Source organism: Polaribacter sp. M10, from assembly GCF_054968445.1.
This window is the reverse complement of sequence record NZ_JBSSBG010000014.1, coordinates 1-57,671: the sequence shown is the minus strand read 5'-3', so window position 1 is coordinate 57,671 and position 57,671 is coordinate 1. Positions and strand designations below refer to the sequence as shown.

The window sequence follows — 57,671 nt, the reverse complement described above, 5'->3', positions numbered from 1 at the left end:
TTCTGATTAGCTTCGGAACTTTTGCACAACAAAAAAACATTTTTCACGATCGTAGTTTTTGGCAATCTAAACCAAGCATAGCTACTGTAGATCAAAAAATTGCAGAAGGTAATGATGTAGAAAAATCGAACAGAAATGCGTTTGATGCTACTGTTTACGCTATAAATGCAAAAGCCGATGATGATGTAATTAAATACATCATTGCAAAAAACAATAACAACGTAAATAAAATTACTCACGATGGTAGAACGTATTTACACTGGGCTGCTTACAGTGGTAAATTAGAAGTTATGAAATACTTAATTTCTAAAGGTGCAAAAACGGATGTTGTAGATACGCATGGTAATACATTTCTAAATTTTGCAGCTTCTTCAGGGCAAGCAAATCCTGAGATTTATAAATATGGTATTGAGGTTGGAGCAGACATTACTAAAGAAAAAAATCATGATGGTGCAAATGCTTTATTGTTAGTAGCTGCTCACCTAAAGGATTTTAAAATTGTAGATCTTTTGATAGCCAATGGTGCTTCTTTAAATGATAAAGATAACAATGGAAATGGCTTTTTTGAATATGCTGCAAAAGGTGGAAACACAAAATTTTTAGCAACTTTAATAGACAAAGGAATTGATACTGGTAAAAACGCAATGATTTTTGCAAGTCAAGGCTCTAGAAGAAAAAGTAACACTTTAGAAACGTATCAATTTTTGGCAGACAAAGGCATTAACGTAAATGTTATCGATCATGAAAACAGAAATCCTTTGCATTTAATTGCTAGAAATAACAAAGACATCAACATTTATAAATTCTTTTTAGAGAAAGGTGTAGATGTTAATTTACAAGATCATGAAGGCAATACTCCTTTTATGGTGGCTGCTAATAGTGGTAATTTAAAAATTGTAGAATTTTTGGCTAAAGAGGTAAAAAACATCAACCTAAAAAATAAAAAAGGTACAACAGCTTTAACAAATGCAGTGAGTAGAAATTCTGCTGATGTTGTTGCTTTTTTAATAGAAAAAGGTGCAGATATTAATACTGTAGACAAAGATGGTAATACACTTTCTTACTATTTAATTAATAGTTTTGGTGGTAGAAATAAAGAGGCTTTTGAAACCAAATTGAAAGTTTTAGAAAATAACGGATTGGTAATAAACAAACTTCAAAACTCAGGCAATACCTTATTACATATTGCAGCAAACGAAAATAATTTAGCTTTATTAAAAAGGTTGGCTGAATTTAATATTGATGTAAATGCAAAAAATAAAGAAGGCATAACTGCATTGCAAATTGCAGCAATGAAAGCCAAAGACGACAAAATTATAAAATACTTATTAAGTGTTGGTGCAGATAAAAACATTAAAACTGATTTTGATGAAACTGTATATGATTTGGCATCAGAAAACGAATTATTAAAAAAGAAAAACATCAACATTACATTTCTAAAATAAAATTACAAAAATGAAAACTAAAAGAACCCTTTTAATATTGCCAGTTGTATTCATAATGATAACTGCTTTATTTAGTTTTAAAAAATACACAGAAAGCTCGCCTTATAAATGTATGATTCAGATGAAAAATTATACTGGTGAAGGTGCTTATATTGTAATCTCTTTATTAAATCCTAAAGGTGAATATGAAGAAACTTTATATGTTCAAGGTGATGATGATGAATGGTATTTTGACATTACAGAATGGTGGAATTTTCAAGGAAAAAAACGTGCTGATATTGATGCCATAACTGGTGCAACTATTAGTGGTGGAGAGCGTTCAATTAGCGTAATTCAAATTCCTGATGATAAAGTAAACCAAGGGTATACTATTAGATTCGAAACTGCTGTAGAAGACCAAGGATACCATAAAGATGATGTAGAGTTTGAGTTGACATCAGAAAACATAAAATCTAAAGTTGAAGGCAAAGGATTTATTCGTTACATAAGAATGATGCCTCAATAACACATTCAAAAAAACAAATACCCACTGATTTAAAGTTTTAAATCAGTGGATATTATACCCTAAAATCAATAGTCAGAACCAGCCACAATTTATGACCATTTCTATTTGGAGATTTAGCCACCTAACCTTGGCTTTATCTACGGCCCTTTTTATTATTATTGCCTCGATTACAGGAATAATTTTAGCCTTTGAGCCAATTTCAAATCAACTACAACCTTATGCTGCTGTAGATACAGAAGAAGTTTCTATTGCAAAAACCATTGCAATTTTATCAGAAAAATATGATGAAACTATTACTCTAGAAGTTGATGAAAATAATTTTGTAAGTGCCTCTGTAATTACAAAAGATGGCAAAAGTGAAACCTTTTACATAAACCCAAAAACGGGAGTAAAAGTGGGTGATTTAATAGAAAAAGCACCTATTTTTGAATTTGCAACCAACTTACACAGATCTTTATTTTTAAAATCTACAGGACGTTTTCTTATTGGTTTTGTTTCTTTTTTACTTTTATTAATTGCCATTTCTGGAGTTATTTTAATTGCTAAAAGACAAGGAGGCTTTCTTAAGATTTTCTCTAGAATTATAAAAGAAGACTTTAATCAATATTACCATATTGTTTTTGGTAGATGGTTTTTAATTCCGATTATAATTATTACAATAACTGGTGTTTATCTATCATTAGAAAAATTTTCTTTATTACCAAAGGATAAAAATAAACATCAAAAAAACGAAGCTTATACAAATACAACAACTCAACTAAAACCTTCTGATTTTGAAGTTTTTAAAACTACAAGATTAGCGGATGTAATAAGTTTAGAATTCCCTTTTTCTTCGGATGAAGAAGATTATTTTTACCTAAAAACTATTGATAATGAATTTGCTGTTCATCAATTTAATGGACAAATTGTAAGCAATAAAAAACAGTCTTTTACTAATTTAGGTTCTTATTACAGTTTAGTTTTACATACTGGTAAAGGTTCAATTTTGTGGTCTATTGTGTTGCTTTTAGCCTGTTTTGCTATTCTATTTTTTATCTTTTCTGGTTTTTCACTTACTATTAAAAGAAGAAAAAATACTTCAGTTATTAAAAATAAGTTTAGCAAAGATGATGCTGAATTTATCATTTTGGTAGGTTCTGAAACCGGAAGTACTTATAACTTTGCCACTGCATTTTACAAAGCATTGCTAACAGCTAATAAAAAGGTTTTTATATCAAACTTAAACAGTTATACTACTTATAAAAACGCAAAAAACATAGTTGTATTTGCAGCTACTTATGGTGATGGAGAAGCGCCAATTAACGCAAATAAATTTCTATCTAAATTCGATAAGACACCACAAAAAAACACTTTACAATTTTCGGTAGTAGGTTTTGGTTCTACAGATTACAAAGCCTATTGCCAATATGCAATTTTGGTACATTCTACCCTGCAATTACAAGAAAATTTTGTGCCTATTTTGCCTATTTTTAAAATTGACAATCAATCTTTTGCTTCTTTTAAAACTTGGTTAAAAGAGTGGAATTCCTTTTATAGGATAAACCTAAAAATCAATCAAGAAGACTTACAAAACGAAAAACAAAAAGAAGAAATTTTTACAGTTCTCGATAAAACTGAAAGTAATGTTGATAATACTTTTTTAATTGAATTAAAACCATCAAAAAAAATAAAATTTACTTCTGGAGATTTGCTTTCAATTACTCCAAAAAACGAATTTAAAAAACGGTTGTATTCTATTGCAAAAATTGATAATAAGATTTTGTTGAGCATTAAAAAACATGAGTTTGGTGTGTGTTCTAATTATTTAAATTCGCTACAAACTAATGATAAAATTGTTGCTTCGATTCATAAAAATAAAAGCTTTCACTTTCCTAAAAAAGCCAAAGAAGTTCTTTTAATTGCCAACGGAACAGGAATTGCTCCGTTTTTAGGGATGATAAACCACAACAGTAAAAGTAAAGTACATTTGTTTTGGGGAGGTAGAACTAGAGAATCTTTTAAAATTTATGAAGAAAAAATTGAAATTGCCTTAAAAAACAAGCAATTAACTTCTTGTAAAACTGCATTTTCTCAAGAACAAGAAACTAAAATTTATGTGCAAGATCTTTTAAAAAATGATGCTGATTTAATAGCAAATACGTTAAAAAATGGAGGTGAAATTTTAATTTGTGGGTCTTTAAACATGTTAAATGGAGTTACAGAGGTTTTAAACAGAATTACAGAAAATGCTTTAAAAACACCTTTAAAAATTTATCAAGAGAACCATCAAATTAAAACAGATTGTTATTAAATACAGGTGTATGTGTCAAAATTCTAGAATCATATCAAGTGTAAAAAATGGCGAACTTGTTGTTTGTGATGGTTGCAAAAATTATGCATTAACCTACAATAATGTATATTTTCAATTTGATAAACATCAACTTTTAGAGTTCAGAAAATATATTGCCAATATAGATGTAGCATATTGGCTAGAATATTATGCGCATACCACCAAACAAAGAAAAATACCTGTAACTACCTTGCATCAAAATTTAGTGTTAGTATTTAGTTTAGAGGAAATTGAAGAATTAAAAATACTCTTATTGTTGAAAGAAAATCCTAACAATGAATTTATAAATCTTGAACAAATTAATTATCCTTTTATTCTAAATTAAAAAAACTTCATTCTAAAAAACGCTATTTTTAGCCTTTTAACTTTCTACCAATAAATCGAATTACTTTACTTACGCCATTATGAAAATCACCCTCTTTTAATTCCACATCAACTTCTTCTAATTTAATAATTTCAAACCCAGGAAAATCCTTTTTAATCATTTCAACTGAAAATAACATGTCTATCTGATTTGGCCCTCCTAATTTTGGATTTGCATTGCGTAAAGGCAAATGATTTTTACTAAAACCTTCTAAAATAATGATACCATCCTCAACGATTAACTCTGCAATTTTCTGATGATAGGTGCTTAAAATATCTGTTGGAAAATGAGCAAATATCAATGCAGCAGCATCGTATTTATTATAAATAATATCTAAATCAAACAAATTCCCTATTTCATAGTGTATTTCAACATTTTGTTTTTCGGCTAGTTTTAAGGCTTTTTTCTTTCCTTCAACACTAATGTCAAAAGCGGTAACATCTAAACCTTTTTTTGCTGCATAAACTGCATTTCTACCTTCTCCTTCTGCCGGAAATAATATTTTACCTGTTAATTGATACCGATTTAAAACATCTTTAAAGAATTTATTAGGCGCTATCCCATATGCATAATTGCTATTTGCATATCTTTTATCCCACATTTCTTTCATTGACTGTTTTTTTTTATAAATTGATGAAAAATTGAGCTCTTTTGATTAAAATTACAATCCGTTGATAAAATTACCATAAGGATCTTTAAATTGTGTGCCTTCTGCAAAACGATATTTACTTAGTTTTTTAAACTCTACCAAAGCCCACAACACAAATTCTTTTACAAAATATTTGTCTGAGGTATTCATATTGGGTTGATACTCTTTTAAGAAATCATCTAAAGGTTTTATTTTATCTAATTCATTTTTATAGGTTTCTTCTGCATAATCGTCTAACAACTCAAAATCTTCATCCGCATTAAAAAACCAAGACACAATAGCATCATAAGGTGATTCTTCTCCTTGTTTTTCTAGTTTTTTAATTTCTGGAAAATAGGTTGGGAATAAAGTTTTTATCGCATTTTTAATTAAGTTTTCTGCAACCACTTGTGCACCTTCTTGTTCCCCTTCATACACCAATTCTACTTTACCTGTAATGGCAGGTATAATTCCGTCAAAATCATGTAAACGAATCATGGTTTCTGTATCTCCAGATAAAATGGCTCTTCTTTCGGCTGTGCTTAGTAAATTTTCATAGGCAGAAATACTTAAACGTGCACTAACACCACTTTTTGCATCTATATATTCGCTATCTCTGGCTTCAAAAACAATTTGTTCTAATAAATCTTTGGCCAATTCTGGTACTTTAATAAAGTCTTTTTCAACATTTTTGGCTTCTTGTTGGGTAATTATTTTTGCAGTTTCTATATCTTCTGGATAATGTGTTAGAATCTGAGAACCAATTCTATCTTTTAAAGGCGTAACAATACTACCTCTATTGGTATAATCTTCTGGATTTGCTGTAAACACAAACTGCATATCTAAAGGCAAACGCAATTTAAAACCTCTAATTTGAATATCTCCTTCTTGTAAAATATTAAACAATGCCACTTGAATACGTGCTTGTAAATCTGGCAACTCATTAATCACAAAAATACACCTGTTGGCTCTTGGAATCATTCCGTAATGAATTACCCTATCATCTGCATAACTCAATTTTAAGTTTGCCGCTTTTATAGGATCTACATCACCAATAATATCGGCTACAGTTACATCTGGAGTGGCTAGTTTTTCTGCAAATCGCTCACTTCTATGCAACCAAAAAATCGGTGTTTCGTCTCCTTTTTCTTTGATAACCTCCAAAGCATATCTTGATATTGGGTTTAGAGGATCATCATTAACCTCAGAACCTGTTACAACAGGAATGTATTCGTCTAACAAATTCAACATCAATCTAGCCAATCTTGTTTTTGCCTGACCTCTTAAACCTAATAAATTTATATTATGTTTACTTAAAATAGCTCTTTCCAACTCTGGGATTACTGTGTTTTCGTAACCATGAATGCCTTTAAAAGCAGTTTCTTTGTTCATCATTTTACTAATCAGATTTTCTCTCAACTCATCTTTTATCGATTTTGATTGATATCCTGATTTTTTTAATTCTCCTAATGTTTTTATATTCATATTATTGTGATAAGAGAGTATAGAAAATAGAGAAAAGACTATTTACTGAGACCATTTAGGAAACCCATAGTCATTCTTTGCCATTCAGAAATTAAATTCTCTAACTCTTCTAATTGTTTAGTGTTTATATATTCTTTATGATGTGCTATTAATAATTGTGTTCCTAATTCAAAACTAGAACCAAGAGAAATATCTAAAAAATGACTAAAAGATTTGTTTGTTCTGGAAGATCCTTCAGAAATATTACTTGGAATCGAAATTGAACATCGACTTATTTGAGAAGACAAATCATATCTTTCGTGCTTAGGAAAACTGTCTACAATATCAGAAATTAAAAAAGACAATTTTAAACCCATTTGCCAGATTTTCAAATTTTTATAATTATGTCTTTTCATCTTTAAATTTTTAAGTCTTTTACTCTTTTCTCTTTATTCTATATTCTTTATTCAATTTTTACCCTCTAATTCTTTTTTTCCTATTCGTTTCGTAATCTTCAAAAATCATTTCTCCCAAACCTTTTAAACCAGTGTAAAATGCTTTACCTTGATTGGCCTGTGTAAATGCTCGTACAAATTGCATTAAATAAGGGTCTTGTGCAATCATAAACGTAGTGATTGGAATGTGCAATTTTCTGGCTTGTTGAGCCATTGCATAACATTTGTTTACAATGTATTTGTCTAGACCATTGCTGTTTTTGTAATATTGTCCATCAGGCAAACGCAAACAACTTGGTTTACCATCGGTTATCATAAAAATTTGTTTGTTGGTATTTTTCTTTCTGCGTAATAAATCCATTGCCAATTGCAAACCTGCTACTGTATTTGTATGATAAGGCCCAACTTGCAAATAAGGCAAATCTTTAATTTTTATAGTCCAAGCATCATTCCCAAAAACCAAAATATCTAAAGTGTCTTTTGGATATCGAGTTGTAATTAACTCTGCCAAAGCCATAGCTACTTTTTTGGCTGGTGTAATTCGATCTTCACCATACAAAATCATGGAATGACTGATATCAATCATCAACACAGTACTCATCTGACTTTTGTGTAAAGTTTCTTCTACTACTAAATCATTTTCAGTTAAATTAAAACTGTCTATTCCGTTATTAATTTGTGCATTTCTAATGCTTTCTGTAACTGAAACTTTGTCTAAAGCATCTCCAAATTGATAGGCTCTAAAATCTCCTGTGTGCTCATCTCCAATTCCTGGAGATTTACTTTTATGATTTCCAGAACCACTGCGTTTTATTTTACCAAAGATATGATTCAATGCTTGCTGACGAATGGCTCTTTCTGTTTTCGGAGTAATTTTTGTACCTCCAGTTCCATCGCCTTTTATTTCTTCTTTAATATAGCCTTTCTTCTTTAAATCTTCAATAAAATCGTCTATGGTATAATTTTCATCAGTAAGATTGTATTCTTTGTCTAAAGAGCGCAACCAATCTATGGCTTCATCAAAATCGCCAGAAGTATGTGTAATTAATTCTTTAAAAATTTCGAAAAGTTTCTCGAAAGGAGATTGCTCTTCTGCCTGGTAGGTTTTAAAGATAAATCCTTTTCTTTTTTTGTTGTTTTTCATCAATATAAAAATACAGTTTTATCTTCTTAAAAAGTAAAGATTAACATTGCTTTATTATATGTACATATAAATTTGTCTTATCAAATTAAAAAAAGATTAAACAAAAAATAAATTATCTTTACACTATGGCAAAAATAATTATTACAGGAGGTACTGGTTTGGTTGGTACAAGACTTACAGAAATGTTATTGAAAAACAATCATGAAGTTGTTATTCTAAGCAGAAATCCTAAGCATAAAAATGAATATAAATGGGATATTTCAACAGGTTTTATCGACAAAAAAGCTTTATTGAATGCAGATTACATCATTCATTTAGCGGGTGCTGGAATTGCTGATCAACGTTGGACAGCCGAAAGAAAAAAAATAATTATAGACAGCAGAGTACAATCAGCCAACTTACTTTTTAACAAAGTTAAAGAATTCCAAATTGCACTTAAAGGGTTTATTTCTGCCTCAGGAATTGGGTATTATGGTGCTGTTACTTCTGAGCATATTTTTGTTGAAACAGATGAAGTTGGTCGTGATTTTTTAGGTGAAGTTTGTGAAAAATGGGAAGATGCTGCTCATCAATTTAAAACGTTAGAGGTGCCTGTTAGCATTTTAAGAACTGGAATTGTTTTATCTAAAAAAGGAGGCGCTTTAGAAAAAATGAAAACGCCCATTGTTTCTCCTCTAGGTTCTGGCAAACAATATATGCCTTGGATTCATATAGATGATTTATGCCAAATGTATGTGCATTGTATCGAAAATAATAGCTCAGGAATTTTTAATGCGGTTGCTCCAGATCATCAAACCAGCAAATCTTTTTCTAAAGCATTGGCAAAGAGCATCAAACATCCATACATAGGATTTGGAGTGCCTCGTTTTTTATTAAAAATCTTATTTGGTGATATGGCAAAAATTCTGCTAGAAGGTAGTAGAGTTTCCGCAAAAAAAATCGAAAAGAATGGATATTCTTTCCGATTTAAATCGCTTAAAAAAGCGTTAGATCATTTATTTTAAAACCTTAAAATGTAGTGGTAATGTTTAAAGCTACTTCACTCCAAGTTTTAGAAACCCCATCTCCACCAGTATGTAAAATTTTACAAACTTCGTTTAAAGAGGCTAAAGCTTTACCTGCATTCCAATTATTAACATCTATAGTAGCTTTCATGTTAAAAGTTTTGTCTACAATAGTGTAAGTAAAAAGTACATCTTCAGTTTGGCCATTCATCGTAATTTTAGCAATACCATCGTTATCTGTAGTTAATAACAATTTACCCGTTAGTAATTTGGTATCTTCCATAGCACCAAAGAAAAACTTTCTAATTTTAAAATCTCTACTGCTGTCTTTTGTTGCTAAACTGCTTACAGGTATTGAAAATTCTGTATTGTTCATCGCTTCTTTTACAGAGTTTCCTTCTCCTCCAGAAAGTATATCTATTTTTTTAAAAGCACCACCAACCCCAATTTTTTCTGTGGTTTTGTATGCTGTAAAATTGATATCGTTTTTTGCATTAGCTACAGCAAAAGGAGCAGTACTTTTTTTAACTACTGTAATTACCTCTTTTGTTTCTTCTTTACTTTCTTCTTTTTTAGTTTCAGATTTACAAGCTGTAAACTGAAATGCTGTTGCAATAATTAAAAAAGAAATGATACTTATTTTTTTCATGACTGTTGTTTTTTATTGTTTAAAATTTTATTTGCTAGTAAAATGTATTCTTTTTTGGCATCTTCTACAGACATACCATTCAATTGCATCCAAGCATTAAATTTAAACCCATTTCTAACGTCTAACCCGCTGTTAAACGTAAACTTATTTCCAAAAGTGGCTTGCTTGTAATAGGCATACAATTTTAGCATATTGTCTGGGGCAACTGCTTCTTTTAATTCAGATATTTTTTCAAAAGCTATTTCAAACTCTTTATCTAAATCATCTAAATTACTATTTTTCTGCGATAACTTGGACACCACCTTTAACTTTATCTCCTAATTTTACATTAATCTTAGTCCCTAAAGGTAAATAAACATCTACCCTAGAACCAAACTTTATAAATCCTGCATCTGTACCTTGCACTACATTTTCTCCTTCTTTTGCATAATTAACAATTCGTTTTGCCAAAGCACCTGCTATTTGTCTATATAAAATAGCACCTACTGTGTTATTTTCTATAACAACAGTTGTTCTTTCATTTTCAGTAGACGCTTTTGGATGCCATGCTACTAAATACTTACCTGGATGATATTTGCTATATTTTATAATACCACTCATTGCATATCTTGTAACATGCACGTTAATTGGCGACATAAAAATAGATACTTGAATTCTTTTGTCTTTAAAATATTCTGGTTCTTCTACCTCTTCAATTACAACTACTTTACCATCTACGGGTGCAATAATGGTATGATCTTCTAAAACCCCAACTCTTTTCGGATTTCTAAAAAATTGAAGTACAATAATTACAAAACCAATTACAAGAATTTGTACTGCTTTAACCAACCAATTGATTGCTATAAATTTTTCTGCCAATAAAATGGCTGCCAAAGCAAAAACTAGTGTAATTAGAATTATTTTATAGCCTTCTTTATGAAATCGGAACATAGTTAAATGATATAATTAATATACAAATATACAAACGGAGCAGCAAACAACAAACTATCTAACCTGTCTAAAATACCTCCATGACCTGGCATAATATTACCACTATCTTTAATGTTAGCTTGTCTTTTAAACTTAGATTCTACCAAATCTCCAATAGTGCCCACTAAAGATACAATTACTGCAATAATAAGCCAATTTAGAGTTGAAAAATCTTTGTTATACTTACTTATAAAAAATCCGGTTAATAACGAAAACACCAAACCACCTAATAAGCCTTCTATGGTTTTTTTGGGTGATACTGATGGAAATAATTTATGTTTACCAAAATTTTTACCTACTAAAAAAGCAAAAGAATCATTTACCCAAATGATCGATAAAATACTGATCATTAAATAAGGATGAAAATTATTCTCGTAAAATGGCAATAAAACCAAAAAACACATCGAAAAAATTACATAACGAATAGTGATGCCTAACTTAGCTCTATCATCAGAAAAATGAATCTCTTTTTTGGCAAATAACTGGTATACTAAAAACAAAGACGATAATAGATTGATAATTAAAATACCAACAGTTGCAAAACTATCTTGTCTTTTAATTAACAAAAACAAAATAAACGGAAAAAAAAGATAAGCAGCGTAATTCTTTAATTCAGAAAGCTTAGAAAACTCCCAAATACATAAAAATCCAAATATAGATATTAATATTATATAAGATTCTTTAGAAAAAAGAATCGCAGAGATAAAAATTAAAATGTAAACAATTCCAGAAAAACTCCTTCTTAAAAGGTTGCGCATATTATAAATCTTCAAGCAAGAACAAATATAAGTTTTTTGAGTTATTGTTGCCGTAGTTTAAAAAGTTATCCTCACTTTTATTTAGCGTATAATTTTTTATAGACGATATGTTTGTAGGTAAATCTTTCTTAAACTTGGTTTTTATACCTGTTAATCCTTGATTTGTATCTTTAACCAACTGACTTGTAGTGGCAAAAACGATAAAGTGATCAGGAAACTCCTTTAAACGTGTACTTTTTAATTGATTCGAAGAAAAAAGAATTTCGCCTTTATCTGCTATTAGATACTCGCAAGATGTAAAAATTATTGGTTCTTCTACAAGAGAGTTTACCAATTTTACATCATTTTTGTTTATAAGTGGCGTTAATTTTGCATCTAAAAGAAAAATATCTTTCCAATTATTTTCTGCAATTACTTTTTTAAAATTACTAACAACCTCTTGTTGATTTACACAGTATAGAAATTTACCTCCTTTTTTAATAAAATTATGTGCAAAAAGATCGTCAAGAGCAAGATTAACTTCTTGTTTTTGAACCTCTTCTTCCTCTTTATCAGTAATGCTAAAAATTTTCTTAAAAAAATTCATTCAAAAATATACTACAAAAATTAAATCTAAAGAAGAGGTGTGTTTTCTTCCTTAATTTCTTGAACTTCTACATCACTATCCTCAAAAGGTCTTTTTCCAAAGATTTTTACCAAATCATCTTTAAAAATAACTTCTTTTTCTAATAATAATTCTGCTAAAACTGTTAATTTCTCTTTATTATGAGCTAATAAATCAACAGCTCTTTGATATTGAACCTCTATCATTTTAGAGATTTCTTTATCAATTTTTTTACCAGTTTCTTCACTATAAGGTTTTACAAAAGCATCATTACCAGAAGAATCATAATACGTAACATTACCCACTTCTTCATTTAAACCATACACAGTAACCATTGCTCTGGCTTGTTTGGTTACTTTTTCTAAATCGCTTAATGCCCCTGTAGAAATTTTATTAAAAATAATTTTTTCTGCAGCTCTACCTCCTAAAGTAGCACACATTTCATCTAACATTTGTTCTGTTTGCACAATCATTCTTTCTGCTGGCAAATACCAAGCAGCTCCTAAAGATTGTCCTCTAGGTACAATGGTTACTTTTACTAATGGAGCAGCGTGTTCTAGCATCCAACTTACTGTAGCATGCCCTGCTTCATGAAATGCAATAACTTCTTTTTCTTTTGGTGTTATTACTTTTTTCTTCTTTTCTAAACCACCTACAATTCGATCTACAGCATCTAAGAAGTCTTGATGATGAATGGCTTTTTTACCAGTTCTGGCAGCAATTAAAGCAGCTTCGTTACACATGTTTGCAATATCTGCACCCGAAAAACCTGGTGTTTGTTGCGCTAAAAATTCCACATTTACATCATCTGCAATTTTTAGGGGTTTAATATGTACATCAAAAATTTCTTGTCTTTCTCTAATGTCTGGTAAGTCTACATAAATTTGACGGTCAAAACGACCTGCTCTCATTAAGGCTTTGTCTAAAACATCGGCTCTATTGGTAGCTGCAATAACAATTACATTGGTATCTGTACCAAAACCATCCATTTCAGTTAATAATTGATTTAAGGTATTTTCTCGCTCGTCATTTCCACCAGTCATGCTGTTTTTACCACGTGCTCTACCAATGGCATCAATTTCATCGATAAAAATAATAGAAGGCGATTTTTGTTGTGCTTGTTTAAATAAATCTCGCACTCTAGAGGCACCTACACCCACAAACATTTCTACAAAATCTGAACCTGATAAAGAGAAAAAAGGAACACCAGCTTCACCTGCAACAGCTTTTGCCAATAAGGTTTTACCTGTTCCTGGAGGACCTACTAATAAAGCTCCTTTTGGTATTTTACCTCCTAATGAGGTATATTTTTCTGGACTTTTTAAGAAATCTACAATTTCTTGAATTTCTTCTTTTGCTCCTTCTAAACCTGCAACATTTTCGAAAGTTGTTTTTACTTTTGTGTCTTTATCAAATAATTTTGCTTTGGATTTACCGATGCTAAAAATTTGACCTCCACCTCCAGAGCCTCCTCCTGCTCCAGACATTCTTCGCATAAAAAACAACCAAACTGCTATTAGGATAATAAACGGTAAAAAACCAATAATTGCATCGAAAATGCTGGTTCTTTCTCGGTTATCGATATCTACAATTAAATCGTATTCCTCCTTGGCTTTGGCAACACTTTCTTCAAAAGTTCTTTGATCTCCAAAATTATACTCGTACACAGCAGAACCTGGTCTATAGAAAGTAGATGTTGTAAATTCTTTGTGTTTTGCCTTTTTTAAAGCGTCTTGCGTTAAAAATATTTGAGCCACATCTTTGTTTAAAACAACAATTTCTTTAATATCGTTGTCTTTTAATATTTCATCGAACTTATTTTTAGAAATACTTTTTGAGGCTAAATCTCCGCTACTAAAAAACTGAACTGCTATTATTACAATTAAAATAGCGCCATAAATCCAATATGAATTGAATTTAAATTTTGGCATATTATTTTTATTTTCTTTATTTGAATCACTCATTGTTATAAAATCAATAGGTTAAATCGGGTTAATTTCGGTGATTTTGGCATCACCCCAAAGACTTTCTATATCATAAAAATCTCTTACATGCTTTTGAAAAATATGAACTACCACATTTACATAGTCCATTAAAACCCATTCAGAGTTTCCTTGCCCTTCTATGTGCCAAGGTTTGTCTTTAGTTTCTTTACTAACTATTTTTTGTACAGAACCTGAAATAGCATTTACTTGTGTATTAGAATTACCTGAACAAATTATAAAATAATCACAAACTGTATTTTCTATTTCCCTTAAATCTAATAATTGGATGTCTTCTCCTTTAACATCATCAATACCCTTAATAATTACAGCGATTAAATCGTCTGTGCTTACTTGTTTTTTTGTCATTAATATTATTCTAATTTAATCGCAAAGTTATTATTTTTTTATGAGTTTTTTGTGTATTTTTGAACTAGTTTACACATTATTTAACAATTGAAATTAATCAAACTTAATGCCATTGATTCTACCAATTCTTTTTTAAAGGAATTGTGCAGAGATTATGTATTAGAAAATTTTACAGTTGTTGTTGCAGATGAACAGACAAATGGACGTGGACAACAAAGTAAAACTTGGGAATCAGAACCCTTTAAAAACCTTACTGCTAGTATATTTGCTACTGAATTACATTTAGATATTATTGATGTTAAGTACCTAAATTTTACAGCTAGTTTGGCTGTTTACGACCTGCTTATTGACTATAATATTCCAGACATTTCTATAAAATGGCCAAACGACATAATGTCAGGAAATAAAAAATTATGTGGTATTTTAATTGACAATCGTATCAAAAACCAAGAAATAAACTCTTGTATTATTGGTTTTGGTTTAAATGTAAATCAAGAAAAATTTCCAGATTATTTAGATAATGCAACTTCTTTTAAGAATTTAACGAGTTTAAATTACAATCTAGACGATGTACTTACAGCTTTGGTAGGTAAAATGGAAAATAGAATACAGCAGTTAACTTTAAAAAATTTTAGTAAACTAGAACAAGACTATTTAGATGTTTTATACAGAATAGAAACACCATCTCTGTTTAAAGACAAAAATGGTGTTTTATTTATGGGTGTTATAAAAGGAATTTCTGATATTGGGAATCTTCTTGTAGAAATAGAAGGCGAAACCATAGCAGAATTCGGAATTAAAGAAATCTCTTTCGTTTAAACCTTTCCTAAATTAGCGGTTAACGTATCAATAAAGCTGGTTAATGGTTTTTTAACCATCATGGCCATCATTGCATTAAACTCTCCATTAAAATCTAACTGAACTTCAGAAGAAGTATCATCAATAGCAGTAATATCTGCCACTAATTCAAAATCTAATTTACTGCTGGCAGCCCCTAAAGTAATGTTAGAATATTCAGTAGCACTTTTTAAAATCAATCGAATTTCTGGCATTCCTTTTAAACCAAAAATAAAAGAATCTCCATCTACTTCAAATTTTTGGATAGATTCTGGCATTAATTGTTCAAAGTTTTTTAATGTTGTTAAAAACTCAAACGTTTCTTTTTGAGATTTTTGTACTACTACTTTGTTACCTTTTATGTTCATTTATAATCTACTTTTAAATATTCCACTCACTAGGGTTGGCTCGCCATTTTTGTAATGTTAACCATTCTTTTTCAGAAATGTAATTACTATCTAAAGCTTGCTCTAACAAGTTTTCGTAATTACTTAATGTAGTTAAACTTACATTTTTTTCTTTAAAGTTAGTTGCAGCCACATCAAATCCGTAAGAAAAAATAGCCACCATGCCTTTTACAACAGCACCAGCTTGTTTTAAGGCAGCAACAGCATTTAAGCTACTATTACCTGTACTTATTAAATCTTCGATAACCACTACATTTTGCCCACTTTCTAAATGCCCTTCAATCTGGTTTTTTCTACCATGTTTTTTGGGTTCGGGTCTAACATAAATAAAAGGTACACCCAATTCTTGGGCTACCAATACACCAATGGCAATAGCGCCAGTTGCAACACCAGCAATAACATCTGGTTTGCCATACTCTAATTCAGCAATTTTAGCAATTTCTTCTTTTAAGAAAACACGTACTGAAGGATAAGATAAAGTGATTCTATTATCACAATAAATTGGAGATTTCCATCCTGAAGCCCAGTTAAAGGGCTCTGTTGGGCTCAACTTTATTGCTTTTATTTGCAGCAAAAGTTCAGCCGTTTTTTTTGCAGTATCTTTGTTTAAAATCATACCGCAAATGTATAAAGTTTTTGTAAATGATAGCCCAATTATTATTGCCCAATCATCGAAAATTAAAAGTATTTTTCCTGTTTTTGCTTTTAACGATATTACTTTTGATGAAATTATTACAAAATTAAAGGAGAAATCCATACAAGGAATTACACTTTACTCTACTGATATTGAGAACGATTGGATTTCTTTTACAAATAACTTGAAAGTTGTACCAGCAGCAGGGGGTTTGGTTGTAAATAACCAAAAAGAAATTCTTTTTATTTTTAGAAATCAAGTTTGGGATTTACCCAAAGGTTGGATAGAAAAAGGCGAATCTATTGAATCTGCAGCTATTAGAGAGGTTGAAGAGGAATGTGGAATTTTTAATTTATCTATAGAAAAAAAATTAATTACAACTTATCACATTTATCATCAAAATGGTTACATTTTAAAAGAAACCCATTGGTATTTAATGCACTCCAATTATAATGCACCTTTAATTCCGCAATTAGAAGAAGGAATTACTGAGGTTTCGTTTAAAAAAACGGATGAAATTGAAGATATTTTAAAAAATACTTACGCAAACATTAAATTAGTGCATGCTGCTTATAAAGCAAAGTAGTTTTCTAAAAAACATACTATATTTGCGGTCTTAAACAGGCCGAACTACATGACAAATTTTATCAAAAAGATTACACCTAATGCTAAAAACGACGTTTTAGCTGGAATTACAGTTTCTCTAGCCATGATTCCAGAAGTAGTTGCTTTTGCATTTGTTGCACAAATAGACCCATTAATGGCACTTTCTGGCGCCTTTATTATCGGAATAATTACAGCTATTTTTGGTGGTAGACCAGGATTAATTTCTGGTGCTGCAGGTGCTGTAGCCGTAATTTTTGTACACATGATTTCTGAAGGACATACCAAAGGAATGTTATTAGATCAGCCAGTAGAAAATATGGGCTTTTTCTATTTAATGGCATGTGTAATTTTAATGGGAATCATTCAAATTTTTGCAGGTGTTTTTAAATTAGGAAAATTTGTTCGTTTAATTCCGCATTCTGTAATGATGGGTTTTGTAAACGGTTTATCTATCGTAATTTTTATTGCACAGGTAAAAATGTTTTCGCATAAATCTTTATCGGTTTCTGCAGAGGGCGTTAACGAATATAAAAGTACTTTTATGCAAGGTACTGAGTTGTATACCATGATTGGTTTGGTTTTATTAACCATGGCCATTATTTGGTTGCTGCCAAAAATCACTAAAAAATTACCTGCAGCTTTAACTGCAATTTTAGTGACTACTTTAATTGTAATTGGTTTTAATATCGATACGACTACTGTAGGTTCTTATATTATAGAAGGTGGTGGAACAGGCTTAAAAGGCGAATTCCCAACTCCGAATTTAGCTTTATGGCAAAATTTACCTTTTAATTTTGATACTTTACAATTTATTGCATTGCCTGCTTTTTTAGCGGCTTCTGTAGGTTTAATAGAAACTTTAATGACCATGAATTTGGTTGATGAATTGACAGAAACCCGAGGAAATGGAAATAAAGAATGTATTGCACAAGGATCTGGAAATATTATTTCTGGTTTGTTTGGTGGTACTGGAGGTTGTGGAATGATAGGACAAACTGTAATTAATATAAATGCTGGTGGTAGAGGACGTTTGTCTGGTGTAATGATGACAATAACTCTGTTAACTTTTATTCTTTTTGCTGATAAATACATAGAAATGGTGCCTATTGCAGCTTTAGTAGGGGTTATGTTTATGATGGTGATAGAAACTTTTGCTTGGTCTAGTTTTAGAATTTTAAAGAAAATACCAAGATCGGATGCTTTTGTTTTAATTTTAGTATCTGCGGTTACTGTTTTTGTAGACTTGGCTGTTGCTGTTTTTTTAGGTGTTATTGTTTCTGCTTTGGCTTTTGCTTGGGAAAACGCCAAAAAGATTAGAGCTAGAAAGCGTTTTAGAGAAGATGGCACAAAAGTTTATGAAATTTGGGGGCCTTTATTTTTTGGAAGTATTGCAGCTTTTAACGAAAAGTTTGATGTAAAAAATGATCCTGAAAGTGTGGTTATCGATTTTGTTGAAGCTCGTATTTCTGATCATTCTGCCATTGAAGCCATTTTTGCCTTAGTAGAAAAATACCAAGCAGCCGATAAAAAAATTGTATTGAAACATTTAAGCGAAGATTGTAAAGTTTTATTGTACAAAGCTTCGCCAATCTTTAAAGAGGTTATCGAAGAAAATATTGATGATCCTAGATACCACTTGGCTGCAAATCCAGAACAATTTCCTAAGCCTTTGAAAGAGTATAAGTTTTAGGGTTTAATAATACAGTAATAAAAAAAAGCTCAACTTTTAAAAGTTGAGCTTTTTATAATTTAAAAGGATACTTATTGTATGTTGACAACCACACCTTTTTAAAATATTTTTGTACAAAACATAAAAATTATGAAAACATTTAAAAAAGGCCAAGTTGTAAAATTTCATACACCAAACGTAGATGAAGATCCAAATCAACTATATTTAGTATTAGAATTTAGAGAAGATGGTGAAAGGTCTAGAGTTTTAATAGAGGCCATGAACTGGAAATTTTTTATTGCACCAACGACAGTTGTATATGCTAAAGATTTAGTTGTAGTTAAATTATTAACAAAACAACTTGCTCGTTATTTAGAAGTTTTGATGATGGAAGGAAAAATTGACCAACAAAGCTTAAATAAAATTGGGATTAATTCATTAACAGATTTGAAGAAATGTTAATTTTAAAATAATAGTTTTTTTTATTCATTTTTTAAATTAAATTTGTAACCAATGTATAAGGTTGTATAATATGGTTACAAAAGATTATTATTCGCTAAATGAAGTATCTCAAATTCTAGGAAAGAATAAAGAAACTTTAAGGCGTTGGGATAGAGAAGGAAAATTTGTTGCTGCTCGTGAACCAATAAGTCAATATAGAATTTACAGAAAAGAGCAAGTAAACGATTTACTGAAACAACTTTCTATAGATTATGAAGATACTGTAGACAATTCTGTAACACCCATAAAGGAGTTTAAGGTATTAGAATTATTTGCTGGTGCAGGAGGATTAGCTATTGGTCTAGAAAAATCAGGTATTAAATGTGTTGCACTTAACGAAATTGACAAATGGGCATGTAATACTTTGCGTAAAAACAGACCTAACTGGAAGATTTTAGAAGGAGATATTTCATCTTTCGATTTTTCTGAATACAATAATAAAGTAGATATTGTTACTGGTGGATTTCCTTGTCAAGCTTTTAGTTACGCAGGTAAAAAACTCGGGTTTAATGATGCTAGAGGAACTCTATTTTACGAATTCGCAAGAGTTGTTAAAGAAGTAAATCCGCTTATTTGTATTGGTGAAAATGTAAAAGGTTTATTATCTCATGATAAAGGAAAAACCATAGAAGGAATGATTTCTATCTTAGATGAAATTGGATACAATGTAGTTCCTGTTCAAGTTTTAAAAGCTATTAATTATAGAGTTCCTCAAAAAAGAGAACGTGTTATTATGGTCGGTATTAGAAAAGATATTGACATTAAATATCAATATCCAAAACCCCATAATAAAATTTACAACTTAGTTGATGCTTTAAAAAAAGGCGAATTATACAATTCTAACGTACCAAAATCTGAAGGTTCAAAATATCCAGAACACAAAAAAGCAGTTTTAGATTTAGTTCCTCAAAAAGGGTATTGGAGAAATTTACCATTAGATATTCAAAAAGAATATATGGGGAAAAGCTTCTATTTAGGTGGAGGTAAAACAGGAATAGCTAGAAGAATTGGTTGGGATGAACCAAGCTTGACATTAACTTGTAGTCCTGCACAAAAACAAACAGAAAGATGTCATCCAGAAGAAACAAGACCTTTTACAGTTCGTGAATATGCAAGAATTCAAACCTTTCCAGATGAATGGAAATTTGCAGGCTCCATATCTCAACAGTACAAACAAATTGGAAATGCTGTACCTTGTAATTTAGGAGAAGAAATTGGGTATTCTATTGTAAAATTTCTGAATAAATACTATGTAAAGTCAAATAAATTAGATGCTTCAATTTCTTTAGATAAGGCAATGTAACCCTTTTTAAAGAAATCTTCTGTATCTAGATTTAAAATCATTAAATCTAAATTAGAGACTAGTTTAGTATAGAAATTTTCAAAACCAGTTATTCTATACCAAAACTCTTTTCCTATTATTACAGGAAATTGTGTGTCTATTTTTTTGTAATGTTGGCTGAGCTGGTCTTTTTCTCCATATAGAACTCCCAGAACTAAATCAGAATTATTCATTGTAATAGAATTAGTTCTAGCAAGATTAGTTACCGTTGTAAATTTCTTTAAAAGCGGATTAACATCTTCAGAATTTATAGTATTTGGACCTGATTTAAGCTGACACCATTTTTTTCGATTGTCAATTTTATCAATAAATTCTATATCCATTCCTTTTATTAGAGAGCCACTTGCAAGGTTTAACTCTACAAACATATTTTGTATTCGAGTTCCGAATGAAGTATTTATAGAAGTCCCTAATATTCTAGGGTAATATAATGCTTTAGCTATTCCTATAGGTGTAAAATTATCTTCTAGAATTTTAGAAAGGTATTTTACTATGATTGGGTTTATCTTATAAGACTTAAGTTTTGAATGCGTTTTTAAAGCATTAATCTTATGATTTTCAAAAATTTTATCCTTAAAATATTCAGTAACGACCTGTAGCAATTCACTTTCTCTCATAAATCAAATATATTCATTTTTATTAAATAAAGATTATGCCAAACCCAAACTAATTCTTCGTAGATTCCTTGATTCATAATGCTAAAAATTCTTTCAAAATAGGCACATCTGCTTCAGCCCAATCTAGGTTAATTAGTTCTTTTTTATGAGCTAAAACAAAATCTGAATGTTCTTTTAATATTAGTTCTCCTGAAATATAATCAGTTAAAAAAGGAATCAATTTAATTTTAAAATCAGGATACTCATAAGCTACAGGAGTTAATCTTTTTTTAATTTCAAATTTAATATTTAATTCTTCAAATATTTCTCTTTTAATGCATTCTATTTCTGTTTCTCCTTTTTCTATTTTTCCTCCTGCAAATTCCCATTTTAAAGGAAGTTTCATTGTATCACTTCTTTGTACAGCTAGAATTTTATCTTTGAATTGAATGATTGCACAAGTAACTTTAATTCTTTTTTCCATAACACAAAAAGCTAGAATTATTGCGCTTCGTTTATTTTTAGTTTATTTATACTAAAGTCCATTTCATTAATATTGCCTTGAGCCTCATTAATTCTAGAGTTTGTATAATACAATGTATTTTTATAGAGGCTAAATGTATCAGCCCATTTTACTTTATTTCCTTCAGCAACAACCTTAGTTTGGCCATTAGAAAGCACTAGTTGCATAATTTTATTATTCTCTAAATCCGCATAAAACAGAGCGCCTGCTTCATCTATAATCATTCCATCAGGAGCAGCTGTTTTTGCAATAAATTGTACATTATTTTCAATTTCTGAATTATTTTCTAGTGTCAATTTATCCGTAGCAATCGCATACAGACTGTATCCTGTTAAAGCATGATAATACAAGACATCATTTTTTGTATCTAGGGCAATTCCGTCTGAATGTACTGTATTAGTCCATACTCCATTATCAAAAGTTAACTGATTGGTTTCTGCCAATGTAGATTTATGATTGTCTAAAACTCTAAAAGAAGTCCCCGTATTTAAGTCTAGAACTACAATACCAGCATGCCCTGAATCTGTAAAATAGATTTTATTTTTTTTCTTGTCTACTCGCAAATCGTTAATGTACGAATCGTTATGAAAACTCTCTTTGCTTAAAGTATAGGTTTTTATAATTTGATGCGAGTTTAAATCGAATGCAAAAATTTTTGGAGCATCTATAACCCCTTTAAATAAAGGGTTTCGAGTATCTAAAACATACAAAATATTCTCAAAAGCAACTACCGATTGCACAGCAACAAAGACTTGGTCTGACAATGCTTGTCCTAGTTTCCAAGAATTCCATGCCTCATTAGGAAAAGCTTTAGCTGTACCATTATTAAAAACCTCAACAACTGAATTTTTTACGTTTGCCCTCCATCTTGGAAAATTTGCAAAAACCCGACCTTTATTGCTAACAGTTACACCCGTAACTTGCTGTCCTTTAAAATTGATAACATTTTCAATTTCACTTTTCTTAGCATTACAACTAAAAATGAGTATACTAATCAATAGTATTCCTATTTTTTTTATTTTAATTTTATGGATCATAACTAATTTTTAAGACAATATTTTTTAATGATTAAAGATAATATTCTAATCTTAAAATTCATGGAATTTTTAGTGTATTCATGTTCTAGAAATACCAGTAATTCGTTATTGAAGTTAAAGGCAGTAATCTTAACATGATACTCCATATACTTTTAGTTATTTGTTACCTAACTTTTAGGTAAAACTTTAGTTACTTTTTATTCCTTTATAAGTTACTTTTTAAACAACATACTAGTATTTCTGTTAATTTATACTAGTATATCTTATAAAATATAGTAGTATATTTTTAAAAAAATTGTAGTATTTTTAGTGAAGAAGTACAATAAGAGGAAACTCTTATCCTTTTTAAATATACAAAAATATAAGGAATTACAGATAGCAATACGTTATAGAATTACTAAAAGTTGCCAAAACATTTATCTTACCCCATAAGATTCCTCATGAGATTGTTTTACACCCCTAAAGTCCCCTCAAGAAGACAGTACTACTAAAGCCAAAAATATCGAATGAATTAAAAAGCTTTAAATTAAGAATTTGCGAAATTGTTTTAAGTATCAAAAAAACATTTCCCTTAGAGGGAGCTACAAGGGTGTTCAGCCTACAACTAAAATTTTATAAAGTTGTAAACCCAGCATCAATTAAAGGCAGACTTCGAACACGTTTTCCTGTGGCGTTAAAAATAGCATTGCAAATAGCAGGTGCCATAACAGGAACTCCTGGTTCTCCTACTCCTGTTGGTTTTTCGTTCATTTTATCCATAATATGAATATGGATGTTTGGTGCATCTTTCATTCTTGTCATTTGATAATCGAAAAAATTATTTTGGGCTACAGCGCCTTCTGTAGTAGAAATTTTTCCATACATAGCCAAAGACATTCCAAAAAAGACAGAACCTTCTAGTTGATTTTTAACATTGTCTTTATTTAAAACCAAACCACAATCTATAGTTGTCCAAGTATTTTTTACTTTAACTTTATCATCTATAACAGCAACCTCAACAATAGTAGCTACATAACTGTAAAAACTATAATGAATTGCAACTCCCAATCCATGATTTTTGGGCAAGGCTCTATCCCAATTCGCCATTTTAGCTGTCTTTATTAAAACATCTTTCATGCGTTTTGAATTGTAAGGATGTTCCGATTTTCCTTGAAGAACTCTATCTTTTCCTATTAAATTTAAATGAAACTGAACAGGATCTATATTTGCAGCATTTGCTAACTCATCTACAAAAGAGTTATTCCCAAAACCACTATGAATATTAATTACAGAACGCAACCAACCAATTCTTACATGTGCTTCTGCTTTGGCATTTTCTAATCTAAAATTTGTTAAATTATAAGGGTTATTTGTAAAACCTTGGTTTAACTCTGACCCTGTTGCATAATCTGATAAAGGTTTAAAAATAGAGGCAATAGAAGGCATAGCCAACCTTTGCAACCAACCAGAAACTTGTCCGTTTTTATCTAAACTTCCTTTTAAATATTGCGCACTTGTAGAATGATAAAATCCGTGTTTGATATCATCTTCACGTGTCCAAACTACTTGTACAGGTGTACCCATTTCTTTGGATAAAGCAACTGCTTCTACCACAAAATCTGACTTTGATTTACGTCCAAAACCACCACCTAGCATAGTAACATTTATGGTAATATTTTCTAAAGGAATTTCAAAAAAATGTGCCAACTCTGCTCTTGCAGTTTGCGGATCTTGCAAAGGTGCCCAAACTTCAATTTTATCTTCTTGAAACCAAGCAGTTGCATTGGGCACTTCCATAGGTGCGTGTGCCAAAAAAGGAACGTGATACGTAGCTTCTATTAGTTTATCTGCTTCCTCAAAAGCAGTAAAAACATCGCCTTTTTTACCAGGTACTAATTTTGCTTTTTGATGCACTCTTTGGCTTAAAAGTTCTTTATATTCATCAGAATTAAAAGAATGATTCTCTCCATAATTCCACTCAATATCTAATTCTAATTTTCCCTGAAAAGCAGACCAAGTGTTATTTGCAATTACAGCAATACCACCTAAAGCTCCAAAAAACCGACCAATTGGAGGCTCCATTTTTTTTAATTGAATCACTTTTTCTACACCAGCAACTTTTTCTGCATCTGTACTATCAAAGCTTTTTACAGTTCCGTAAGTTACAGGGCATCTTGCAATGGCTGCAAATTTTAAATTCGGAATTCTAAAATCGATTCCGTAAGTTGCAGTTCCATGTGTAAAATCATTTAAATCGACACTTTTTAAATTTTTACCTATATATTTAAAATCTTCAACTTTTTTTAGTTTGATGTTTTCATCAGCAGGAATGGCAACTTTAGCAGCTTCATCAACCAAATCTCCAAAGAAAATTTTATCACCAGAATTGGTATTTATAATATAATGATTCTCTGCTTTACAAACAGATTCAGCAACATTCCATTTTTTGGCAGCTGCAGTAATTAACATCATTTTAGTGGCTGCACCCATTTTACGCATGGGCTCTAAAATGGTTCGTACACTTCTAGAACCATCCGTATTTTGATTGCCATATTTCGCATTTCCAGTGGCTTGTTTTACAGTAATATATTGCCAATCTGCTTCTAATTCATCTGCAATAGCAGAAGCCAAAGAGGTTTTAATGCCTTGTCCCATTTCTGAACGAGAAGCCATTAAAGTGATGTTACCATCTTTTTGAATTTGCACAAATAAGTTGGGTGTAAACGTTCCATCCACTTGTGGTAAAAATTCTTTTTTGTTTGATGATACATTACATCCTAAAATAATTCCTGTAGATGCTAAACCAAATAATTTTACAAAATCTCTACGATTTATTTGTTGTATTTTACTCATTAATTTTGGTTTTTAAGTGCAACAGCTTTGTGTATTGCTTTTCGAATTCTTGCATAAGTACCACATCTGCAAATATTGCCACTCATGGCATCGTCTATATCTTTATCTGTAGGATTTTCAATTTTATCTAACAAAGCAGTAGCTGCAATTAATTGTCCTGACTGACAATATCCACATTGTGGCACGTTACCTTTAAACCAAGCTTCTCTTAAATATTCTAAATTTTGTGAAGTTCCTTCAATAGTTAAAATCTCTTTACCTACTCCATAAGAAACTGGCATACTACACGATTTTGTGAGTCTACCATCAATTAAAATAGAACAGGCACCACATTGTGCAACTCCACAACCGAATTTTGTACCTGTTAAACCCACAATATCTCTTATTACCCACAAAAGTGGCATATCATCCTGCACATCAATCTCATAAGATTTAGTATTAATTGAAAGTTTTGTCATATTTTATGTTTAATGTTTTACAAGGTACATAAATTTTAAAAATGATAATTTTATGACGTTAATTTAATAAATCTCGTAAATTTTATATAACACAAAAATTCTTTCTATATTTGGATAATTAAAACTGGTTAACCAATTCTATCACAATCAGAATGAAACATTTATACCTTCTTTTTTTAATTGTATTTTGCTTTTCTACTCCAACTTTTTGTCAAGTAGCATTAACTGCAGATGGCCCTGGAAATACTTATGAATTGATCAACTCTGTTTTAGCACCTAATTATGATGTAGTTGAAGTGCCAGATTGCAAACACACCACTTTTGGCAGGCATATAGATGAACTTTTTGATGCTGATTTAAACAAAAACGTTTTTCGATTTTTTGCACATGCTACTGAAGATGATGATCGTTGTAAAAACGACGATAGACAACGAACTGAAATTAAATCTTATGATAAAAGTCCTGAGAATTTAAAAGCAATTGAAGGCGAAAAAGTTGTTTACAAATGGAAAATGAAAATTGATGCAAATTTTAAAGCATCACCTAATTTTACACACTTGCATCAATTAAAATCTGTAGGTGGCGATTTTTCATCAATACCAATGTATACGCTAACTGCAAGAAAAGGAACACCAGATCAATTAGAATTAAGACAAACAAGTACAGATGATCAAGAAACCTTAAAAAAAGTAGATTTAGCATTAATTAAAGGGCATTGGGTTGAGTTTACTGAAAAAATTGCGTTCGGCACAAACAGCTATTATTCTTTAGAAATTAAAAGAATTGACAACCAAACTGTAGTTTTTGAATACGAAAACAACTCTATTGATAATTGGCAAAATGGTGCTGAATTTGTACGTCCAAAATGGGGTATTTATAGAAGTTTAAACAACGTGCAAGATTTAAGAGATGAAGCTGTTTTATTTGCTGACTTTAGTATTGAAGAAGTCAATACTTTATCTGTAAAAGATTTAAAAACTAACAATCAATTGATTAAAACATTTCCTAATCCTGTTGTAAATGAAATTCAAATTATTGATGGTATTTCTGAAGATTACAATCAAATTTACATTTATAATATACTTGGTAAATTGGTTGACATCAAACAAAAAAGTAGCTCTAAAACTTATTATCTTTCTCATTTAAAAAGCGGAACTTATTTCTTACTTTTTAAGAATGATGAAAAAATCATTAGTAAAAACACCGTAATTATTCAATAATTTAGAATAAAATACACACAGGTTTTGGCGCAGAAATTTCTGAGACAAACGTTAGTTTTCCTGTAGTTTCATTTCTTTGAAAAGAGATGATATTATTAGTATCTTGATTGGCCACCAAAAGAAATTTATTATCGGGAGTTAACGAAAAATTTCTCGGACTTTCTCCTTTTACAGATTCAAAACCGACTAAAGATAATTTTCCGTTTTCAGGATGTACTTTATAAATTACAATGGAATTGTGCCCACGATTAGAAGCATATACAAATTTACCGTCTTTAGAAATATGAATATCTGCTGCTTTAGAAAATTCGGTAAAATCTTCAGGAATCATAGAAATTGATGCATCTATTTTATAAAAATTATCCTTTTCTTTTACCAATGTTACTGTATTATTGAGTTCGTTTAAAACGTAAATCCATTTGTGATTCGGATGAAACGTTAAATGTCTAGGCCCTGCACCATCTGCCATTTTTAATGTAGTTGGATTTGCCAAAACGAGCTTATTTTCTTTTTTATCAATCGCAGAAAACCATAGTTCGTTGGTTCCTAAATCTACAGCTATAACTTCTTTTTTCTTTGGATGAAACCAAGCAGAATGCGCATGTGGTTTTCTCTGTCTGTTTGTAGTTCCTTTACCTGTGTGCTGTTGCACATGTAACAATTCTGACAATTTTCCAGATTCATCCGCTTGTAATAAACCTACACTTCCACCTCCATAATTTGCAGTTAAAACATAATTGTCATCATTTATCGCTACAAAACAAGGTCCTTCTCCACCAGATTCTGAAACACTGATTTGCTTTAAATTATCTTTTTCAATTTTATACGATTTTACAAAACCCTTGCCTTTTTCTGCAGTTTCTGCAACTGCAAAAAGGGTTTTATTGTCTTTAGATTTTGCTAAAAAAGTTGGATTTTTCGTTTCTGTAACCAATTCAATTTTAGATAAAAATCCTTTGCTATCAATTTGCGATTTGTAAATCCCTTTACTCTCACCATCTGTGTACGTACCAATGTAAAATTCTGTAGCTTTTTGCTCTTTCATTTCTGATGATTTACAACCAATTACAAAAGCTAAAATTGATAGTATAATTATATTTTTCATAACTATCTTACTTTAAAAACGGGCAAACGTAAATGTGCTTTTTCGTAATATGGTGAGTTTTTATGAATAAAATTTAATTGCATTCTTGGGTTTTTAGCAAAATCTGCATCATTGCTTAATTTCTCTTCAAATTCTTTTTTAAGTGATGGATTTTCAGCTACTAATTGCTCAGCAATATCTTCGAAAACATAAGCAGAATAACCTTCTTTTTGTTGTAAAATCGTATCGAAAAAGTTCCAGTTAAAAAAGGAATCTGTAGCTTCTGCTTCTAATGTTTCTAATAAATAACGAACTCCATTTTGATGGGTATCAATATAAATATCACCTTTTAAAAATTTAATATTTTCTGTAGTTTTAGTCACTGAGGTATTGTAATGCAAATAATGCCCTTCGTAAGGCGATGTTCTACTTTTATAATCTTTTATGTGATTTACCTCAACTTCAATGATGGTATCATTTTTAAAACGTGTAAACTCAATGTTGTTATTTTTTAATCGCTCAACAACATTATGCCAGCCTTGTGGCAAAATATAAGCTTTCGGAATTTCGATTGTTTTGGTTACTTTAAACTCATCAAAATATTTGGTTTCTTTTACAAATGGTTTTGTTTTATCGTAAAATAATCGTTTTCCATTGGTAACTTTACTCTCAATAATTTCAGCTTCATACCCTTTAAAATCTAGCGTTCTAAACTTTTCTCTATCCACTTTAAATTGAATAGGATAGGTTTTTTGCGCTAAAATTTCTGATGTTGCTTTGGCACGTAATTCTTTTATTTTTTCTGAATTATTTTCAGCAAAATCAAAAGCAGAAAGCATTAACTCATACGTTTGTTCTACTCTAACTTTATACGGTTTTAGCATGTGCGTTTCTACCATTAAACCTAATGTATTGAACAATGTTGTGTAACCTGTAGAATATCTTGGCGAATCGAAAAATTGCGAAAAACCTGCTTCTGGAGTTGTGCCCCAAACATTTACGTATGGAGTAATATGAATCCCTTTATTAACCAAAGATGTTTCTAATTCAGGTCGCATTTTATTTTGCAAAAAATCGCCTAAACTACCACCTAACTTGTTATGTTGCGTAAATAAATGTGTAATTGCATATTGATAATCTGCACCATTACTTACATGATTGTCTATAAAAACATCAGGATTTACAGTATGAAAAACTTCTGCAAACGCTGCTGCATTTTTGGTATCTTGTTTTACAAAATCTCTATTTAAATCGTAATTTCTGGCATTGCCTCTAAAACCATATTGTAAAGGTCCATTTTGATTGGCTCTTGTATGCGAGTTTCTGTTTAAAGCCCCTCCAATATTATACACAGGAATTACACAAATTATTGAATTTTGATATTTGTTTTGCAAAGAATCGTTTTGTACAATATCTCTTAACAACATCATAGAAGCGTCTATTCCATCAGACTCACCTGGATGAATTCCATTATTGATTAAAATTCGATTTTTAGGCGAGTTTTTTATTTCATCAACATTATAAATGCCTGATTTGTCATACACCACCAAATGCAAAGGTTCTCCTGAATCTGTTTGTCCAAATGAAAACAATGAAATTTCGTCATATACTTCTGCCAAATCTGTGTAATACGAAATTACCTCTTTGTATTCTGGAGTTTCTGTGCCTTTAGAAGTTTCGAAAAGTGTGGTAAAATCTTTGTTTTCTTTGGATGAATCCTCACAAGAAAAAATTAAAATTGAGATAAGAAGTACGATTATTTTTTTCATTTTATATTAGGTTAAAATGTCGACAATAAAATCAACATTAATTATGAGATTTCTCCACAAGGTAGAAATGACATTTTATATTTTATTTTACTCTAACAGCTTCAGGTACTAAGCCTGTGTAATCTCCATCGTTTCTAATAACGTCTCTTACTATTGATGAAGAAATATAACTTTTACCTGATGATGTTAATAAGAAAACCGTTTCTATTTCTGATAGTTTTCTGTTGGTATGTGCAATGGCTTTTTCAAACTCAAAATCACCAGGATTTCTTAAACCTCTTAAAATAAAATTTGCATTTATTTCTCTACAAAAATTAACAGTTAAACCTTGGTAAGTAACTACCTTAATTTTAGGTTGATGTTTAAAGGTTTCTTGGATAAACTTTTTTCGTTCTTCTAAAGAAAACATGTATTTTTTATCGGCATTAATACCAATGGCAATAATTAATTCATCAAAAACGGTAACACCTCTTTCAATAATATCTACATGACCCAATGTTAATGGATCAAAAGATCCTGGAAAAATTGCTTTTTTCATATTTTAAATTTGATACTATTTTTTTTGATTAAGGATTTTTTTGACTCAAGAAACAAGACAAAATCTGCTTTTTTTTTGCTTCTTGCTTCTTTTTTCCTGTTTCATGAATCAAAAATATCTTGTCTCTATTTGTAAGCACTCATTATTGCATTATCAAATAACGCTTTTAAAGAAATACCAGCTTCTTTGGCTTGTTGTGGCAAAATGCTTTCTTCTGTCATTCCAGGTACTGTATTCATTTCTAAAAAATGTGGTTCTCCATCAACAAAAATATATTCAGATCTAGAAAAACCACTCATATTTAAGGCTTTGTACGCTTTTACAGCAACCTCTTCTACCCTACTTTTTTCTGCTGATGATATTCTTGCAGGCGTTATTTCTTGCGATTTTCCTTCGTATTTTGCTTCATAGTCAAAGAAATCATTTTCTGATACAATTTCTGTAATTGGCAATACTTTAATTTCGTTGTTATATTCAATAACCCCAACAGAAACTTCGGTTCCGTTTAAAAAAGACTCAATTAAAATGGAATTGTCTTCTTTATACGCCACATCAATTCCTTTTAAAATTTCTTCTTTAGAATACGCTTTAGAAATTCCGTAACTAGAACCCGCATTGTTTGGTTTTATAAAACAAGGCAAACCTACTTTTTCGATTATTTTATCAGCATCAATAACATCACCTCGATTTAAATAAACAGAAACTGCGGTTTTAATGCCATATTCTTTTACAACACTTAAGGTATCTTTTTTGTTAAAAGTTAATGCCATTTGATAAAAAGGAGCAGAAGTATGAGGTATATTTAGCAGTTCTAAATAGCCCAAAAGCATTCCGTTTTCACCTGGCGCACCATGAATGGCGTTAAAAACGCAATCAAAAATGATGGTTTCTGTACCTAAAACAAAAGAAAAGTTATTCTTATCAATAGAATATTCTTGATCATTAGCATCTAAAGCAACCCATTTGTCCTTTAAAATATGAACCCTAAAGGCATTGTATTTTTCTTTATCTAAATGTTTGTAAACCACATTTCCACTGATTAAAGAAATGTCGACTTCGGATGAATAACCACCCATTATTATGGCAATATTTTTTTTCATCAAATTTTATTAATTATAACAAATTTATCAAAATATAAATAGAAACTGCAACGTTTAGTTTTTATATCTTTGTGCATCTATCAAAAAAAATTTATGAGTATTTTTAAGTTTCTAAAAAGCAAAACGTTTTTTGTACAAATTACGATTGCTGTAGTTGGTTTTTTTATCTTGATTTTTGTTTTAAAATTTTGGTTGAATATAACCACCAATCACGATCAAAAAATACAAGTACCAGATTTACACAAAATAACTTTAGAAGATGCAGAGCGTAAATTAAAAGAATTGAATTTAGATTTTAAAGTGATAGACAGCGCAAGCTACAACCCAACGTATCCTAAAAAATCTGTGATAGAACAAAGTCCGGAAGCTGGAGATTTTGTAAAAGAAAAACGTAAAATTTACTTGACTTTAAATCCGTCTAAATACAGAGACATTACCATACCAGATTTAAATGGTAGAACAAAAAGACAAGCAGAATCTGAATTAACTGCCATTGGTTTTATTGTAGGTACAGAGTATACTTATGTTAGAGATATTGGTTTAGATGTGGTAAGAGGCTTAAGACACAAAGGAAAAATCTTAAATCCGAATGATAAATTACCTAAAAACTCTATTATTGAGTTGGTTTTGGGTGATGGTGAAAGATAGGATTCAGTTAGCAGTTAGCAGTTAGTTAGCAAAAATAATATTCATTAAATTTTACAACTTTGTTTCGCAGAAACTTAGCAACTAGAAAATATGCAAGAAAATAATTCTCAAGACATCGAAAATGATGATTTGTACGAACATCATCGATTTACAGCTACTGCTGGACAAGAGCCTTTAAGAGTTGATAAATTTTTGATGAATTTTATTGAAAATGCAACAAGAAACAAAGTACAACAAGCTGCAAAAGCAGGTAATGTTTTAGTGAATGATGTTGCTGTAAAATCGAACCATAAAGTAAAACCTTTTGATGTAGTTCGAGTGGTTTTGTCTTATCCACCAGCAGAAAACTTATTGGTTGCAGAAGATATTCCTTTAGATATTGTTTACGAAGATGATACAGTTATTGTGGTTAACAAACCAGCAGGAATGGTTGTACATCCAGGTCATGGAAATTATTCTGGTACTTTAGTTAATGGGCTAATTCATCACATAGAAAATTTGCCAACCAATTCTAACGAAAGACCAGGTTTGGTTCATAGAATAGACAAAGATACTAGTGGTTTATTAGTGGTTGCCAAAACCGAATTTGCAATGGCGCATTTATCGAAACAATTTTTTGATAGAACTACAGAACGTTTATACTACGCTTTGGTTTGGGGAAATATCGAAGAGGATGAAGGTAGAATTGAAGGTAATATTGGGCGTAGTTTAAAAAACCGTTTGCAGATGGCTGTTTTTCCTGATGGTGATTTTGGAAAACACGCAGTTACGCATTTTAAAGTTTTAGAACGTTTAACATACGTTACTTTAGTACAATGTAAATTAGAAACAGGTAGAACTCACCAAATTAGAGCGCATTTTAAACATATAGGCCATACGCTTTTTAATGATGAAAGATATGGAGGAAACGAAATTTTAAAAGGAACAACTTTTACCAAATACAAGCAATTTGTACACAACTGTTTTAAAGTTTTACCCAGACAAGCTTTACACGCTAAAACTTTAGGATTTACACACCCAATTACAGGCGAGTTTCTGCAATTTAACTCAGAAGTTCCTAAAGATATTACAGACTGTTTAGAAAAATGGAGAACGTATTCTGAAAATTCTAAGGATGTAGAATTATAATCCCTTTGAATCCTTATTAAAAACCCTAAAAAAATTGAAAATGAAAAAAATAATACTATTTGCTTTTATACTTCTTTGTCAAAATTTATCCTTTTCTCAAACAGATAGCACTACTGTTTCTTTTGTTGCCTATTGGTCTTTGGGTGATTTATACGAATATAAAGTATCTAAAATTCAACAACAAACTAAAGAAGGCAAATTGGTTAAAGACAGAAAAAGTGAATATACTGCACTTTTTGAAGTGATCGATTCTACTGAAACTTCTTATACAATTAGCTGGAAATACGAAAATGATTTAGGCAACAATTATAACATACCTGAAGCACTTTTAGAAAAATTTGAAAAATATAAATTTACAGAAGTAAAATACAAAACCTCAGAAACTGGCGAGTTTTTAGAGATTTTAAACTGGCAGGAAGTCAGTACTTTGTTAAGTGCCATGATTGACGATATTGTTATTGTTTTAGGTGCAGAAGATAAGGAGATGGAGAAAGTTCTAGAAAAATCTATGAAACCAATCAAAGCCATGTATGCTACTCAACAAGGTATTGAAAAATTAGTTATTAAGGAATTACAGTATTTTCATTTTCCTATGGGATATGAATTTAATACTAATGAAACATTAACTTATGTAGATCAATTGCCAAATATGTTTGGTGGAAATCCTATAAAAGCAGATGCAAAAGTGTTTTTTGATTCTGTAGATGTAGATGATGATTTTTGTGTGTTTAAACAAGAATTAGATTTAGATCCTAAAGATTCTTTAGAATTACTAAAATTGGTGTTTAAAAAAATGGGTATTGCTGATGATAAGTTTAAAGAAGCCTTAAAAACATCAAAATTTGAAATAAAAGATAGAAATACTTACGAATATTATTACTACCCAGGTTTACCTCATAGAATAGAAACCGAAAGAACATCGTTAATAGATATTAATAATGAAAAAGGTACAAGAGTAGATAAAACCATTATAGAACTACAATATCAAGAAGAATAAAAAAAACCTCAAGCTTTTACTTGAGGTTTTTTACTATTATTTAGCAATACTTATTTATCTATAGAGCCTAAAACTCTTTTCATAAAAGTATTTAAAGCCTCTTTTTTTGGTGTGCCATTCTTTACCATTTTATCTACTTCTATAGCACCATACATGTTAGAAATTAACTCACCAATAACATCTAATTCTTCGTCTTTTAACGAAGGAACTTCAGTTAACGCTTCAAGTGTTTCTATGGTTTCTAAAACATAATCTTGATCGTTTTCTTCGATAAAATTAGTTAAGTGTTTTATTACAGGTAATTTCATAACTACACAACTTCGTTTACTAAATCTTTTAATACATCAAACTTATTGGTTTGGGTTTGATTTACAATTTTACCATCTACAAAAGTTGCAAAAGTTGGTAAATTACTTACATCTGCTAACTTTCTGCTTTCTGGATACGCTTCTGCATCTGCAATAACAAAAGCTACGTTTTCGTTTTCTGAAGCCAATTTTTTAAATTTTGGTTTCATTATCCTACAATTTCCACACCAAGTTGCAGAATATTGTACCACTACTTTTTGATTATCAGCAACAATTTCTGATAAATTATCTTGACTTAATTCTTGTAACATAATTCTGTTTTTTTATTTAAAAATGAGCTTGTGCTATTATCCCCCAATACTAACACAAACTCATTAAAAAAAATTCTATTTAATGAGATGCTAAATAAGCTGCAGTTCCTTTTGCATCAGGAGACATAGCGTCTTTACCTTCTTCCCAGTTTGCTGGACAAACTTCACCTTTTTCTTGTACGTGAGTTAACGCATCAATTAAACGTAAATATTCACCAACATTTCTACCTAATGGCATGTTGTTAATACTTTCGTGTTGTACAATTCCTTCTTCATCAATAATATAAGTAGCTCTGTAAGTTACATTATCTCCTTCTACTTGTACCGTTTGTGTAGCTTCGTCAAACGTTTCGTTTGTAATATCTAAAATTCCTAAAATTGAAGATAAGTTTCTGTTAGAATCTGCTATTAATGGGTAAGTTACACCTTCTATACCTCCATTATCTTTTGCTTGACTTAACCATGCAAAGTGAACCTCTGGAGTATCGCAAGAAGCACCAATAACAATTGTATTTCTTTTTTCGAACTCACCTAAAGCTGCTTGAAAAGCGTGTAATTCTGTAGGACATACAAAAGTAAAATCTTTTGGATACCAAAACAATACAACTTTTTTGTTTTTGTTTACTGCTTCTTCTAATACATTTATTTTAAATGTATCACCCATTTCATTCATTGCGTCTACATTTAAATCTGGAAATTTTTTACCAACTGCTGTTGCCATTTTTTAAAAATTTTATTATATTAATAATCTGTTTATTTTCTTGTACAAATATACTAATAGAAGCAAGCTTTTTAAAAAATAGTAATGGTATGTTCTTATATTTTGATAAATTTTATTTATACAAAATTAAATTTCATATAAATTAATCTTATCTATAATTTTTCTATTGATGTAAACAAACCTTTAATAGATAATACTTATTTTAAAATATAAATTATAGATAAAAATTATCTAAATATTTCTTGTAGGTTTGTGGTCTAAAATTATTGAAATTAACTTAAAATCATAAATAATGGAACACTTAAATCATAGTTCTGGTGATATTACCAAATGTCCTTTTCACGGAGGAAACACATCAAACGAAAACAATAATGAACAATGGTGGCCAAATGCGCTAAACTTAGACATTTTGCATCAACATGACACTAAAGTAAATCCTTTAGGAGAACATTTTGACTATTATGAAGAGTTAAAAAAACTAGATGTAGCCGCCTTAAAACAAGATGTAACTAATTTAATGACAGACAGCCAAGATTGGTGGCCTGCAGATTGGGGACATTATGGAGGCTTAATGATTCGTTTGGCTTGGCACTCTGCTGGTTCTTACAGACTTTCTGATGGACGAGGAGGAGGAGGAACAGGAAACATTCGTTTTGCCCCTTTAAATTCTTGGCCAGATAATGCAAGTTTAGACAAAGCAAGACGTTTACTTTGGCCTATCAAGAAAAAATATGGAAACAAAATAAGTTGGGCAGATTTAATTATTTTATCGGGTACAATTGCCTACGAATCTATGGGATTAAAAACCTTTGGTTTTTCTTTTGGTAGAAAAGATATTTGGCACCCAGAAAAAGATACCTATTGGGGTGCAGAAAAAGAATGGTTAGCTCCAAGTAATGAGCGTTATGGAAATCTTGAGGATGCTACAACTATGGAAAATCCGTTAGCAGCTGTACAAATGGGATTAATTTATGTAAATCCAGAAGGAGTAAATGGTAAATCAGATCCTGCAAAAACAGCTTTACATATTCGTGAAACTTTTGCACGTATGGCTATGAATGATGAAGAAACTGCTGCATTAACTGCAGGTGGACATACAGTAGGTAAAGCACATGGAAATGGAGATGTAAATAAACTTGGCCCAGAACCAGAAGCTGCATCTTATGAGAACCAAGGTTTTGGATGGGCAAATTCTAACGGAACTGGCGTTGGGAGAGATACTTTTACAAGCGGAATAGAAGGTGCTTGGACAACAGAACCTACAAAATGGGACAATGGTTATTTCGACCTTTTATTTGGTTACGAGTGGGAGTTAACTAAAAGTCCTGCAGGTGCTACACAATGGGCTCCTATTAACATTAAAGAAGAAGACAAACCTGTAGATGTAGAAGATCCATCAATTCGATTAAATCCGATGATGACAGATGCAGATATGGCAATGAAAGTTGATCCAATTTATCGTGAAATCTGTGAAAGATTTAGCAAAGATCACGATTATTTTACCGAAACTTTTGCACGTGCTTGGTTTAAATTAACACATAGAGATATGGGACCAAAAGCTAGATATTTTGGGCCTGATACACCTACTGAAGATTTAATTTGGCAAGATCCAGTACCAGTTGGCAATAGTGATTATGATGTAAATTTGGTAAAAGAAAAAATTGCGAATACAGATTTACACATTTCTGAATTGGTTAATACAGCTTGGGATAGTGCAAGAACTTACAGAGGTTCAGACATGCGTGGTGGTGCAAATGGAGCTCGTATTCGATTAACACCTCAAAAAGATTGGGTGGGTAACGAACCAGAAAGATTACAAAAAGTATTATCTGTTTTAGAACCAATTGCAGCAGAATTTAACATCAGTATTGCAGACACCATTGTTTTAGCGGGTAATGTTGGTGTAGAAAAAGCTGCAAAAAATGCTGGAATAGACATTACTGTTCCTTTTTCTGCAGGACGTGGAGATGCCACAGACGAAATGACAGATGCAGAATCTTTTGATGTTTTAGAACCACTTGCTGATGGTTATAGAAACTGGCAAAAAGAAACATACATAGTTAGTGCAGAAGAAATGATGTTAGACAGAACACAGCTATTAGGTTTAACAGCGGCAGAAATGACAGTTTTAATTGGTGGTATGCGTGTAATGGGTACAAATTACGGAGGTACAAAACATGGTGTTTTTACAGACAATATTGGTGCATTAACCAATGATTTCTTTATCAACCTAACAGATATGGGTAATACTTGGCATCCTGTAGATGATGGTTTGTACGAAATTAGAGATCGTAAAACTCAAGCTTTTAAATGGTCTGCTACTAGTGTAGATTTAGTTTTCGGATCTAATTCTGTTTTACGTGCTTATGCAGAAGTTTATGCACAAGATGATAACAAAGAAAAATTTGTTAACGATTTTGTAAAAACTTGGACAAAAGTGATGAACGCAGATCGTTTTGATATTAAATAAATAATAAATTACTTAAAGGATAAGCTCTTTAAATAGAGTTTATCCTTTTAAAAAAATAAAAAAAATGAATACTTTAAATACGTTTTTTGGTGCTATCCAAAATGTAAATATCAATTTAATTGAAACACTTTTAAAAAGGTTTCCGAGTTTAGCAAATTCTAAAGACCAAAGAGGATTTAGTCCGTTAGTTTTTGCTACTTATTTTGATAAAGAAGAAATTGCAGCCACATTAATTAAGCACAATGCCAATGTAAATCATAGAGATGCTAAAGGAAATACAGCTTTGTTAGGTGTTGCTTTTAAAGGAAATGTGGAAATTGCCGAACTTTTATTGCAAAATGGTGCACATATAAATGCACAAAATAACTCAGGCTATTCTGCCCTTATTTTTGCTACTTTATACAACCAACCAAAAATGGTGGAATTTTTATTAAAGCAAAATGCAGATTCATCACTAAAAGACTTAGAAAACAAATCTGCATTAGATTATGCAAAAGAAAAAGATTTTAAAGAAATAATTACCCTTTTAGAAAATGAAGTATCTATTTGCTCGCAAACAATTTAATATCGTTTGCAGATACTTCTTTTTCTCCTAAAATAATTAAACGTTCTATAACGTTGCGCAATTCTCTAATATTACCTGTCCAATCGTATTTTTGTAACAATTGAATGGCTTCTGTAGAAAAAGCTTTTTTAGGTGTACCTTGTTCTTTAGAAATTTTTTCAGCAAAAAAATCTACCAATAAAGGGATATCTTCTCTCCTATCATTTAAAGCAGGAACTTGAATTAAAATAACTGCTAATCTGTGGTATAAATCTTCTCTAAATCTGCCTTCTGCAATTTCTACTTTTAAATTTTTGTTGGTAGCTGCCACCACTCTAACATTTACTTTTATGTCTTTGTCAGAACCTACTCTAGAGATTCTATTTTCTTGTAAAGCACGTAATACTTTGGCTTGTGCAGATAGGCTCATATCACCAATTTCATCTAAAAAAATGGTACCTCCATTTGCAGCTTCAAACTTACCTGCTCTGTCTTTATTAGCCCCTGTAAATGATCCTTTTACGTGGCCAAACAATTCACTTTCTATTAATTCTGATGGTATTGCAGCACAGTTCACTTCAATCATAGGGGATTTTGAACGGTCAGATTTTTCGTGCAACCAATGTGCAACCAACTCCTTACCAGTTCCATTTGGCCCCGTAATTAAAACTCTAGCATCTGTGGCTGCAACTTTTTCTATAATGTTTTTTATGTGAGTAATGCCATCACTCTCACCAATCATTTCGTAATTTTTACTTACTTTTTTCTTTAATCTTTTATTTTCTACCACCAACACTTTTCTGTCTAAAGCATTACGAACGGTATTTAATAAACGATTTAAATCTGGTGGTTTAGAAATATAATCAAAAGCCCCTAAACGCATTGTATTTACAGCTGTATCTAAATCACCATGACCAGAAATCATAACAATTGGCACTTCTGGTTTTATCTTTTTTGCTTTTTCTAATACCTCAACACCATCCATTTTTGGCATTTTAATATCACATAAAACCAAATCGAAATCGTTATTTTTTATCATTTCAATTCCTAACAAACCATCTTCTGCTTGCTCTACATGATACGCATCATTTTCTTCGGATATTATTTTTGATAAAACCCTTCTAATTGCAGCTTCGTCTTCTATGATTAATATTTTTGCCATCTATATTTTAAATTTTATTCCTGTTCTTAAATAAAATGCATTTACTTTATCTAGTGTAAATACATTTTCTCTATCCTTATCTCTTAAAACATTATTCATTCTTAATGTATAGCCACTATATGCATATAAAACCAAATGTTTGGTTAAAAAATGCTCAAAGCCAAAACCACTAACAACAACAGATAAAGAAACATTTTCTGCTTCTTGATCTAAGATTGTAATTGGTCTTTGTAAATGCGCAAAATAGCCATCTATACCTACAAAAGTTTGAAACATATTTTTATCATTAATCTTATATTTTACATTGGTTTTTGGCACACCTGCATTAAAAGACCAAGATTCATTTACTTGCCTAAAATAACTTACAAATGGTAATGGAAAAGGAATACCAGTTGTTGTATTGTAGGTTAAACCCAAAATTAATCGATAAGGTTTTTTTATGGATTTATCTTCTGTTCTATCCTTTACAAAAAACATACCACCATTTAAAAATAAATCATCGCCAGTAATTTTTTCTGATAATGTAGATGCTAATCTTGGTGTAATTTTAAAACCTGCTCTCCAAGTTTCGTTTAACATAAAGGTATATCCTAAATTAATATCTAGAATAGTTAAATTTTCGATACGTGTTTTATCAAACGGATATTGATCGTTTAAATTAAGAAAAATAGAATTGTACTCTGCACCAACTAAAATATAGGCCTCTTTTTTAATTTCTATGGGATAATTTACCAACGCTTTAATTCTGGTAAACTGATCATCAGATTTATTTTTTGGGATAAAAGAATATTCTAACCTCGCCAAATCCGACAGTTGTGCATTTATAACGCAAACGAAGAACAAGAAAGTTATTAAGAAAATTCTTTTGATCACAATTTTATTTTTTTTCTGTAAACAAATGTACATCTCTTTGAGGAAAAGGGATGGCAATGTTGTGTTCTTTAAACGCTTTATTTATTTCGAATCGTATATTGCTTTGCGTAAAACGTACTTCGAAACTATTATTTAAGGTAAAAACCACTTTAAAATTAAGCGAACTATCTGCAAAATCTGTAAATAAAACTACAGGAGCAGGATTTTTTAAAACCGTAGGTTGATTTTTGGCAATGTCTAATAAAATCTTTTTCACCAATTCTACATCAGATCCGTATGCAACACCCACACTTACAGATTCTCTAGTTTCTGTTCCATTTTCTGTCCAATTAAATAAAATATTGGTTAAATACAAATGATTGGGTATTACTAACACTTTATTATCTACAGTTACAGCTCTAGTTGTTCTTAATCTAATATCTAAAACTCGACCAATTTTTCCTTCTAATTCTATAATATCGCCAACGTGAACAGTTTTATCAACCAAAATAAAAATACCAGAAATTATATCTTGAAAAAGGGTTTGTAATGCCAAACCCACACCAATTAATAAAGCTGCAGAAGCCGCAAATACTGCAGTAACATCTACTCCAGAAGTATTCATGGCTACTAAAAAAATAACCAAAAACACAAACCACCTTACATAACCAAAAACTGTTGCAAATTTTTGTTTATCATTATCTGGCATTTTTCTGGTGATAAACTTTCTTACTAGTTTTAATACATAAGAAGTTACCAATAATGCAACCACAACAAAGATTAAACCTCTTACTGTAATTCCTATTTCTTGACTAAAAACAAATTTATAATCTAAAATAGAGGTGGTTTCTTCTACAATGGTTTCTTTAACTTTATCAATAGTATCTTGCAGCATTTATCCTTTATATTTTAACCATTTATACAAATCTTTATAGGTAGGTTTTTTACCATACATTAAAATACCCACTCTATAAATCTTAGCTGCCAACCAAACCATAAACACAAAAGTAATGATTAATAAAATCATAGAAATGGCTAACTCGTACCAAGAAACTCCAAAAGGAACTCGCATTAACATTACAATGGGGCTAGTTAACGGAATGTAAGAAAAAGCAACCGAAATTGGCCCATGAGGATCGTTAATTACAGTGGCAAAACCAACATAAACCCCTAAAATTAAAGGCAACATTATTGGTAACATAAATTGCTGCGTATCTGTTTCATTATCTACAGCTGCACCAACTGCAGCGAATAATGAACTGTATAACATATACCCACCTAGAAAATAAAAAATAAATAAAATGAATAATTTTAAAATCGGTAATCTTAAAATTTCTTGAATTAACAATTGCATTTTATCTCCACCAGCAGCTTTTTGTGCAGCTTCTAATTGCTCTGCAGGAATTCTAGAAGTTTGCATTTCTACCATATCTACTCCAAAAATAGAAGAAGCAACAGTGGTAATAATAAATAGCAAAATACCCCAAATAAAGAATTGCAATAACCCAGCAGAAGCATTACCAATAATTTTACCCAACATTAACTGAAAAGGTTTTACAGACGATACTATTACCTCTATAACTCTACTGGTTTTTTCTTCTATTACACTTCTCATTACAGAAGTACCATAAATCATTACAAACATCATTAAAAAATAACCTGCTATTGCACCTACTCCAATTTTTAATCCGTTTATTAATTTTGAAGATTCTTCTCCAGAAAAATTATACATTTTAATATCAGATTGAATTCTAGATGCATTTATTTTGGCAATATCAATCCCGAAATTATTAAGTTTTTCGTTTCTGATTTTAGATTCTATTTTACTTTCTAAAGCACCCATTACAGACATTCCTGGTGAATCTTTTGAGTAAAATTCTATTGATTTTGCCAAAAGTTCTAAACTATCTTGTTTAGGAATTATTAAAGCTCCATAATGATTACCAGCTTCTACTTTCTTTTTGGTTTCCTCAACTCCTAAAGCCGTAAAATCTTGATAATGTAACGTTTTGGTGTTTTTAAAATCTTCTTTAGAAAACAATCCTGATTGATCTACATAAACGATTTCTTTAACCTTTTCGTCATTTTTTTTCATCAAAAAATAAACCAAAGCACCCATACCTACCATAATTAGCGGACTTAAAAAAGTCATCACTATAAACGATTTATTACGTGCTTTTGCAATAAATTCTCTCTTTATAATTAGTGTTAATTTGCTCATTTTTCTTAACTGTTTTTATTTATTGCCTGAATAAAAATATCGTTTGCACTTGGTATTAATTCTACAAAATGTTGTACTTCTCCTCTACTAGTTAAAAAAGACAACAAATCGTTGGCAGAGTTTGTTTCGTTTAGTTTTACATTCATGGTCATTTCGTTACCTAGCAATTTAAAATCCGCAGGAAAAACCTCAAAACTTTCTTTTAATTGTGCTTTCACTTCATTCGGATTTGCTGTATTTAAGCCCACTTGAAATGTATTGGTTCTAAACTCACGTTTTATATCCGACAATTTACCATCAAGTATTTTGTTGGATTTGTGAATCAACGCAATTTCATCGCACATTTCTTCTACAGATTCCATTCTGTGTGTAGAAAAAATAATTGTAGCACCTTCATCTCTCAACTGTAAAATTTCTTTGGCAATTAATTGTGCGTTTATAGGATCAAAACCCGAAAAAGGCTCATCAAAAATTAACAACTTAGGTTTGTGCATAACAGTTACAATAAACTGTACTTTTTGCGCCATTCCTTTAGAAAGTTCTTCAATTTTTTTACCCCACCAAGCAGAAATATCAAATTTATCGAACCAATATTTTAGTCGTTTTTTGGCTTCTGATTTAGACAATCCTTTTAATTGAGCTAAATACAAAGCTTGTTCACCAACTTTCATAGATTTATACAAACCTCTTTCTTCTGGTAAATAACCAATGTCTGCAGTATGCTTTGGTGCTAAAGACTCTCCATCTAATAAAATAGAGCCAGCATCTGCCATTGTAATCTGATTAATAATTCTAATTAAAGAAGTTTTACCTGCTCCATTTGGGCCAAGTAAACCATAAACACTACCTTTAGGTATATGGATCGAAACATCGTTTAATGCTCTAAAATCTCCATAATTTTTAACAACATTATTTATTTCTAGTAAGTTATTCATAGATTTGAGTCTATTTTTTTAGTTGATTTATCACAAATTTAGTTATTTTTTAGAGGGAATTGTTATTGAATTAAACATTTGTTACAGATAAATAAAATGTTAAAAATTACTATGCATGCATAACTTTTTTTAAAATTTATTATGCGTGCATAGTAAATTTTAATATATTTGTCAAAATGGATAAGGACAAGTCAATAGATCATCAACTCAGAGCAACATGGCAAGCTGTTGCAAAATTATACAATGAGCAAGCCACAAAGTACGATAGCACAATGTCTTCTGCTTTTGTTTTGCTTACAATAGATAAAGTTAAAGGCACACCATCTACAGCATTAGGCCCATTAATGGGTATGGAACCTACAAGTCTTTCTAGAATTTTAAAATCGATGGAAGAAAAAGGGGCTATTTATAGAGAAAAAAATCCTGATGATGGTAGAAGCGTTATTGTAAAACTAACTGATTACGGATTAGAAATGCGTAAATTTTCTAAAAATCACGTATATCAATTTAATAACGTAATAAGAGAACACGTAAATGAAAATGAGTTGGAATCTTTTTTTAAAGTGATGAAAACCATTAACACGTTAATTGCCGAGAAAAAAATATTTGAATCTACAAATCAAGATAAATAGACATAGTTAACTAATTACAAACAAATGACAAGAAGAATTAAAAAAGTAGCAATCATAGGATCTGGAATTATGGGTTCTGGTATTGCATGTCACTTTGCTAATATTGGTGTTGAAGTTCTTTTATTGGATATTGTTCCAAGAGAATTAAACGACAAAGAAAAAGCAAAAGGACTCACATTAGAAGATAAAGTAGTTCGTAATCGTTTGGTAAATGATGCTTTAGCCACTTCTTTAAAATCGAAACCATCTCCTATTTATAGTCAAAAATTTGCAAGTAGAATTACTACTGGTAATTTAGAAGATGATATTGCAAAAGTAGCAGATGTAGATTGGATTATGGAAGTTGTTGTAGAACGATTAGACATTAAAAAAATCGTTTTCGAAAAATTAGAGAAATATAGAACTCCTGGTACTATTATTTCTTCAAATACTTCTGGAATTCCGATTCAATTTATGAACGAAGGCAGAAGCGAAGATTTTCAGCAACATTTTGCAGTAACTCACTTTTTTAATCCACCAAGATATTTAAAACTTTTTGAAGTTGTTCCAGGACCAAATTGTAAACAAGAAGTTACAGATTTCTTAATGATGTATGGTGACAAGTTTTTAGGTAAAACATCAGTTTTAGCCAAAGATACTCCTGCATTTATTGGAAATAGAATTGGAATTTTCGGAATCCAATCTTTATTTCATCAAGTAAAAGAGTTAGGTTTAACTGTAGAGGAAGTAGATAAATTAACAGGTCCTGTAATTGGTCGTCCAAAATCGGCTACGTTTAGAACTGTAGATGTTGTTGGGCTAGATACTTTGGTACACGTAGCTAATGGTATTTATGAAAACTGCCCTAATGATGAAGCGCATGAATTGTTTAAATTACCAGGTTTCATCAACACAATGATGGAAAATAAATGGTTAGGAAGTAAAACTGGCCAAGGATTTTACAAAAAAGTAAAAAATGCTGATGGCAAAAGTGAAATTTTAACCTTAGACTTAGATACATTAGAATATCGTTCTAAAAAACGTGCAAAATTTGCCACTTTAGAACTTACGAAAACGATTGATAAACCAATTGATCGATTTAAAGTTTTAGTAGGTGGTAAAGATAAAGCTGGTGAGTTTTACAGAAAGAACTTTGCAGCCATGTTTGCATACGTTCAAAATAGAATTCCAGAAATTTCTGACGAACTTTATAAGATTGATGATGCCATGAAAGCTGGTTTTGGTTGGGAAAATGGTCCTTTCGAAATTTGGGATGCTGTTGGTGTAGAAAAAGGAATCGAATTAATGAAAGCAGAAGGACATGAACCTGCAACTTGGGTAACAGAAATGTTAGCTGCTGGCGCTACCTCTTTTTATTCTGTTAAAGAAGGTGCTACTTATTTTTATGATATTCCTGCTAAATCTCAAACTAAAAAACCAGGTCAGGATTCTTTTATCATTCTAGATAATATTAGAAAATCAAACGAAGTTTGGAAAAACTCTGGAGCTGTAATTGAAGATTTGGGAGATGGAATTTTAAATCTAGAATTCCAATCTAAAATGAATACTATTGGTGGTGATGTTTTAGCTGCAATTAATAAAGCAATTGATTTAGCAGAAAAAAATCACCAAGGATTAATTATTGGTAATCAAGCAGCAAACTTTTCTGTAGGTGCCAATATTGGTATGATTTTTATGATGGCTGTAGAGCAAGAATATGATGAATTAAATTATGCCATTAAATATTTTCAAGATACCATGATGCGTATGCGTTATTCTGCAATACCTACAATTTCTGCTCCTCATGGAATGGCTTTAGGTGGAGGTTGCGAAATATCACTACATGCAGATAAAGTTGTTGCAGCAGCAGAAACTTATATAGGTTTGGTAGAATTTGGAGTTGGTGTAATTCCTGGTGGTGGTGGTTCTAAGGAAATGGCGTTAAGAGCATCAGATTTGTTTCATAAAGGTGATGTTCAATTGAATGTGTTACAAGAGCATTTCTTAACCATTGGTATGGCAAAAGTTGCAACTTCTGCTTACGAAGCTTTCGATTTAGGTTTATTACAAAAAGGAAAAGATGTAGTAGTTGTAAATAAAGACAGACAAATTGCACAGGCTAAAAAGCATGCCTTATTAATGGCAGATGCTGGTTACACACAACCTGTAAAACGCAATGATGTTCTGGTATTAGGTAAACAAGCATTAGGAATGTTCTTAGTAGGTACAGATTCTATGGAAGCAAGTAACTATATTTCTGCTCACGATCAGAAAATTGCAAATAAATTGGCTTACGTTATGGCTGGTGGAGATTTATCTGAACCAACAAAAGTATCTGAACAATACTTATTAGATATTGAGCGCGAAGCTTTTTTAAGTTTATGTACAGAACGCAAAACTTTAGAAAGAATTCAGCACATGTTAAAAACGGGTAAACCTTTACGTAACTAAAATCCCATCTAAATCTTCCCAAAGGGAAGACTTAAAATTAGGAATTTATAAAATGAAGTTTAAAATTTAAAAAATAACCCAGACAAATTCCCTTTCCTTTGGAAAGGGTTAGGGATAGGATTATGAAAACAGCATATATAGTAAAAGCATATAGAACAGCAGTTGGTAAAGCACCAAAAGGGCTGTTCAGATTTAAAAGAGCTGACGAATTAGCTGCAGAAACCATTCAATATATGATGAATGAACTGCCTAATTTTGATAAAAAAAGAATTGATGATGTAATTGTTGGTAACGCAATGCCAGAAGGTGCTCAAGGTTTAAATATGGCACGTTTAATCTCTTTAATGGGATTAGATATTGTTGATGTTCCTGGAGTTACTGTAAACCGTTTTTGTTCTTCAGGATTAGAAACAATTGGTATGGCTGTTGCTAAAATTCAATCTGGAATGGCAGATTGTATTATTGCAGGTGGAGCAGAAAGTATGAGCTCTGTACCAATGACAGGTTTTAAACCCGAATTAAATTATGATACAGTTGCAGCTGGTCATGAAGAATATTACTGGGGAATGGGTAATACAGCAGAAGCTGTTGCCAACGAATTTAAAGTGTCTCGAAAAGACCAAGATGAATTTGCTTTAAACTCGCATTTAAAAGCATTAAAAGCTTTAGAGGAAAATAGATTTCAAGACCAAATTGTTCCTATAGAAGTAGAACAAACTTTTATTGATGCAAAAGGTAAAAAAGCAACAAAAAAATATACAGTTAATAAAGATGAAGGTCCAAGAAAAGGATCGAACATAGAAGGTTTAGCAAGATTGCGTCCAGTTTTTGCTGCTGGTGGAAGCGTAACTGCTGGTAACTCATCTCAAATGAGTGATGGTGCTGCCTTTGCTTTGGTGATGAGCGAAGAAATGGTGAAAGAGTTAAATCTAGAACCTATAGCTAGAATGGTAAGTTATGCTGCTGCAGGTGTACCTCCAAGAATTATGGGTATTGGCCCAGTTGCTGCAATTCCGAAAGCATTAAAACAAGCAGGTTTACAACAAAATGATGTTGAATTAATAGAGTTAAATGAAGCATTTGCTTCTCAATCTTTAGCTGTAATTCGCGAGTTAGGCTTAAACCCTGATATCATAAACGTAAATGGTGGAGCTATTGCATTAGGTCATCCTTTAGGTTGTACAGGGGCAAAATTATCTGTGCAATTGTTTGATGAAATGCGCAAAAGAGAAATGAATAATAAATACGGAATGGTTACCATGTGCGTAGGAACAGGACAAGGAGCTGCAGGTATTTTTGAATTTTTAAACTAATCATCCGTAAAAACAACATTAAAATGGAAACTACAAACAAAGACATATTAAGAGGAGGACAATTCCTAGTTAAAGAAACAAATTGTGAAGATGTATTTACTCCAGAAGATTTTTCTGAAGAGCAAGTAATGATGAAAGAAGCTGTAAAAGAATTTACAGACAGAGAAATTGTTGCAAATAGAGATCGTTTTGAAGCTAAAGATTATGCGTTAACAGAAGAAGTTATGAAAAAAGCTGGAGAACTTGGCTTTTTAGGTGTTGCTGTTCCTGAAGAATATGGAGGAATGGGAATGGGCTTTGTTTCTACTATGATTACTTGCGAATATATTTCGAGTGGAAATGGTTCTTTAAGTACCGCTTTTGGTGCACATACAGGTATTGGTACAATGCCAATTACATTGTATGGAACTGAAGAACAAAAACAAAAATATGTACCAAAATTAGCTTCTGGTGAGTGGATGGGCGCATATTGTTTAACGGAACCAGGTGCTGGTTCTGATGCCAATTCTGGTAAAACTACTGCTGAATTAACAGAAGATGGTAAATCATACAAAATTAATGGGCAAAAAATGTGGATCTCAAATGCAGGTTTCTGTAATGTGATGATCGTTTTTGCACGTATAGAAGATGATAAAAACATTACTGGATTTATTGTTGAGTATGATGCAGCAAATCCAAATGGAATTACTTTAGGTGAAGAAGAGCATAAACTAGGAATTCGTGCATCATCCACAAGACAAGTATTTTATAACGATACAATTGTACCAGTAGAAAATATGCTATCTGTTAGAGGTGGTGGATTTAAAATTGCCGTAAACGCATTAAATGTTGGTCGTATTAAATTGGCTGCAGCTTGTATAGATTCTCAAAGAAGAGTGTTAACAACTGCTTTACAATATGCAACAGAAAGAAAACAATTTAAAACGCCTATTGCAGAATTTGGTGCTATAAAAGCCAAATTAGCTGAAATGGCTACAAATTGTTATGCTGGTGAATCTGCTAGTTACAGAGCTGCTAAAAATATTGAAGATAGAATTAATATGAGAATGGCTTCTGGGAATACACATCAAGAAGCAGAATTAAAAGGCGTAGAAGAATATGCAATTGAATGTTCTATCTTAAAAGTAACAGTTTCTGAAGATGTACAAGCTTGTGCAGATGAAGGTATTCAAATTTTTGGAGGAATGGGCTTTTCTGAAGAAACACCAATGGAAGCTGCTTGGAGAGATGCTCGTATTTCTAGAATTTACGAAGGTACAAACGAAATAAACAGAATGCTTTCTGTGGGTATGTTAATTAAAAAAGCAATGAAAGGTCATGTAGATTTATTAGGCCCTGCTACTGCTGTTGCTGATGAATTAATGGGAATTCCTTCTTTTGATACACCAGATTATTCTGAACTATTTGCAGAAGAAAAAGAAATGATTGCTAAACTAAAGAAAGTCTTTTTAATGGTTGCAGGTGCTGCCATTCAAAAATTTGGACCAGATTTAGAGCAACATCAACAATTATTATTAGCTGCTGCAAATATTTTAAATGAAATATACATGGCAGAATCTACCTTATTACGTGCAGAAAAAAATGCAAAACGTTTTGGAGAAGAAGCACAAGAGGGCCAAATAGCTATGGCAAAACTATACTTATACAATGCCGTAGAAATTATTGCTAAAAACGGTAGAGAAGGTATTGTTTCTTTTGCTGAAGGAGATGAGCAACGCATGCTTTTAATGGGATTAAAACGTTTTACCAAATATGCAAACTACCCAAATGTTATTGCGTTAAGAAATACAATTGCAGAAAAGTTGAAAGCAGAAAATAAGTATTGCTTTTAAAAATTTATTTTAAAGCATAAAATGTTTTAAAATTTAGTTGTTTGTTTAAAAAGACCATTGTAATTAATGGTCTTTTGTTATATTTGTTGTTTATAGATTCCCTAAGTCAACCACAACAATTACAAAATATGAAAACAAAATTATTTTCATTTATTTTATTTTTGGTGCTTTTCGGAAGCTGTAAAGAACCAAAAGTTATTGAAATTAATACAGAAAAATTATTAGAATCTGTTAAAATACTTTCTGCAGATGATATGCAAGGAAGATTTTTTTCTACTCCAGGTAACTTAAAAGCTAGACAATATATTGTAGATCAGTTTACAGAACTGGGCTTGCAAAAAGTTATAAATAACGATTACGTACAAGAATTTTCGCATACATTTAAAGGTAAAAGCAGACACGAAGCTTTTCCGATGGTAAAACCAAAACCTTTAGACGATTACTCTAACGTACCAGATACTACTGCAACTGGTGGTAATATAATTGGTATGTTAAAAGGACAAACGGATAAATCTTTTGTAATTACTGCACATTTTGATCATTTAGGAGTAAGAGATGGTAAAATTTACAATGGTGCTGATGATAATGCTTCAGGAACTGCAGCTTTGTTTACCATAGCTCAGTATTTTAAAGATAAACCTACAAAACATAATTTAATATTTGCAGCTGTAGATGCCGAAGAAATTGGCTCTTTAGGTGCAGATTATTTTTTAAAAAACTACAGAGATAGAAAAAATATCGACTTAAATATAAATATGGATATGATTGCACACAGCGATTACGATCCTGAGTTATTTGGATCTGGTTTATACCATTATCCAGATTTAAGAGATCCTTTAGAAGATATTTATTCCGAAAAAATAACTTTATTATTTGGGCACGATGATCCTGAGAATAAAGAGCAAAGTGATTGGACTTTTTCTTCTGATCATAGAGTTTTTCATAGAGCTCAAATTCCATTTATTTATTTTGGCGTTCCAGATCACAAAGATTATCATAGAAGTACAGATACTTTTGGCACTATAAATCAAGAATTTTATATAGAAGCAGTTAAGATTGTAATTCAAGCCATTGAAAATCTTGATGCTGAATTAAGCAACTAAAAAAAAAGAGATTTCTAAATTTAGAAATCTCTTTTTTTTTGATAATGATTTCTTACATCAATCAATTTTTAATCAGAACTAAACAAGAACCACTTCATTAAAATTAAAACGTTTCAATTTAACTATTGAAACAACAATAGAGTTGCAGAAGTTGCAAAACAAAAAACTTCGATCTTTCAATTTAAAATGATTATGAAAATAACTAAATCAAAAATTTTTATTTTATCAGGATTGATAAATATTGTTGCTGTTCTAGTTTTATCTCGCTTTTTTACCAATATTTATATTCCGAAATACGATGCAACAGTACTATCTAATTTCGGACTATTAATGATTGTTCTTTGGGGATTTACCTATATTTCAGTTGCTAAAAGTTATAAAAAAGTAAAATGGATTGTTGCTGTTTTTGCAATAGAAAAACTAATTTACGGAATAATTTGGGTAAAATGGCGATTACAAAATAACGTATCTCCTATTTTTGAAGAAGATTTAATGGCTGGTATTTTTTATTCTATTTACGGAATTAATGATATTCTATTCTGTATTTTCTTTTCAATCGTTTTTTTAAAATTATTTAGAAATAAAACAAATTAAATTAGCTAATCACTTTTTTATCAATACTTTTGCGCGCATTTTATAAACAAGATAATGAAACGTATAAAACAATATAAAAAACTCTTTAACGTAGAAGGAGCAATAGATTTAAAAGAGTTAAAAAAAACATATAGAGGTTTGGTTAAAGAATGGCATCCAGATAAATTTCAAGATGCAGAAAAAAAAGCTGAGGCTGATATAAAAAGTACTGAGATTATAGATGGTTATCACTTTTTAGTAAGTATTGCACCAGAAACCAAAGCAGCTAATTTAGAAGCCTATAAAAAAACGATTACAGAATTTCAGGTTGCAGATTGGCATCATAAAAGCATGTTATTAGAAGTTACTTTTACTGATGGAAATACTTATGAATACTTTGGTGTAAACAAAATTTTATTCGGAAAATATGTGAATGCAAAATCGATGAACAATTTTGGAAAAAGAAACATTTATACTAAATTTTTATATAGAAAATCTAAAAAAGCTTCTGCAATGGCTTAATGGTTTTTGGTTTCTTTAAAAATCACAAAAAAATATTTTATAAAATAAAAGGTCGTATAAGAACTAATCTTACACGACCTTATTTGGTTAGTATCGAAAAAAACATCAACATTTTTTTAAAATCAAATCAAAATCAATTTTTATCATTTCAGAAACAACAATTAAACCTAACATCTTTTTTGGAACTTTTAAGCCATAATCAACAGTATTTACATCTAAATTTCCAGTAATATGGTATTTTTTATCTTCCTTAACCTCTACTGGAATCTTGTAAGTATTAGAAATACCCGCAATATTAATTTCTACTAAAGCTTCTATTAAAGCTTCTTTTTTTTCAATTTCTTTTAAATTTAATAATATAGAAGGAAACTCATTAGACTTTAATAGCTTATTAAAATCTCTATTAATTCCTTTACCACCACAATCAAAACAAGAATTTTTTAACACCAAATCTGCTTTCTTAAAAAACATTTTGTTTTCGTTTTTCTTAAAACAAATTGGTATAGATTTTTCCTTTTGTACAAAGTTAAATTTACATTTAAACTTGTTTACGTTTGTAGTTCCGTGAATTTCTAATTTACTTTCTGGCTCTAATTGAAAAACAGTATTGTTATTAAATCTATTTACCTTTACAAAAGATAGACTTGATAAAATTGCGATTAAAAAAATAATTTTTCTCATAACCTTTATATTTTTTAAATTATAGGAAAGAAAAAACAAATCTCTTGTAAAGTTAAAAAAACAAGAGATTTGTTGAAGCATTAATTTAATTTGTTATTCTTTCACTGTTTTTAGAAACTAATTGCAGCCTCTAATATAACACCATTAAACTTACCTTGATTTAAAGTGCTTGTTGCTGCAAAACCTTCATATTTTTGATTAACATATTCCATTTTAACCAAAATATTATTGGTCATAAACCAACCAGCTACTAATTGAGATCTTTTAATAGTGATATCTTCTCCTGTCATTTCTTCAGAATCTACAGTATTATAACGCCCTCCAATATATAAGTTTTCATTTTTACCAAATCTATACAAAAGTTCACCTGCAAATTGATTTGCTGTTCTATCTTCTAATTCTGCTGTTGCTTTACCTGAAGCAGTTTCAATAGTACCAAAAAACTCTAATCCTTTATATTTTATAAATGGGTTAAACATAATAGCAGAAATACTATTTTTTAAGTTAGGGTTGTATCTACCTGATCTAAAATTGTCTGATGTTGCAGCATCTGCCATCATTACACTATAATATCTAGAACCAGCTCTATCTGCTGAATACAAGTATGAGTTTGGAACATAACCTGTATTATACATAGAACCTGTAATTCTTACTCTTAAATCTTCATTTACTTGTTTATCATAACCTAACTTCGCTAAAAAAGAAGCTCCTCCACTTGATCCATCTTCTGATGTTTTCTCTACAGATTGATTTAATTTTCCATTAGAAACACCTAACATCCCTATAAAACCATTTTTTTGAACTAGTAATTCTGCACCTACTTCTGTAGTATAAGAATCCATAATTAAATTACCAACAAATGGATTGTGCATTGTTTGAGCGTTATCACTTCTTCTAAAATGAGCATCACCATAGTTATTTTCCATATGTCCTACTTTTAAAGTAGCATATTTCATAAAATCTTCCATAAAACCTTCTTTGATAAAATCTAATTTATCTATTTGAAAATAACCTCCTTTTACATAAGTTTCATGATGATGACGAGAAGACAAAAATGTACGTAAATGCATTCTAACTCCATCATATAAAGCTACATCTATATCTAAATTTGCAGTAGCTAAATTAAAATTTGAACCAATAGGTTGTAATTCTATACCTGCTAAATCAGAGTTTTCATGATCTATTCCTTGAAATTGCAATGTAGAAGCACCTCCTATTCTTACTTTAAGACCATTAAAACTAGTTGATGTACTTTTTGGTGCTTCAAATACATTAACACCTCTTTTATCCGTATATCTATAGTTGTCTAAATCTCTATTTTCTTGCGCATAAATACCTAAACCTAAAAGCATTAAAGCTATAACTGTTACTTTTTTCAAAATTATCATCATTATTTTTATTTATTTATTTATTTATTTATTTATTTGTTTGTTTGTTATTTTAAAATTGTATTGAATTTAATTGTTACTTCATTACCTGTTTTAATTGTACCAAGTAATGCTTTAGGAGGATCTACATTAAAATCTGTCATTTTAATTGTTTTTTCTCCAACAAGTTTCACCTCATTATCATTTTTGTGTAAGATAAATTCTAGAGATATCATCTTGGTTACACCTGAAATTTTTAAATTCCCTTTTGTTTTAAACGTATAACTGCCGTTTTTTAATTCACTAACTTCTTCTGTGCTTAAAAATTGAAACTCAATTGTAGTGTATTTTTTTAAATTTAAAGCCTTGTAGGTATTCTTGTCCATACCTCCTTTTCCACTTTTTAAACCTTCCACCTCAAGAACTATATTCAGTTTTTTAATTTGAAGCTTATTGGCAGTTTCTATGGCTAAAGTTCCTGTTTGATTTTCTGCATCAATTTCCCAATCGTGTATATTGGACGTACCATACACTATTAATGAAGATTTTTGTGCATCTAAAGTGTATTCTTGAGCATATAAGCTAGATGAAATACCTAAAAACATTATAGCTATTCCGATAATTGATCTTTTAATTCTTGTTATATAATACATGATTATGATATTAAAATTATACCGCAAATTTATTATGTTAAAACAGTCTAAATAATGACAAATATCATATCCTTTAAATCTTAAACAAAAAAGAGGGATTTAAAAATTTAAATCCCTCTTTTTTAATAATTTACTAATAATTTATTTTTCAAGCGCTCCTAGATAACGTTCAGCATCTAAAGCTGCCATACAACCTGTACCTGCAGCAGTAACTGCTTGTCTGTATTCTTTATCCTGTATATCTCCGGCTGCAAAAACTCCAGGTATATTTGTTTTTGTAGATTTCCCTTCAGTAATTAAATAACCTGTTTCATCCATATCTAAAACACCTTTAAATAAATCTGAATTTGGTTTATGACCAATGGCAATAAAAACACCTGTAACAGAAATATCGTGCTTTTCTTTTGTTTGATTATTGATTGCTCTAACACCTTCTACTACATTATCACCTAAAACTTCATCAATTTCTGTATTGTATAAAACTTCTATATTTTCAGTTTTATTAACACGATGTTGCATTGCTTTAGACGCTCTCATATAATCTTTACGCACCAATAAAGTTACTTTTTTACAAATATTTGCTAAATAAGTAGCTTCTTCTGCAGCTGTATCTCCTGCTCCAACCACTACAACATCTTGCCCTTTATAGAAAAATCCATCGCAAGTAGCACAGGCAGAAACTCCACCACCAATTAAACGTTGTTCACTTTCTAATCCTAAATATTTTGCAGTTGCCCCTGTAGAAATAATAATTGTTTCTGCTTCAATTTCTTTAGACTCATCTACAATAACCTTATGTATACCTCCTACTTCTGGGTTTAATTCTACTTTAGTTACCAAACCAAAACGAACTTCTGTGCCAAAACGTTCTGCTTGTTTTTGCAAATCTGTCATCATAGCTGTACCATCTGTACCATTTGGATATCCAGGAAAATTATCAACTTCTGTCGTTGTTGTTAATTGCCCTCCCATTTGCATTCCTGTATACATTACTGGTTTCATATCTGCTCTTGCTGCATAAATTGCTGCAGTATAGCCTGCTGGCCCAGAACCGATAATTAAACATTTAATTTTTTCTATATTTTCAGACATCATATTGTGTTTCAATTTTGAGAAGTAAAAATAAAGATTTTTAAACCTTATAAGAGAGAAAGTTTATAAGTTTTTATGATAAAAAAATAAGAGAAAAGAATAGTAATCTAAAAACCTATTTTGGCAATAGACGAACAATTCCTAAATTTTCTACACCTATATAAATATAACCATCTAAGCCTTGCTCAATAGAACGAACTCTACCAATATCTTTTAGCAATTTTACCTCTTTAAAAACTTTATCACCTTTTAAAATACACCTACTTACATATTGAAATTTTAAAGACCCCACTAACAAATTACCTTTCCATTTTCCGTATTTATCACTATTGATAAAAGCCATGCCACTAGGCGCAATTGAAGGTGTCCAATAATGAATGGGGCTTTTCATACCTGGAGCATTTGTTTTATCTGTAAATTTAGTACCACTATAATTAATTCCATAGCTTACTTTTGGCCAACCATAATTTTCTCCTTTTTGTATGATGTTAATTTCATCTCCACCTCTAGGACCATGTTCGTGTGCCCAAATTTCATTGGTAAAAGGATTCATTTCCATTCCCTGTGGATTTCGATGACCGTAACTAAAAATTGCTTTTTTAGCATTTTTATGATCTACAAACGGATTGTCTTTTGGGATTGAACCATCATCATTTAAACGATAAATTTTACCACAATCTCTAGTAATATCTTGCGGATTTATATCTCTATTTCCTCTATCTCCAATGCTAAAATAAACGTGATTTTTTGCATCAAACGTAATTCTTGATCCAAAATGTTGACCTCTTGTAGTATTTGGGTACGCTTTATATAAGATTTCTTTATTTATTAATTGATGGTCTTTTAATTTTGCCCTCATTAAAGTGGTGTTACCTCCATTTCCTTGACCTTCAGAAGAGGCGAATGTAAAATAAACCCACCCATTTTCTTTGTAATTTGGATGCAATTCTACATCTAAAAAACCACCTTGACCACGAACATAAATTTTAGGAAGATTAGTTATCTGAGTTTTTCTTCCGTTTTTAAAGTGAATTAACTTACCTTGTTTTTCTGTGATTAACATAGAATTATCAGGTAAAAAAGTAAATCCCCATGGATTTATAAGATCTGGCACAACCAACTCATATTCTTTCTTTTGAGAAAAAACAGCAACACTTAAAAAGAATAATATTGTATAAATAAATTGCTTCATGATCTTTATAAAATTAAATTAAAAAAAATAAATACAATATATAAATATTATTCTATATTTGCAGTCCTAAAATTGATGACTATTTTCGGGGTGTAGCGTAGCCCGGTCATCGCGCCTCGTTTGGGACGAGGAGGTCGCAGGTTCGAATCCTGCCACCCCGAC

Annotated in this window: 58 protein-coding genes and 1 tRNA gene (1 of these 59 running past the window's edge); 24 read left to right on the top strand and 35 right to left on the bottom strand. The window is 30.7% G+C overall.

What is annotated here, in order from left to right; genetic code table 11:
• The 4 genes from ACWYN7_RS12575 to ACWYN7_RS12560 all read left to right on the top strand — a co-directional run.
• Positions 1–1,445, top strand: partial view of an ankyrin repeat domain-containing protein gene (locus tag ACWYN7_RS12575; protein ID WP_462860328.1) — the 3' portion only. It extends 34 nt beyond the left edge of the window; the window shows 1,445 of its 1,479 coding nt (coding positions 35–1,479); its start codon lies off the left edge, out of view; the stop codon is at positions 1,443–1,445.
• Between the two features lie 10 nt (positions 1,446–1,455).
• Positions 1,456–1,950, top strand: coding sequence for a DUF2271 domain-containing protein (locus ACWYN7_RS12570; protein ID WP_462860327.1), 495 nt, complete (start codon positions 1,456–1,458; stop codon positions 1,948–1,950).
• Positions 1,951–2,041: 91 nt separating this feature from the next.
• Positions 2,042–4,240: a PepSY domain-containing protein gene (locus ACWYN7_RS12565; RefSeq protein WP_462860326.1), complete on the top strand. Its 2,199-nt coding sequence runs from the start codon at positions 2,042–2,044 to the stop codon at positions 4,238–4,240.
• A 10-nt stretch (positions 4,241–4,250) separates the two neighbouring features.
• Positions 4,251–4,604, top strand: a complete 354-nt coding sequence (locus tag ACWYN7_RS12560) for a DUF6686 family protein (protein WP_462860325.1) — start codon at positions 4,251–4,253, stop codon at positions 4,602–4,604.
• A gap of 28 nt (positions 4,605–4,632) precedes the next feature.
• Here ACWYN7_RS12560 and ACWYN7_RS12555 read toward each other — a convergent pair whose 3' ends face one another.
• The 4 genes from ACWYN7_RS12555 to ACWYN7_RS12540 are packed head-to-tail and all read right to left on the bottom strand — an operon-like array spanning position 4,633 to position 8,334.
• The gene (locus ACWYN7_RS12555; protein WP_462860324.1) at positions 4,633–5,253 is read right to left on the bottom strand and encodes a class I SAM-dependent methyltransferase; all 621 of its coding nucleotides are present in this window, start codon (positions 5,251–5,253) and stop codon (positions 4,633–4,635) included.
• A gap of 51 nt (positions 5,254–5,304) precedes the next feature.
• On the bottom strand, positions 5,305–6,756 hold the full coding sequence (locus tag ACWYN7_RS12550) for a MoxR family ATPase (RefSeq protein ID WP_462860323.1): 1,452 nt from the start codon (positions 6,754–6,756) through the stop codon (positions 5,305–5,307).
• Positions 6,757–6,794: 38 nt separating this feature from the next.
• Positions 6,795–7,151 (bottom strand): four helix bundle protein, encoded by a 357-nt coding sequence (locus ACWYN7_RS12545; RefSeq protein WP_462860322.1) that lies wholly within the window; start codon positions 7,149–7,151, stop codon positions 6,795–6,797.
• Between the two features lie 58 nt (positions 7,152–7,209).
• Positions 7,210–8,334 carry a vWA domain-containing protein gene (locus ACWYN7_RS12540; protein WP_462860321.1) on the bottom strand — a complete coding sequence of 375 codons (1,125 nt, stop codon included), beginning with the start codon at positions 8,332–8,334 and terminating at the stop codon, positions 7,210–7,212.
• A gap of 125 nt (positions 8,335–8,459) precedes the next feature.
• On the opposite strand from ACWYN7_RS12540, the gene ACWYN7_RS12535 reads away from it, so the two are divergent.
• Positions 8,460–9,338, top strand: coding sequence for a TIGR01777 family oxidoreductase (locus ACWYN7_RS12535; protein ID WP_462860320.1), 879 nt, complete (start codon positions 8,460–8,462; stop codon positions 9,336–9,338).
• 4 nt (positions 9,339–9,342) lie between these two features.
• Here ACWYN7_RS12535 and ACWYN7_RS12530 read toward each other — a convergent pair whose 3' ends face one another.
• From ACWYN7_RS12530 to rsfS, 7 genes are read right to left on the bottom strand one after another with little or no spacing between them, the layout of a single operon-like run.
• The gene (locus ACWYN7_RS12530; RefSeq protein WP_462860319.1) at positions 9,343–9,987 is read right to left on the bottom strand and encodes a YceI family protein; all 645 of its coding nucleotides are present in this window, start codon (positions 9,985–9,987) and stop codon (positions 9,343–9,345) included.
• Positions 9,984–10,286, bottom strand: coding sequence for an acyl-CoA-binding protein (locus tag ACWYN7_RS12525; RefSeq protein WP_462860318.1), 303 nt, complete (start codon positions 10,284–10,286; stop codon positions 9,984–9,986). The genes ACWYN7_RS12530 and ACWYN7_RS12525 overlap by 4 nt, the downstream gene beginning before the upstream one ends.
• Entirely contained in the window at positions 10,261–10,917 is a 657-nt protein-coding gene (locus ACWYN7_RS12520; RefSeq protein WP_462860317.1) for a phosphatidylserine decarboxylase family protein, read from the bottom strand. Before ACWYN7_RS12520 ends, ACWYN7_RS12525 begins: the two co-directional genes overlap by 26 nt.
• A 2-nt stretch (positions 10,918–10,919) precedes the next feature.
• Positions 10,920–11,714 carry a phosphatidate cytidylyltransferase gene (locus ACWYN7_RS12515; protein WP_462860316.1) on the bottom strand — a complete coding sequence of 265 codons (795 nt, stop codon included), beginning with the start codon at positions 11,712–11,714 and terminating at the stop codon, positions 10,920–10,922.
• A 1-nt stretch (position 11,715) separates the two neighbouring features.
• A complete protein-coding gene (locus ACWYN7_RS12510; RefSeq protein ID WP_462860315.1) occupies positions 11,716–12,300 on the bottom strand; it encodes an LUD domain-containing protein in 585 nt (194 codons plus the stop codon).
• A gap of 26 nt (positions 12,301–12,326) precedes the next feature.
• Positions 12,327–14,282, bottom strand: coding sequence for an ATP-dependent zinc metalloprotease FtsH (gene ftsH / locus ACWYN7_RS12505; protein ID WP_462860314.1), 1,956 nt, complete (start codon positions 14,280–14,282; stop codon positions 12,327–12,329).
• Between the two features lie 18 nt (positions 14,283–14,300).
• Positions 14,301–14,669: a ribosome silencing factor gene (rsfS, locus tag ACWYN7_RS12500; protein WP_462860313.1), complete on the bottom strand. Its 369-nt coding sequence runs from the start codon at positions 14,667–14,669 to the stop codon at positions 14,301–14,303.
• An 87-nt stretch (positions 14,670–14,756) separates the two neighbouring features.
• Between rsfS and ACWYN7_RS12495 the strand changes: the two genes are divergently transcribed.
• Positions 14,757–15,488 (top strand): biotin--[acetyl-CoA-carboxylase] ligase, encoded by a 732-nt coding sequence (locus ACWYN7_RS12495; RefSeq protein ID WP_462860312.1) that lies wholly within the window; start codon positions 14,757–14,759, stop codon positions 15,486–15,488.
• Here ACWYN7_RS12495 and ACWYN7_RS12490 read toward each other — a convergent pair.
• Positions 15,485–15,874, bottom strand: a complete 390-nt coding sequence (locus tag ACWYN7_RS12490) for an SRPBCC family protein (protein WP_462860311.1) — start codon at positions 15,872–15,874, stop codon at positions 15,485–15,487. The genes ACWYN7_RS12495 and ACWYN7_RS12490 overlap by 4 nt on opposite strands.
• 13 nt (positions 15,875–15,887) lie before the next feature.
• The gene (gene pyrE / locus ACWYN7_RS12485) at positions 15,888–16,529 is read right to left on the bottom strand and encodes an orotate phosphoribosyltransferase (protein WP_462860310.1); all 642 of its coding nucleotides are present in this window, start codon (positions 16,527–16,529) and stop codon (positions 15,888–15,890) included.
• Between the two features lie 7 nt (positions 16,530–16,536).
• On the opposite strand from pyrE, the gene ACWYN7_RS12480 reads away from it, so the two are divergent.
• From ACWYN7_RS12480 to dcm, 4 genes are all read left to right on the top strand, one after another.
• Complete coding sequence (locus tag ACWYN7_RS12480; RefSeq protein ID WP_462860309.1) at positions 16,537–17,133, top strand: NUDIX hydrolase; 597 nt, start codon at positions 16,537–16,539, stop codon at positions 17,131–17,133.
• 48 nt (positions 17,134–17,181) lie between these two features.
• The gene (locus ACWYN7_RS12475) at positions 17,182–18,843 is read left to right on the top strand and encodes a SulP family inorganic anion transporter (protein WP_462860308.1); all 1,662 of its coding nucleotides are present in this window, start codon (positions 17,182–17,184) and stop codon (positions 18,841–18,843) included.
• Positions 18,844–18,972: 129 nt separating this feature from the next.
• Complete coding sequence (locus tag ACWYN7_RS12470; protein ID WP_462860307.1) at positions 18,973–19,284, top strand: hypothetical protein; 312 nt, start codon at positions 18,973–18,975, stop codon at positions 19,282–19,284.
• Positions 19,285–19,354: 70 nt separating this feature from the next.
• Positions 19,355–20,626 carry a DNA (cytosine-5-)-methyltransferase gene (gene dcm / locus ACWYN7_RS12465; RefSeq protein WP_462860306.1) on the top strand — a complete coding sequence of 424 codons (1,272 nt, stop codon included), beginning with the start codon at positions 19,355–19,357 and terminating at the stop codon, positions 20,624–20,626.
• Here the strand turns inward: dcm and ACWYN7_RS12460 are convergent.
• The 5 genes from ACWYN7_RS12460 to ACWYN7_RS12440 all read right to left on the bottom strand — a co-directional run bounded on the left by ACWYN7_RS12460 (position 20,572) and on the right by ACWYN7_RS12440 (position 26,111).
• Complete coding sequence (locus tag ACWYN7_RS12460; protein WP_462860305.1) at positions 20,572–21,282, bottom strand: PmeII family type II restriction endonuclease; 711 nt, start codon at positions 21,280–21,282, stop codon at positions 20,572–20,574. The two genes, dcm and ACWYN7_RS12460, sit on opposite strands and share 55 nt — an antisense overlap.
• 73 nt (positions 21,283–21,355) lie before the next feature.
• Entirely contained in the window at positions 21,356–21,745 is a 390-nt protein-coding gene (locus tag ACWYN7_RS12455; RefSeq protein ID WP_462860304.1) for a (deoxy)nucleoside triphosphate pyrophosphohydrolase, read from the bottom strand.
• A gap of 17 nt (positions 21,746–21,762) precedes the next feature.
• Positions 21,763–22,821, bottom strand: coding sequence for an L-dopachrome tautomerase-related protein (locus ACWYN7_RS12450; protein WP_462860303.1), 1,059 nt, complete (start codon positions 22,819–22,821; stop codon positions 21,763–21,765).
• A 612-nt stretch (positions 22,822–23,433) separates the two neighbouring features.
• Entirely contained in the window at positions 23,434–25,653 is a 2,220-nt protein-coding gene (locus tag ACWYN7_RS12445; protein ID WP_462860302.1) for a xanthine dehydrogenase family protein molybdopterin-binding subunit, read from the bottom strand.
• Positions 25,653–26,111 (bottom strand): (2Fe-2S)-binding protein, encoded by a 459-nt coding sequence (locus ACWYN7_RS12440; protein ID WP_462860301.1) that lies wholly within the window; start codon positions 26,109–26,111, stop codon positions 25,653–25,655. The genes ACWYN7_RS12445 and ACWYN7_RS12440 overlap by 1 nt, the downstream gene beginning before the upstream one ends.
• Before the next feature lie 152 nt (positions 26,112–26,263).
• Here ACWYN7_RS12440 and ACWYN7_RS12435 point away from each other — a divergent pair, with 152 nt between their 5' ends.
• Entirely contained in the window at positions 26,264–27,331 is a 1,068-nt protein-coding gene (locus tag ACWYN7_RS12435) for a T9SS type A sorting domain-containing protein (RefSeq protein WP_462860300.1), read from the top strand.
• A gap of 1 nt (position 27,332) precedes the next feature.
• Here the strand turns inward: ACWYN7_RS12435 and ACWYN7_RS12430 are convergent, their stop codons facing one another.
• The 4 genes from ACWYN7_RS12430 to ACWYN7_RS12415 all read right to left on the bottom strand — a co-directional run bounded on the left by ACWYN7_RS12430 (position 27,333) and on the right by ACWYN7_RS12415 (position 31,822).
• Complete coding sequence (locus tag ACWYN7_RS12430; protein ID WP_462860299.1) at positions 27,333–28,436, bottom strand: lactonase family protein; 1,104 nt, start codon at positions 28,434–28,436, stop codon at positions 27,333–27,335.
• A gap of 2 nt (positions 28,437–28,438) precedes the next feature.
• Positions 28,439–30,184, bottom strand: a complete 1,746-nt coding sequence (locus ACWYN7_RS12425) for a M14 family metallopeptidase (protein WP_462860298.1) — start codon at positions 30,182–30,184, stop codon at positions 28,439–28,441.
• 82 nt (positions 30,185–30,266) lie between these two features.
• Positions 30,267–30,722: a pantetheine-phosphate adenylyltransferase gene (gene coaD, locus ACWYN7_RS12420; protein WP_459487307.1), complete on the bottom strand. Its 456-nt coding sequence runs from the start codon at positions 30,720–30,722 to the stop codon at positions 30,267–30,269.
• Positions 30,723–30,847: 125 nt separating this feature from the next.
• Positions 30,848–31,822: a D-alanine--D-alanine ligase gene (locus tag ACWYN7_RS12415; RefSeq protein WP_462860297.1), complete on the bottom strand. Its 975-nt coding sequence runs from the start codon at positions 31,820–31,822 to the stop codon at positions 30,848–30,850.
• Positions 31,823–31,915: 93 nt separating this feature from the next.
• On the opposite strand from ACWYN7_RS12415, the gene ACWYN7_RS12410 reads away from it, so the two are divergent.
• From ACWYN7_RS12410 to ACWYN7_RS12400, 3 genes are all read left to right on the top strand, one after another.
• Positions 31,916–32,470, top strand: coding sequence for a PASTA domain-containing protein (locus ACWYN7_RS12410; RefSeq protein WP_462860296.1), 555 nt, complete (start codon positions 31,916–31,918; stop codon positions 32,468–32,470).
• A gap of 90 nt (positions 32,471–32,560) precedes the next feature.
• Positions 32,561–33,598 (top strand): RluA family pseudouridine synthase, encoded by a 1,038-nt coding sequence (locus tag ACWYN7_RS12405; protein WP_462860295.1) that lies wholly within the window; start codon positions 32,561–32,563, stop codon positions 33,596–33,598.
• A gap of 40 nt (positions 33,599–33,638) precedes the next feature.
• Positions 33,639–34,595 (top strand): hypothetical protein, encoded by a 957-nt coding sequence (locus tag ACWYN7_RS12400; protein ID WP_462860294.1) that lies wholly within the window; start codon positions 33,639–33,641, stop codon positions 34,593–34,595.
• Between the two features lie 50 nt (positions 34,596–34,645).
• On the opposite strand, the gene ACWYN7_RS12395 is transcribed toward ACWYN7_RS12400, so the two are convergent.
• From ACWYN7_RS12395 to ACWYN7_RS12385, 3 genes are all read right to left on the bottom strand, one after another.
• Positions 34,646–34,903 carry a DUF6952 family protein gene (locus ACWYN7_RS12395; RefSeq protein WP_462860293.1) on the bottom strand — a complete coding sequence of 86 codons (258 nt, stop codon included), beginning with the start codon at positions 34,901–34,903 and terminating at the stop codon, positions 34,646–34,648.
• 2 nt (positions 34,904–34,905) lie between these two features.
• The gene (locus ACWYN7_RS12390) at positions 34,906–35,214 is read right to left on the bottom strand and encodes a thioredoxin family protein (RefSeq protein WP_462860292.1); all 309 of its coding nucleotides are present in this window, start codon (positions 35,212–35,214) and stop codon (positions 34,906–34,908) included.
• Between the two features lie 79 nt (positions 35,215–35,293).
• Positions 35,294–35,935 (bottom strand): peroxiredoxin, encoded by a 642-nt coding sequence (locus ACWYN7_RS12385; protein WP_462860291.1) that lies wholly within the window; start codon positions 35,933–35,935, stop codon positions 35,294–35,296.
• Between the two features lie 292 nt (positions 35,936–36,227).
• On the opposite strand from ACWYN7_RS12385, the gene katG reads away from it, so the two are divergent.
• Both katG and ACWYN7_RS12375 read left to right on the top strand, forming a co-directional pair.
• A complete protein-coding gene (gene katG / locus ACWYN7_RS12380; protein ID WP_462860290.1) occupies positions 36,228–38,405 on the top strand; it encodes a catalase/peroxidase HPI in 2,178 nt (725 codons plus the stop codon).
• Between the two features lie 64 nt (positions 38,406–38,469).
• Positions 38,470–38,970 carry an ankyrin repeat domain-containing protein gene (locus ACWYN7_RS12375; RefSeq protein WP_462860289.1) on the top strand — a complete coding sequence of 167 codons (501 nt, stop codon included), beginning with the start codon at positions 38,470–38,472 and terminating at the stop codon, positions 38,968–38,970.
• Here ACWYN7_RS12375 and ACWYN7_RS12370 read toward each other — a convergent pair.
• From ACWYN7_RS12370 to ACWYN7_RS12350, 5 genes are all read right to left on the bottom strand, one after another.
• Positions 38,948–40,111 carry a sigma-54-dependent transcriptional regulator gene (locus tag ACWYN7_RS12370; RefSeq protein ID WP_462860288.1) on the bottom strand — a complete coding sequence of 388 codons (1,164 nt, stop codon included), beginning with the start codon at positions 40,109–40,111 and terminating at the stop codon, positions 38,948–38,950. The two genes, ACWYN7_RS12375 and ACWYN7_RS12370, sit on opposite strands and share 23 nt — an antisense overlap.
• A complete protein-coding gene (locus ACWYN7_RS12365) occupies positions 40,112–40,915 on the bottom strand; it encodes a DUF6268 family outer membrane beta-barrel protein (protein ID WP_462860287.1) in 804 nt (267 codons plus the stop codon).
• Between the two features lie 73 nt (positions 40,916–40,988).
• A complete protein-coding gene (locus ACWYN7_RS12360; RefSeq protein WP_462860286.1) occupies positions 40,989–41,858 on the bottom strand; it encodes a mechanosensitive ion channel family protein in 870 nt (289 codons plus the stop codon).
• The gene (locus ACWYN7_RS12355) at positions 41,859–43,184 is read right to left on the bottom strand and encodes an ABC transporter permease (RefSeq protein WP_462860285.1); all 1,326 of its coding nucleotides are present in this window, start codon (positions 43,182–43,184) and stop codon (positions 41,859–41,861) included.
• Positions 43,185–43,189: 5 nt separating this feature from the next.
• Positions 43,190–44,119 carry an ABC transporter ATP-binding protein gene (locus tag ACWYN7_RS12350; RefSeq protein WP_462860284.1) on the bottom strand — a complete coding sequence of 310 codons (930 nt, stop codon included), beginning with the start codon at positions 44,117–44,119 and terminating at the stop codon, positions 43,190–43,192.
• Between the two features lie 176 nt (positions 44,120–44,295).
• Between ACWYN7_RS12350 and ACWYN7_RS12345 the strand changes: the two genes are divergently transcribed.
• The 7 genes from ACWYN7_RS12345 to ACWYN7_RS12315 all read left to right on the top strand — a co-directional run bounded on the left by ACWYN7_RS12345 (position 44,296) and on the right by ACWYN7_RS12315 (position 52,524).
• A complete protein-coding gene (locus ACWYN7_RS12345) occupies positions 44,296–44,751 on the top strand; it encodes a MarR family winged helix-turn-helix transcriptional regulator (protein ID WP_462860283.1) in 456 nt (151 codons plus the stop codon).
• A gap of 24 nt (positions 44,752–44,775) precedes the next feature.
• Complete coding sequence (locus ACWYN7_RS12340) at positions 44,776–47,181, top strand: 3-hydroxyacyl-CoA dehydrogenase NAD-binding domain-containing protein (RefSeq protein ID WP_462860282.1); 2,406 nt, start codon at positions 44,776–44,778, stop codon at positions 47,179–47,181.
• A 122-nt stretch (positions 47,182–47,303) separates the two neighbouring features.
• Entirely contained in the window at positions 47,304–48,494 is a 1,191-nt protein-coding gene (locus ACWYN7_RS12335) for an acetyl-CoA C-acyltransferase (protein WP_462860281.1), read from the top strand.
• Between the two features lie 23 nt (positions 48,495–48,517).
• Positions 48,518–50,326 (top strand): acyl-CoA dehydrogenase family protein, encoded by a 1,809-nt coding sequence (locus tag ACWYN7_RS12330; RefSeq protein ID WP_462860280.1) that lies wholly within the window; start codon positions 48,518–48,520, stop codon positions 50,324–50,326.
• A gap of 128 nt (positions 50,327–50,454) precedes the next feature.
• The gene (locus tag ACWYN7_RS12325) at positions 50,455–51,429 is read left to right on the top strand and encodes a M20/M25/M40 family metallo-hydrolase (protein WP_462860279.1); all 975 of its coding nucleotides are present in this window, start codon (positions 50,455–50,457) and stop codon (positions 51,427–51,429) included.
• Positions 51,430–51,621: 192 nt separating this feature from the next.
• On the top strand, positions 51,622–52,023 hold the full coding sequence (locus tag ACWYN7_RS12320; RefSeq protein WP_462860278.1) for a hypothetical protein: 402 nt from the start codon (positions 51,622–51,624) through the stop codon (positions 52,021–52,023).
• Positions 52,024–52,077: 54 nt separating this feature from the next.
• Positions 52,078–52,524, top strand: coding sequence for a KTSC domain-containing protein (locus ACWYN7_RS12315; RefSeq protein WP_462860277.1), 447 nt, complete (start codon positions 52,078–52,080; stop codon positions 52,522–52,524).
• A 105-nt stretch (positions 52,525–52,629) separates the two neighbouring features.
• Here ACWYN7_RS12315 and ACWYN7_RS12310 read toward each other — a convergent pair whose 3' ends face one another.
• The 5 genes from ACWYN7_RS12310 to ACWYN7_RS12290 form a co-directional block, all read right to left on the bottom strand.
• Positions 52,630–53,205, bottom strand: a complete 576-nt coding sequence (locus ACWYN7_RS12310) for a YceI family protein (RefSeq protein ID WP_462860276.1) — start codon at positions 53,203–53,205, stop codon at positions 52,630–52,632.
• Between the two features lie 110 nt (positions 53,206–53,315).
• A complete protein-coding gene (locus ACWYN7_RS12305) occupies positions 53,316–54,596 on the bottom strand; it encodes a hypothetical protein (RefSeq protein ID WP_462860275.1) in 1,281 nt (426 codons plus the stop codon).
• Between the two features lie 44 nt (positions 54,597–54,640).
• Positions 54,641–55,225 (bottom strand): YceI family protein, encoded by a 585-nt coding sequence (locus tag ACWYN7_RS12300; RefSeq protein ID WP_462860274.1) that lies wholly within the window; start codon positions 55,223–55,225, stop codon positions 54,641–54,643.
• 141 nt (positions 55,226–55,366) lie between these two features.
• Positions 55,367–56,317, bottom strand: coding sequence for a thioredoxin-disulfide reductase (gene trxB / locus ACWYN7_RS12295; protein ID WP_462860273.1), 951 nt, complete (start codon positions 56,315–56,317; stop codon positions 55,367–55,369).
• A gap of 115 nt (positions 56,318–56,432) precedes the next feature.
• A complete protein-coding gene (locus ACWYN7_RS12290; protein ID WP_462860272.1) occupies positions 56,433–57,509 on the bottom strand; it encodes a PQQ-dependent sugar dehydrogenase in 1,077 nt (358 codons plus the stop codon).
• Between the two features lie 86 nt (positions 57,510–57,595).
• Here ACWYN7_RS12290 and ACWYN7_RS12285 point away from each other — a divergent pair.
• Positions 57,596–57,670 (top strand) — tRNA-Pro (locus ACWYN7_RS12285).
• The last annotated feature ends 1 nt before the right edge of the window (position 57,671 follow it).

Excerpts from the sequence above, each read along its gene's own strand:
- ACWYN7_RS12570 (WP_462860327.1), top strand. The coding sequence starts at position 1,456 with ATGAAAACTAAAAGAACCCTTTTAATATTGCCAGTTGTATTCATAATG.
- ACWYN7_RS12565 (WP_462860326.1), top strand. The coding sequence starts at position 2,042 with ATGACCATTTCTATTTGGAGATTTAGCCACCTAACCTTGGCTTTATCT.
- ACWYN7_RS12560 (WP_462860325.1), top strand. The coding sequence starts at position 4,251 with ATGTGTCAAAATTCTAGAATCATATCAAGTGTAAAAAATGGCGAACTT.
- ACWYN7_RS12555 (WP_462860324.1), bottom strand. The coding sequence starts at position 5,253 with ATGAAAGAAATGTGGGATAAAAGATATGCAAATAGCAATTATGCATAT.
- ACWYN7_RS12550 (WP_462860323.1), bottom strand. The coding sequence starts at position 6,756 with ATGAATATAAAAACATTAGGAGAATTAAAAAAATCAGGATATCAATCA.
- ACWYN7_RS12545 (WP_462860322.1), bottom strand. The coding sequence starts at position 7,151 with ATGAAAAGACATAATTATAAAAATTTGAAAATCTGGCAAATGGGTTTA.
- ACWYN7_RS12540 (WP_462860321.1), bottom strand. The coding sequence starts at position 8,334 with ATGAAAAACAACAAAAAAAGAAAAGGATTTATCTTTAAAACCTACCAG.
- ACWYN7_RS12535 (WP_462860320.1), top strand. The coding sequence starts at position 8,460 with ATGGCAAAAATAATTATTACAGGAGGTACTGGTTTGGTTGGTACAAGA.
- ACWYN7_RS12530 (WP_462860319.1), bottom strand. The coding sequence starts at position 9,987 with ATGAAAAAAATAAGTATCATTTCTTTTTTAATTATTGCAACAGCATTT.
- ACWYN7_RS12520 (WP_462860317.1), bottom strand. The coding sequence starts at position 10,917 with ATGTTCCGATTTCATAAAGAAGGCTATAAAATAATTCTAATTACACTA.
- ACWYN7_RS12515 (WP_462860316.1), bottom strand. The coding sequence starts at position 11,714 with ATGCGCAACCTTTTAAGAAGGAGTTTTTCTGGAATTGTTTACATTTTA.
- ACWYN7_RS12510 (WP_462860315.1), bottom strand. The coding sequence starts at position 12,300 with ATGAATTTTTTTAAGAAAATTTTTAGCATTACTGATAAAGAGGAAGAA.
- ftsH (WP_462860314.1), bottom strand. The coding sequence starts at position 14,282 with ATGAGTGATTCAAATAAAGAAAATAAAAATAATATGCCAAAATTTAAA.
- rsfS (WP_462860313.1), bottom strand. The coding sequence starts at position 14,669 with ATGACAAAAAAACAAGTAAGCACAGACGATTTAATCGCTGTAATTATT.
- ACWYN7_RS12490 (WP_462860311.1), bottom strand. The coding sequence starts at position 15,874 with ATGAACATAAAAGGTAACAAAGTAGTAGTACAAAAATCTCAAAAAGAA.
- pyrE (WP_462860310.1), bottom strand. The coding sequence starts at position 16,529 with ATGATTTTAAACAAAGATACTGCAAAAAAAACGGCTGAACTTTTGCTG.
- ACWYN7_RS12480 (WP_462860309.1), top strand. The coding sequence starts at position 16,537 with ATGTATAAAGTTTTTGTAAATGATAGCCCAATTATTATTGCCCAATCA.
- ACWYN7_RS12475 (WP_462860308.1), top strand. The coding sequence starts at position 17,182 with ATGACAAATTTTATCAAAAAGATTACACCTAATGCTAAAAACGACGTT.
- ACWYN7_RS12470 (WP_462860307.1), top strand. The coding sequence starts at position 18,973 with ATGAAAACATTTAAAAAAGGCCAAGTTGTAAAATTTCATACACCAAAC.
- dcm (WP_462860306.1), top strand. The coding sequence starts at position 19,355 with ATGGTTACAAAAGATTATTATTCGCTAAATGAAGTATCTCAAATTCTA.
- ACWYN7_RS12460 (WP_462860305.1), bottom strand. The coding sequence starts at position 21,282 with ATGAGAGAAAGTGAATTGCTACAGGTCGTTACTGAATATTTTAAGGAT.
- ACWYN7_RS12455 (WP_462860304.1), bottom strand. The coding sequence starts at position 21,745 with ATGGAAAAAAGAATTAAAGTTACTTGTGCAATCATTCAATTCAAAGAT.
- ACWYN7_RS12450 (WP_462860303.1), bottom strand. The coding sequence starts at position 22,821 with ATGATCCATAAAATTAAAATAAAAAAAATAGGAATACTATTGATTAGT.
- ACWYN7_RS12445 (WP_462860302.1), bottom strand. The coding sequence starts at position 25,653 with ATGAGTAAAATACAACAAATAAATCGTAGAGATTTTGTAAAATTATTT.
- ACWYN7_RS12440 (WP_462860301.1), bottom strand. The coding sequence starts at position 26,111 with ATGACAAAACTTTCAATTAATACTAAATCTTATGAGATTGATGTGCAG.
- ACWYN7_RS12435 (WP_462860300.1), top strand. The coding sequence starts at position 26,264 with ATGAAACATTTATACCTTCTTTTTTTAATTGTATTTTGCTTTTCTACT.
- ACWYN7_RS12430 (WP_462860299.1), bottom strand. The coding sequence starts at position 28,436 with ATGAAAAATATAATTATACTATCAATTTTAGCTTTTGTAATTGGTTGT.
- ACWYN7_RS12425 (WP_462860298.1), bottom strand. The coding sequence starts at position 30,184 with ATGAAAAAAATAATCGTACTTCTTATCTCAATTTTAATTTTTTCTTGT.
- coaD (WP_459487307.1), bottom strand. The coding sequence starts at position 30,722 with ATGAAAAAAGCAATTTTTCCAGGATCTTTTGATCCATTAACATTGGGT.
- ACWYN7_RS12415 (WP_462860297.1), bottom strand. The coding sequence starts at position 31,822 with ATGAAAAAAAATATTGCCATAATAATGGGTGGTTATTCATCCGAAGTC.
- ACWYN7_RS12410 (WP_462860296.1), top strand. The coding sequence starts at position 31,916 with ATGAGTATTTTTAAGTTTCTAAAAAGCAAAACGTTTTTTGTACAAATT.
- ACWYN7_RS12405 (WP_462860295.1), top strand. The coding sequence starts at position 32,561 with ATGCAAGAAAATAATTCTCAAGACATCGAAAATGATGATTTGTACGAA.
- ACWYN7_RS12400 (WP_462860294.1), top strand. The coding sequence starts at position 33,639 with ATGAAAAAAATAATACTATTTGCTTTTATACTTCTTTGTCAAAATTTA.
- ACWYN7_RS12395 (WP_462860293.1), bottom strand. The coding sequence starts at position 34,903 with ATGAAATTACCTGTAATAAAACACTTAACTAATTTTATCGAAGAAAAC.
- ACWYN7_RS12390 (WP_462860292.1), bottom strand. The coding sequence starts at position 35,214 with ATGTTACAAGAATTAAGTCAAGATAATTTATCAGAAATTGTTGCTGAT.
- ACWYN7_RS12385 (WP_462860291.1), bottom strand. The coding sequence starts at position 35,935 with ATGGCAACAGCAGTTGGTAAAAAATTTCCAGATTTAAATGTAGACGCA.
- katG (WP_462860290.1), top strand. The coding sequence starts at position 36,228 with ATGGAACACTTAAATCATAGTTCTGGTGATATTACCAAATGTCCTTTT.
- ACWYN7_RS12375 (WP_462860289.1), top strand. The coding sequence starts at position 38,470 with ATGAATACTTTAAATACGTTTTTTGGTGCTATCCAAAATGTAAATATC.
- ACWYN7_RS12370 (WP_462860288.1), bottom strand. The coding sequence starts at position 40,111 with ATGGCAAAAATATTAATCATAGAAGACGAAGCTGCAATTAGAAGGGTT.
- ACWYN7_RS12360 (WP_462860286.1), bottom strand. The coding sequence starts at position 41,858 with ATGCTGCAAGATACTATTGATAAAGTTAAAGAAACCATTGTAGAAGAA.
- ACWYN7_RS12355 (WP_462860285.1), bottom strand. The coding sequence starts at position 43,184 with ATGAGCAAATTAACACTAATTATAAAGAGAGAATTTATTGCAAAAGCA.
- ACWYN7_RS12350 (WP_462860284.1), bottom strand. The coding sequence starts at position 44,119 with ATGAATAACTTACTAGAAATAAATAATGTTGTTAAAAATTATGGAGAT.
- ACWYN7_RS12345 (WP_462860283.1), top strand. The coding sequence starts at position 44,296 with ATGGATAAGGACAAGTCAATAGATCATCAACTCAGAGCAACATGGCAA.
- ACWYN7_RS12340 (WP_462860282.1), top strand. The coding sequence starts at position 44,776 with ATGACAAGAAGAATTAAAAAAGTAGCAATCATAGGATCTGGAATTATG.
- ACWYN7_RS12335 (WP_462860281.1), top strand. The coding sequence starts at position 47,304 with ATGAAAACAGCATATATAGTAAAAGCATATAGAACAGCAGTTGGTAAA.
- ACWYN7_RS12330 (WP_462860280.1), top strand. The coding sequence starts at position 48,518 with ATGGAAACTACAAACAAAGACATATTAAGAGGAGGACAATTCCTAGTT.
- ACWYN7_RS12325 (WP_462860279.1), top strand. The coding sequence starts at position 50,455 with ATGAAAACAAAATTATTTTCATTTATTTTATTTTTGGTGCTTTTCGGA.
- ACWYN7_RS12320 (WP_462860278.1), top strand. The coding sequence starts at position 51,622 with ATGAAAATAACTAAATCAAAAATTTTTATTTTATCAGGATTGATAAAT.
- ACWYN7_RS12315 (WP_462860277.1), top strand. The coding sequence starts at position 52,078 with ATGAAACGTATAAAACAATATAAAAAACTCTTTAACGTAGAAGGAGCA.
- ACWYN7_RS12310 (WP_462860276.1), bottom strand. The coding sequence starts at position 53,205 with ATGAGAAAAATTATTTTTTTAATCGCAATTTTATCAAGTCTATCTTTT.
- ACWYN7_RS12305 (WP_462860275.1), bottom strand. The coding sequence starts at position 54,596 with ATGATGATAATTTTGAAAAAAGTAACAGTTATAGCTTTAATGCTTTTA.
- ACWYN7_RS12300 (WP_462860274.1), bottom strand. The coding sequence starts at position 55,225 with ATGTATTATATAACAAGAATTAAAAGATCAATTATCGGAATAGCTATA.
- trxB (WP_462860273.1), bottom strand. The coding sequence starts at position 56,317 with ATGTCTGAAAATATAGAAAAAATTAAATGTTTAATTATCGGTTCTGGG.
- ACWYN7_RS12290 (WP_462860272.1), bottom strand. The coding sequence starts at position 57,509 with ATGAAGCAATTTATTTATACAATATTATTCTTTTTAAGTGTTGCTGTT.